Annotated in this window: 54 protein-coding genes and 1 riboswitch (2 of these 55 running past the window's edge); of the genes, 27 read left to right on the top strand and 27 right to left on the bottom strand. The window is 69.4% G+C overall.

Translation table 11 applies throughout. The features are described 5' to 3' along the window. On the bottom strand, window positions 1–637 hold the 5' portion of the coding sequence (locus BM199_RS16730; RefSeq protein WP_091674151.1) for a PIG-L family deacetylase. It extends 164 nt beyond the left edge of the window; only the first 637 of its 801 coding nucleotides appear in the window; the start codon lies at window positions 635–637; its stop codon lies off the left edge, out of view. Window positions 638–956: 319 nt separating this feature from the next. Between BM199_RS16730 and BM199_RS16725 the strand changes: the two genes are divergently transcribed. From BM199_RS16725 to BM199_RS35095, 7 genes are all read left to right on the top strand, one after another. Continuing rightward, window positions 957–2,048 carry a polyprenyl synthetase family protein gene (locus BM199_RS16725; protein WP_091674150.1) on the top strand — a complete coding sequence of 364 codons (1,092 nt, stop codon included), beginning with the start codon at window positions 957–959 and terminating at the stop codon, window positions 2,046–2,048. Between the two features lie 5 nt (window positions 2,049–2,053). Next, complete coding sequence (gene crtI, locus BM199_RS16720) at window positions 2,054–3,526, top strand: phytoene desaturase family protein (RefSeq protein ID WP_091674273.1); 1,473 nt, start codon at window positions 2,054–2,056, stop codon at window positions 3,524–3,526. A 55-nt stretch (window positions 3,527–3,581) separates the two neighbouring features. Beyond that, on the top strand, window positions 3,582–4,370 hold the full coding sequence (locus tag BM199_RS16715) for an LLM class F420-dependent oxidoreductase (protein WP_091674272.1): 789 nt from the start codon (window positions 3,582–3,584) through the stop codon (window positions 4,368–4,370). Between the two features lie 83 nt (window positions 4,371–4,453). Further along, on the top strand, window positions 4,454–7,249 hold the full coding sequence (locus BM199_RS16710) for a helix-turn-helix transcriptional regulator (RefSeq protein ID WP_091674149.1): 2,796 nt from the start codon (window positions 4,454–4,456) through the stop codon (window positions 7,247–7,249). 151 nt (window positions 7,250–7,400) lie between these two features. Further along, on the top strand, window positions 7,401–8,237 hold the full coding sequence (locus BM199_RS16705) for an alpha/beta hydrolase family protein (RefSeq protein ID WP_091674271.1): 837 nt from the start codon (window positions 7,401–7,403) through the stop codon (window positions 8,235–8,237). A 156-nt stretch (window positions 8,238–8,393) separates the two neighbouring features. Beyond that, on the top strand, window positions 8,394–9,314 hold the full coding sequence (gene bdeA / locus BM199_RS16700; RefSeq protein WP_483860447.1) for an alpha/beta hydrolase: 921 nt from the start codon (window positions 8,394–8,396) through the stop codon (window positions 9,312–9,314). Between the two features lie 43 nt (window positions 9,315–9,357). After that, complete coding sequence (locus BM199_RS35095; RefSeq protein ID WP_218160351.1) at window positions 9,358–9,705, top strand: hypothetical protein; 348 nt, start codon at window positions 9,358–9,360, stop codon at window positions 9,703–9,705. On the opposite strand, the gene BM199_RS16690 is transcribed toward BM199_RS35095, so the two are convergent. Beyond that, complete coding sequence (locus BM199_RS16690; RefSeq protein ID WP_091674147.1) at window positions 9,674–10,057, bottom strand: Rv2175c family DNA-binding protein; 384 nt, start codon at window positions 10,055–10,057, stop codon at window positions 9,674–9,676. The genes BM199_RS35095 and BM199_RS16690 overlap by 32 nt on opposite strands. Before the next feature lie 131 nt (window positions 10,058–10,188). On the opposite strand from BM199_RS16690, the gene BM199_RS16685 reads away from it, so the two are divergent. The 4 genes from BM199_RS16685 (at window position 10,189) to BM199_RS16670 (ending at window position 15,572) form a co-directional block, all read left to right on the top strand. Then, window positions 10,189–12,303 carry a Stk1 family PASTA domain-containing Ser/Thr kinase gene (locus tag BM199_RS16685; protein WP_091674146.1) on the top strand — a complete coding sequence of 705 codons (2,115 nt, stop codon included), beginning with the start codon at window positions 10,189–10,191 and terminating at the stop codon, window positions 12,301–12,303. A gap of 42 nt (window positions 12,304–12,345) precedes the next feature. Next, entirely contained in the window at window positions 12,346–12,963 is a 618-nt protein-coding gene (locus tag BM199_RS16680; RefSeq protein ID WP_091674145.1) for a helix-turn-helix transcriptional regulator, read from the top strand. Next, on the top strand, window positions 12,960–14,090 hold the full coding sequence (locus tag BM199_RS16675; protein WP_091674144.1) for an aminotransferase class I/II-fold pyridoxal phosphate-dependent enzyme: 1,131 nt from the start codon (window positions 12,960–12,962) through the stop codon (window positions 14,088–14,090). Before BM199_RS16680 ends, BM199_RS16675 begins: the two co-directional genes overlap by 4 nt. 147 nt (window positions 14,091–14,237) lie before the next feature. Further along, window positions 14,238–15,572 carry a wax ester/triacylglycerol synthase family O-acyltransferase gene (locus tag BM199_RS16670; protein ID WP_091674143.1) on the top strand — a complete coding sequence of 445 codons (1,335 nt, stop codon included), beginning with the start codon at window positions 14,238–14,240 and terminating at the stop codon, window positions 15,570–15,572. Window positions 15,573–15,615: 43 nt separating this feature from the next. Here BM199_RS16670 and BM199_RS16665 read toward each other — a convergent pair whose 3' ends face one another. The 4 genes from BM199_RS16665 to gltB form a co-directional block, all read right to left on the bottom strand. Continuing rightward, window positions 15,616–17,007 carry a class II 3-deoxy-7-phosphoheptulonate synthase gene (locus BM199_RS16665; protein WP_091674142.1) on the bottom strand — a complete coding sequence of 464 codons (1,392 nt, stop codon included), beginning with the start codon at window positions 17,005–17,007 and terminating at the stop codon, window positions 15,616–15,618. An 86-nt stretch (window positions 17,008–17,093) separates the two neighbouring features. Beyond that, window positions 17,094–18,068 carry a trypsin-like serine peptidase gene (locus BM199_RS16660; protein ID WP_177242646.1) on the bottom strand — a complete coding sequence of 325 codons (975 nt, stop codon included), beginning with the start codon at window positions 18,066–18,068 and terminating at the stop codon, window positions 17,094–17,096. A 203-nt stretch (window positions 18,069–18,271) separates the two neighbouring features. Continuing rightward, window positions 18,272–19,780 (bottom strand): glutamate synthase subunit beta, encoded by a 1,509-nt coding sequence (locus BM199_RS16655; protein WP_091674141.1) that lies wholly within the window; start codon window positions 19,778–19,780, stop codon window positions 18,272–18,274. Then, entirely contained in the window at window positions 19,773–24,365 is a 4,593-nt protein-coding gene (gltB, locus tag BM199_RS16650; protein WP_091674140.1) for a glutamate synthase large subunit, read from the bottom strand. Before gltB ends, BM199_RS16655 begins: the two co-directional genes overlap by 8 nt. A 258-nt stretch (window positions 24,366–24,623) precedes the next feature. Further along, window positions 24,624–24,751, top strand: a riboswitch (cobalamin riboswitch). Between the two features lie 82 nt (window positions 24,752–24,833). Between gltB and BM199_RS16645 the strand changes: the two genes are divergently transcribed. From BM199_RS16645 to BM199_RS16625, 5 genes are read left to right on the top strand one after another with little or no spacing between them, the layout of a single operon-like run. Next, a complete protein-coding gene (locus BM199_RS16645) occupies window positions 24,834–25,811 on the top strand; it encodes an ABC transporter substrate-binding protein (RefSeq protein WP_091674139.1) in 978 nt (325 codons plus the stop codon). Between the two features lies 1 nt (window position 25,812). Continuing rightward, a complete protein-coding gene (locus tag BM199_RS16640) occupies window positions 25,813–26,856 on the top strand; it encodes a FecCD family ABC transporter permease (RefSeq protein ID WP_245788404.1) in 1,044 nt (347 codons plus the stop codon). After that, complete coding sequence (locus BM199_RS16635; protein ID WP_091674138.1) at window positions 26,853–27,638, top strand: ABC transporter ATP-binding protein; 786 nt, start codon at window positions 26,853–26,855, stop codon at window positions 27,636–27,638. Before BM199_RS16640 ends, BM199_RS16635 begins: the two co-directional genes overlap by 4 nt. 20 nt (window positions 27,639–27,658) lie before the next feature. Beyond that, window positions 27,659–28,453 (top strand): SDR family oxidoreductase, encoded by a 795-nt coding sequence (locus BM199_RS16630; RefSeq protein WP_091674137.1) that lies wholly within the window; start codon window positions 27,659–27,661, stop codon window positions 28,451–28,453. Window positions 28,454–28,465: 12 nt separating this feature from the next. Beyond that, entirely contained in the window at window positions 28,466–29,542 is a 1,077-nt protein-coding gene (locus tag BM199_RS16625) for an NAD(P)H-dependent amine dehydrogenase family protein (RefSeq protein WP_091674268.1), read from the top strand. On the opposite strand, the gene lgt is transcribed toward BM199_RS16625, so the two are convergent. From lgt to BM199_RS16595, 6 genes are all read right to left on the bottom strand, one after another. Continuing rightward, window positions 29,486–30,520, bottom strand: coding sequence for a prolipoprotein diacylglyceryl transferase (gene lgt, locus BM199_RS16620; RefSeq protein WP_091674136.1), 1,035 nt, complete (start codon window positions 30,518–30,520; stop codon window positions 29,486–29,488). The two genes, BM199_RS16625 and lgt, sit on opposite strands and share 57 nt — an antisense overlap. 37 nt (window positions 30,521–30,557) lie before the next feature. After that, window positions 30,558–31,340: a tryptophan synthase subunit alpha gene (trpA, locus tag BM199_RS16615; protein WP_245788403.1), complete on the bottom strand. Its 783-nt coding sequence runs from the start codon at window positions 31,338–31,340 to the stop codon at window positions 30,558–30,560. Beyond that, a complete protein-coding gene (gene trpB / locus BM199_RS16610; RefSeq protein WP_091674135.1) occupies window positions 31,337–32,620 on the bottom strand; it encodes a tryptophan synthase subunit beta in 1,284 nt (427 codons plus the stop codon). The genes trpA and trpB overlap by 4 nt, the downstream gene beginning before the upstream one ends. Then, complete coding sequence (gene trpC / locus BM199_RS16605) at window positions 32,599–33,408, bottom strand: indole-3-glycerol phosphate synthase TrpC (RefSeq protein WP_091674134.1); 810 nt, start codon at window positions 33,406–33,408, stop codon at window positions 32,599–32,601. Before trpC ends, trpB begins: the two co-directional genes overlap by 22 nt. 156 nt (window positions 33,409–33,564) lie before the next feature. Beyond that, window positions 33,565–34,116: a Trp biosynthesis-associated membrane protein gene (locus BM199_RS16600; RefSeq protein ID WP_245788402.1), complete on the bottom strand. Its 552-nt coding sequence runs from the start codon at window positions 34,114–34,116 to the stop codon at window positions 33,565–33,567. Continuing rightward, window positions 34,109–35,692, bottom strand: coding sequence for an anthranilate synthase component I (locus BM199_RS16595; RefSeq protein WP_091674133.1), 1,584 nt, complete (start codon window positions 35,690–35,692; stop codon window positions 34,109–34,111). The genes BM199_RS16600 and BM199_RS16595 overlap by 8 nt, the downstream gene beginning before the upstream one ends. Window positions 35,693–35,785: 93 nt before the next feature. On the opposite strand from BM199_RS16595, the gene BM199_RS16590 reads away from it, so the two are divergent. Beyond that, a complete protein-coding gene (locus BM199_RS16590; protein ID WP_091674132.1) occupies window positions 35,786–36,400 on the top strand; it encodes a TetR/AcrR family transcriptional regulator in 615 nt (204 codons plus the stop codon). 177 nt (window positions 36,401–36,577) lie between these two features. Here BM199_RS16590 and hisI read toward each other — a convergent pair whose 3' ends face one another. The 6 genes from hisI to BM199_RS16560 all read right to left on the bottom strand — a co-directional run bounded on the left by hisI (window position 36,578) and on the right by BM199_RS16560 (window position 40,536). Then, window positions 36,578–36,934 carry a phosphoribosyl-AMP cyclohydrolase gene (gene hisI / locus BM199_RS16585; RefSeq protein WP_091674131.1) on the bottom strand — a complete coding sequence of 119 codons (357 nt, stop codon included), beginning with the start codon at window positions 36,932–36,934 and terminating at the stop codon, window positions 36,578–36,580. Then, a complete protein-coding gene (locus tag BM199_RS16580; protein WP_091674130.1) occupies window positions 36,931–37,320 on the bottom strand; it encodes a hypothetical protein in 390 nt (129 codons plus the stop codon). The genes hisI and BM199_RS16580 overlap by 4 nt, the downstream gene beginning before the upstream one ends. Further along, window positions 37,317–38,090: an imidazole glycerol phosphate synthase subunit HisF gene (hisF, locus tag BM199_RS16575; protein ID WP_091674129.1), complete on the bottom strand. Its 774-nt coding sequence runs from the start codon at window positions 38,088–38,090 to the stop codon at window positions 37,317–37,319. The genes BM199_RS16580 and hisF overlap by 4 nt, the downstream gene beginning before the upstream one ends. 17 nt (window positions 38,091–38,107) lie before the next feature. Beyond that, complete coding sequence (locus BM199_RS16570) at window positions 38,108–38,320, bottom strand: DUF397 domain-containing protein (RefSeq protein WP_091674128.1); 213 nt, start codon at window positions 38,318–38,320, stop codon at window positions 38,108–38,110. Further along, window positions 38,301–39,185: a helix-turn-helix domain-containing protein gene (locus BM199_RS16565; protein ID WP_091674265.1), complete on the bottom strand. Its 885-nt coding sequence runs from the start codon at window positions 39,183–39,185 to the stop codon at window positions 38,301–38,303. Before BM199_RS16565 ends, BM199_RS16570 begins: the two co-directional genes overlap by 20 nt. A gap of 100 nt (window positions 39,186–39,285) precedes the next feature. Beyond that, window positions 39,286–40,536: an HNH endonuclease signature motif containing protein gene (locus tag BM199_RS16560; RefSeq protein WP_245788401.1), complete on the bottom strand. Its 1,251-nt coding sequence runs from the start codon at window positions 40,534–40,536 to the stop codon at window positions 39,286–39,288. Window positions 40,537–40,720: 184 nt separating this feature from the next. On the opposite strand from BM199_RS16560, the gene BM199_RS16555 reads away from it, so the two are divergent. Together BM199_RS16555 and BM199_RS16550 are read left to right on the top strand one after the other, a co-directional pair. Then, window positions 40,721–41,104, top strand: a complete 384-nt coding sequence (locus tag BM199_RS16555) for a PPOX class F420-dependent oxidoreductase (protein WP_091674127.1) — start codon at window positions 40,721–40,723, stop codon at window positions 41,102–41,104. Window positions 41,105–41,186: 82 nt separating this feature from the next. Then, window positions 41,187–41,825: a class I SAM-dependent DNA methyltransferase gene (locus tag BM199_RS16550; protein WP_091674263.1), complete on the top strand. Its 639-nt coding sequence runs from the start codon at window positions 41,187–41,189 to the stop codon at window positions 41,823–41,825. 6 nt (window positions 41,826–41,831) lie between these two features. Here BM199_RS16550 and BM199_RS16545 read toward each other — a convergent pair whose 3' ends face one another. Both BM199_RS16545 and priA read right to left on the bottom strand, forming a co-directional pair. Further along, on the bottom strand, window positions 41,832–42,266 hold the full coding sequence (locus BM199_RS16545) for a VOC family protein (protein WP_091674126.1): 435 nt from the start codon (window positions 42,264–42,266) through the stop codon (window positions 41,832–41,834). Between the two features lie 12 nt (window positions 42,267–42,278). Beyond that, a complete protein-coding gene (gene priA, locus BM199_RS16540) occupies window positions 42,279–43,010 on the bottom strand; it encodes a bifunctional 1-(5-phosphoribosyl)-5-((5-phosphoribosylamino)methylideneamino)imidazole-4-carboxamide isomerase/phosphoribosylanthranilate isomerase PriA (RefSeq protein WP_091674125.1) in 732 nt (243 codons plus the stop codon). Window positions 43,011–43,158: 148 nt separating this feature from the next. Here priA and BM199_RS16535 point away from each other — a divergent pair, with 148 nt between their 5' ends. Then, entirely contained in the window at window positions 43,159–43,947 is a 789-nt protein-coding gene (locus tag BM199_RS16535; RefSeq protein ID WP_091674124.1) for a hypothetical protein, read from the top strand. On the opposite strand, the gene BM199_RS16530 is transcribed toward BM199_RS16535, so the two are convergent. From BM199_RS16530 to BM199_RS16520, 3 genes are read right to left on the bottom strand one after another with little or no spacing between them, the layout of a single operon-like run. Next, window positions 43,935–44,414 (bottom strand): hypothetical protein, encoded by a 480-nt coding sequence (locus BM199_RS16530; RefSeq protein ID WP_143101842.1) that lies wholly within the window; start codon window positions 44,412–44,414, stop codon window positions 43,935–43,937. The genes BM199_RS16535 and BM199_RS16530 overlap by 13 nt on opposite strands. Before the next feature lie 5 nt (window positions 44,415–44,419). Beyond that, window positions 44,420–45,049 (bottom strand): imidazole glycerol phosphate synthase subunit HisH, encoded by a 630-nt coding sequence (gene hisH, locus BM199_RS16525; RefSeq protein WP_091674122.1) that lies wholly within the window; start codon window positions 45,047–45,049, stop codon window positions 44,420–44,422. Window positions 45,050–45,058: 9 nt separating this feature from the next. Then, window positions 45,059–46,171, bottom strand: a complete 1,113-nt coding sequence (locus BM199_RS16520) for an MFS transporter (RefSeq protein ID WP_281245707.1) — start codon at window positions 46,169–46,171, stop codon at window positions 45,059–45,061. 88 nt (window positions 46,172–46,259) lie between these two features. Between BM199_RS16520 and BM199_RS16515 the strand changes: the two genes are divergently transcribed. Then, window positions 46,260–47,156, top strand: a complete 897-nt coding sequence (locus tag BM199_RS16515; RefSeq protein ID WP_177242644.1) for a LysR family transcriptional regulator — start codon at window positions 46,260–46,262, stop codon at window positions 47,154–47,156. 67 nt (window positions 47,157–47,223) lie between these two features. Beyond that, a complete protein-coding gene (locus BM199_RS16510; RefSeq protein ID WP_091674120.1) occupies window positions 47,224–47,403 on the top strand; it encodes a hypothetical protein in 180 nt (59 codons plus the stop codon). A gap of 109 nt (window positions 47,404–47,512) precedes the next feature. Here BM199_RS16510 and BM199_RS16505 read toward each other — a convergent pair whose 3' ends face one another. The 3 genes from BM199_RS16505 to BM199_RS16495 all read right to left on the bottom strand — a co-directional run bounded on the left by BM199_RS16505 (window position 47,513) and on the right by BM199_RS16495 (window position 50,638). Beyond that, a complete protein-coding gene (locus BM199_RS16505; RefSeq protein WP_091674119.1) occupies window positions 47,513–48,760 on the bottom strand; it encodes a lipase family protein in 1,248 nt (415 codons plus the stop codon). Window positions 48,761–49,027: 267 nt separating this feature from the next. After that, on the bottom strand, window positions 49,028–49,936 hold the full coding sequence (locus BM199_RS16500; protein ID WP_091674118.1) for a transketolase family protein: 909 nt from the start codon (window positions 49,934–49,936) through the stop codon (window positions 49,028–49,030). A 3-nt stretch (window positions 49,937–49,939) separates the two neighbouring features. Continuing rightward, window positions 49,940–50,638: a thiamine pyrophosphate-dependent enzyme gene (locus BM199_RS16495; protein ID WP_091674117.1), complete on the bottom strand. Its 699-nt coding sequence runs from the start codon at window positions 50,636–50,638 to the stop codon at window positions 49,940–49,942. A 52-nt stretch (window positions 50,639–50,690) separates the two neighbouring features. Here BM199_RS16495 and soxR point away from each other — a divergent pair, with 52 nt between their 5' ends. The 4 genes from soxR to BM199_RS16475 all read left to right on the top strand — a co-directional run bounded on the left by soxR (window position 50,691) and on the right by BM199_RS16475 (window position 55,822). Further along, on the top strand, window positions 50,691–51,152 hold the full coding sequence (gene soxR, locus BM199_RS16490; RefSeq protein ID WP_091674116.1) for a redox-sensitive transcriptional activator SoxR: 462 nt from the start codon (window positions 50,691–50,693) through the stop codon (window positions 51,150–51,152). Between the two features lie 369 nt (window positions 51,153–51,521). Next, a complete protein-coding gene (locus tag BM199_RS16485) occupies window positions 51,522–52,955 on the top strand; it encodes a condensation domain-containing protein (RefSeq protein ID WP_091674115.1) in 1,434 nt (477 codons plus the stop codon). 39 nt (window positions 52,956–52,994) lie between these two features. After that, on the top strand, window positions 52,995–54,434 hold the full coding sequence (locus BM199_RS16480; protein WP_091674114.1) for a condensation domain-containing protein: 1,440 nt from the start codon (window positions 52,995–52,997) through the stop codon (window positions 54,432–54,434). 2 nt (window positions 54,435–54,436) lie between these two features. Further along, a complete protein-coding gene (locus BM199_RS16475; protein WP_091674113.1) occupies window positions 54,437–55,822 on the top strand; it encodes a condensation domain-containing protein in 1,386 nt (461 codons plus the stop codon). 170 nt (window positions 55,823–55,992) lie between these two features. Here BM199_RS16475 and BM199_RS16470 read toward each other — a convergent pair whose 3' ends face one another. Next, window positions 55,993–56,610 (bottom strand): TetR/AcrR family transcriptional regulator, encoded by a 618-nt coding sequence (locus BM199_RS16470; RefSeq protein ID WP_091674112.1) that lies wholly within the window; start codon window positions 56,608–56,610, stop codon window positions 55,993–55,995. Between the two features lie 205 nt (window positions 56,611–56,815). On the opposite strand from BM199_RS16470, the gene BM199_RS16465 reads away from it, so the two are divergent. Beyond that, window positions 56,816–57,671, top strand: partial view of an MMPL family transporter gene (locus tag BM199_RS16465; RefSeq protein ID WP_091674111.1) — the 5' end (the start) only. 1,331 nt of this gene lie beyond the right edge of the window; only the first 856 of its 2,187 coding nucleotides appear in the window; it begins with the start codon at window positions 56,816–56,818; its stop codon lies beyond the right edge, outside the window.

Below are 57,671 nucleotides of genomic sequence, written 5' to 3'. Positions count from 1 at the left end.
GCTCGATGAACTCCCGGACGTCCACCGCCGCCGTGAGTTCGGCCTCGGGCTTGCCGAACTCCTGTTGCTCGGCCTCGTCCATGTCGGGCAGTTCGATACCGGCAGCCGCCGCCGACTTCGCGAATTCGGCCATCCCGGCCAGCATCTTGTCGCGGTTCATCGTGCCCTGGTACACCCGCGGGGTTCCGGCGATCTCGGCGGCGCGCATGCCCACGCGATGGACCTGGATGTGGTCGGGATGCCCGTAACCGCCGTTGTCGTCGTAGCAGGTCAACACGTCCGCCTGCTCCTCGCGCAGGATCGCGGCCAGCTGCTGTGCCGCCTCCTCCACGGAAGCTGTCCAGAACGAGCCCGGCGCATCGTTGGTGGGCTCGCCCATCATCCCGGAGTCCACGTATCCCAGGAACTCCACCCGCTTGGCGCCCAGGATCTCCGCTGCCGCATGGGTTTCCGCGACCCGGCGCTGCCACAGCTCCTCGCCCTCGCCGAGAAACCCTTCGTCCACCTCTCCCTTCTCACCACGGGTCGCGACGACGAGCACCACCCGGTGACCGTCTTCGAACGCCTTGCGCATGACACCGCCGCAGCCGATGCACTCGTCGTCGGGATGGGCGTGGAACGTGACCAGGGTTGCCATGCCATCGAACTTACGCGAACTCACCGACAGAATCCGGCGCCCGGCACTTTCCCGCAAAAGTGCGCAGCGGTACGCGGCCCGACCTGGGAACGCCTCGCACTTTCCCGGGAAAGTGCGAGGCCGGCAACTCCCGGCCCCAGGTCACGGGCTTGCCCTGTCGCACTTTCCCGGGAAAGTGCGATGTGTGCGTGCGCAACTACCGCACTTTCCCGGGAAAGTGCGGTAGTTCCGGTGACGTTTCCACGGTTCCGGTGACGTTTCCGCCACACCTTGCCACCCCGAGATCGCATCCCGGCAGCGCAACCGTGACGATAGGGACATGACTGTGCCGGACTACGACGCCGATCTGCCCGTTCACGTCGAGCGGGTCCTCGCCGACTTCGTGCGCGAGGCCGGTGCGGCGATCCGGGACACCGAACCGGCTTTCGAACCCGGTCTCGACGCCCTGTCGGCCTTCGTCCTCGGCGGCGGGAAGCGCCTGCGCCCGACGTTCGCGTGGTGGGCGTGGCGCGGCGCAGGCGGCGATCCGGCCGGGCCGCATGCCGAGGGGGTGCTGCAGGCCGTCGCCAGCCTGGAGCTGATCCAGGCGTGCGCGCTGATCCACGACGACGTGATGGACTCGTCGGACTCCCGCCGTGGTTCCCCGACCGTCCACATGGCCTTCGCCAAACGGCATGCCGATGCGGGACTGCTCGGCTCGGCGGCCACTTTCGGGCTGTCCGCCGCGATCCTGATCGGTGACCTCGCGCTGGCCTGGGCCGAGGACATGTTCGCCGGTGCGGCGCTGCCCGCCGAGACACTCGCCGCCGCCCGCCCCGCGTGGCGGGCGATGCGCACCGAGGTAATGGCCGGGCAGTATCTCGACGTGCACACCCAGGCCGTCGGTGACACCTCCATCGAGGCGGCGCTGCGCATCGACAAGCTCAAAACCGCCGCCTACACCGTGCAGCGACCGCTGCATCTGGGTGCGGCACTCGCCGGGGCCGACGACCGCACGATCCGCACACTGCTGGACCTCGGCGGGGACCTCGGTATCGCCTTCCAGCTGCGCGACGACCTGCTCGGTGTGTTCGGCGACCCCTCGGTCACCGGCAAACCAGCCGGCGACGACCTCCGTGAGGGCAAACGCACCCTGTTGCTCGCGCTCGCGTTGCGCGGCGCACGCGAACAGAACCGCGACGCCGAGGGCAGGCTCATCGCAGCGGCCATCGGCAACGCCGCGCTGACCGAGTCCGACGTGGACGATGTCCGGCAGGCACTCGTCGACGTCGGCGCCGTCGACGCGGTCGAACGCCGGATCACCGAGCTCACCGCGACGGCACTGGCCACCCTGGACCGCGCCGCACTCGCCGAACCCGCCGCGGCCCGGCTCGGCGAACTCGCCGCGAGAGCCACCCAGAGGAACTACTGATCATGGTGCGGACCGTCACGGGACGAACCGACCACGTCGTGGTGATCGGGGCGGGCCTCGCGGGGCTGTCGGCCACCCTGCACCTGCTCGGGGCGGGCAGGCAGGTGACGCTGCTGGAACGAGACCCGCACCCCGGCGGCCGGGTCGCGCAGCGCGACGGCACCGGATACTCGGTGGACACCGGCGCCAGCGTCCTGACCATGCCCGAACTGCTCGACGAGGCTTTCGCGGCGGTCGGTGAGAAAACCCCGGACCGGCTCCGGCTGACCCGGCTCGACCCGGCATACCGGGCCCACTTCGCCGACGGCAGCACCATTCGCCTGCATACGGGTGCGGACGAGATGGAGGCCGAGATCCGGACGGTCGCCGGTGCGCGGGAAGCCGAGGGCTACCGGGAGTTGCGGCGCTGGCTGACCGCGCTCTACACCGCTCAGCGGGACCACTTCATCGGCGCCAACTTCGACTCACCGCTCGACCTCGCGCGGCCCGAACTGGCGAAACTGGCGGCGCTGGGCGGGTTCGGCAGACTCGGGCCGCGCATCGGCCGCTTCCTGCGGGACGACCGGCTGCGCAGGCTGTTCTCCTTCCAGTCCCTGTATGCCGGACTCGATCCGATGCGGGCGATCGGCGCGTACGGGGTGATCTCCTACATGGACACCGTCGGGGGTGTCTACTACCCGATGGGCGGTATGGGCGCGATCGCGCGGGCGATGGTGGCCGCGGCGGAGGCGGCAGGGGCACAGGTTCGCCTCGGCACGCAGGCCGCGTGGCTGGAGCGCGTCTCGTCCCGCGTGCGGGCCGTGCGCACGGCGGCGGGGGAACGCATCGAGTGCGACGCCGTGGTCCTGGCCACCGAACTCGCCACCGCGCGGCACCTGCTCGGCATCTCCGCCCGCAGGGCGCTCCCGCTGCGGTACTCCCCCTCCGCCGTCGTGCTGCACGGGAGCGCGGCGCACACGTGGCCGGAGCTGGACCACCACACGATCTTCTTCGGCGGGGCCTGGCGCAGGACCTTCGCCGAGATCATCCGGAACGGCACCCTGATGAGCGATCCGTCGTTGCTGGTCACCAGGCCCACCGCCACCGACCCCGGTCGCGGCGGGAACGGCCGCCAGTCCATCTCCGTGCTGGCCCCCGCGCCGAACCTTCAGGTGGGCCGGATCGACTGGCCAAGGGTGGGCCCCCGCTACCGGGACGAACTGCTCGGCACCCTCACCGCACGCGGGCTGACCGGTTTCGACTCGGACCTAGACGTGGACGAGGTCGTCACCCCCACTGACTGGGCCGAACGCGGCCTCAGCGCCGGAACCCCGTTCTCGCTGGCGCACACGTTCGCCCAGACCGGCCCGTTCCGGCCACGCAACCTGGTGCGCGGTGTCGAGAACGCGGTACTCGCCGGATGCGGCACCACCCCAGGGGTCGGCATCCCGCCGGTGCTCATCTCCGGCAGGCTCGCGGCGGCTCGCGTCACCGGTTGAACAGCGCACCGGATATGCCGAGCCGAAACACCGGACTCTCGATACCCTGGTGATCATGACCTCAGCAGCCACCAGGCCGGTCCGGATCGGACTGCAGCTCCAGCCCCAGCACGCCGACTACGCCACCATCCGGCGCGCCGCTGCGCAAGCCGAAGAACTCGGCGTCGACATCCTCTTCAACTGGGACCACTTCTACCCGCTCAGCGGCGAGCCAGAGGGCAAGCACTTCGAGTGCTGGACCATGCTCGGCGCGTGGGCGGAGGCCACCAGCCGGGTCGAGATCGGCGCGCTGGTCACCTGCAACAGCTACCGCAATCCCGAACTGCTCGCCGACATGGCCCGCACGGTCGACCACATCAGCGACGGCAGGCTCATTCTCGGCATCGGCGCGGGCTGGTTCGAGAAGGACTACGAGGAGTACGGCTACGAGTTCGGCACGGCAGGCGGCAGGATCGACGACCTCGCCCAGGCGCTCCCGAGGATCGAGAACCGGCTCGCCAAGCTCAACCCGGCGCCCACCCGCAAGATTCCGGTGCTGATCGGCGGCGGCGGGGAGAAGAAGACCCTCAAACTGGTCGCCAGGCACGCCGACATCTGGCACGGCTTCGGTGAGGTGGAGACCGCCACACGCAAGGTGCGGATCCTCGACGAGCACTGCGCGGACGTCGGGCGCGACCCGGCCGAGATCGAGCGTTCCGTGGGAGTGGAGGAGTCCCCCGAGAAGTCCGCGGCGCAACTGCACGACCTCGGGATCACGATGTTCACCGTGGCCACGGGCGGTCCGGACTACGACTTCGGCCTGCTTCGTGAGTGGCTCGCCTGGCGGGACGAGCAGAACGGCTGACAGAGCGGCTGAGGACCGCGCCGGGGCGAACTCCCGACGGACAGCGGATGACACCGGGTGGGCGGGCAGTCACACTGTCGCCCATGGTGGCCACCGGGATGGACACGCGGGCAGATCCACTTCCTGCCGTGTTCGGCCGCGCCAGGGAGCTCGCCCGGCTGACCGGCCTGGTCGACCGCGCCCGTGAAGGGCACGGCAGCGCCGTCGTGCTCCTCGGCGAAGCGGGATCCGGCCGCACGGCACTGCTGGACGCACTCCACCCTGCCGCGCCGGCGACGCGGGTACTGGACACGTGCGGGGTCGGATCCGAGTCCGCACTGCCGTTCGCCGGGCTGCACCGGTTGCTCCTGTCGATGCCCACGGACGTGTCGCGGCTGCCCCCGCCCCTTCGGCGCTCCCTCGCCCCCGCGCTCGGCCCCACCGGACCCACGGGCCCTGCTTCGGGTATCGACGACTTCGGCCTGCACGCCGCCTTCCACCACCTGCTCACCGAATCGGCGGAACCGAACAGCGTGACCGTCTGCCGGGTCGACGACGCACACCTGCTCGACCACGCCTCGCTGTCCGCGCTGGCGTTCACCGCACGCAGGCTCGCCGGCACCCGCACCGTGCTGGTCTTCACCGCGGAGCAGGGTCCAGAGTGGACCGGCGCCGACCTGCTGGACCGGATTCCCCGGCTGCGTCTGCGGGCACTGGACGACGACGCGGCCGAGGCGATTCTGCGCGACCGCCTCCCCTACGACCTCGGCTCCGAGCGCAGTGGACAGTTGCTCGATCTGTGCTGCGGCAACCCACTGGCGCTGACCGAGGTCGCCGAGGCGCTGGACATCGAGGGAGCGGGAGCGCTCACGGCGCTGCCCCGGTCCCTGCCCGCGAACAGCAGGTTGCGGCGCTCGGTCCGGCGCAGGCTGCTCCGGCTCTCCTCCGACGCCCGCAGGGTCGTGGCGATGGTGGCCGCCGACGGCGCGCTCGACCTCGACGTCCTGCTGTCCGCGTCGGCCAAGGCGGGAATCGCACCCGACGGCCTCGACGAGGGACGCCAGGCCGGACTGCTGGTGGTGACCGACGGCGTCGTGCGGGTACGGGGACGCCTGCTGGACGGGGTGCTGCGTGCCGAACTCGACCTCGGCGAGGCACAGGAGGCACACCGGCTGCTCACCGACGTCGCCAACCCCGAGACGGACAGGTACCGCTGGACCTGGCACAGGGCCGCGCTGGCGAGCACGGACGCCGCTGGAATCGCCACGGAACTCGATCATGCCGCGGCGCTGGCACGGGAGTCCCACGACTATCTCGCCTCCTCCAGGGCGAGCGAGCGCGCGGCCGTACTCGGCGCTCCCGGCGAGGAGCGGGCGCGGCGGCTGATCTCGGCATCGGCCGACTACTGGGCCGCGGGACGCCCGCGCCGCTGCAGAGCCCTGCTCAGGGAGGCCGAACCGCTGGCCAGATCGGCCGGACTGCGCGGAGCCGCCGCCCTGCTCAACGGGGAGATCGAACTGCGCAGTGGTTCCCCGGCCGCCGCCGCCAGCGATCTGCTCGTCACGGCCCGGCAGTTCGCGGGCACGCACCGCTCGCTGGCGGTCGAGACCCTCGTGCTCGCGGGTGAGGCGAACTGCGTGGCCGGGGACAACGCGGGGTACTGCGCCACGGCCGAGGACGCGGCGCGGTTGCGCACCAGTGACGAAGCACCTGCGACGGGGCTGGTGCTCGACCACTTCGCGGGGATGGCCGCGACCTTCCGCGGCGAGCACGGCAAGGCCGAGGGAGCGCTGCGCCGGGTGGTGGCGTTCGCCGACGCCACCGACCATCCCGTGGCCAAGATCCTCGCCAGCCAGGCCGCCTACACCCTCGGTGAGTCCTCGACAGCACACGAACTGGCCCTGCGCGCGGTGACCCATGCCCGTGCCACCGGAGACCAGACCCAGGTCCCGTGGGCGATGGTCTACGCCTCGCTGGCCGCGCTGCTCTCCGACCGGTACTCCGCGGCGGCCAGCAGTTCACTGGAGGGTCTGCGTACGGCTCAGGCGCTCGGCCAGCGCAACTGCGCGATCGACCACCTCTGCATCCTCGCGCTGCTGTCGGCGTTGCAGGGTGATCACGAGACCGCGGCGGTCCGGCTGGACGCGGCCGCCCACGGTGTCGCCGAGCGGGGGCTCGGCAGGCCGAGCGCGTTCGGTTCGTGGGCGGCGGCCTGCGCCGACCTCGCGGTGGGCCGCCCCGCCGACGCGCTGGACCGGCTGCGACTGCTGTCCTCCGGCGAGAACCACCGGTATTCCTCGATCCGGGCAATGGCGATACCGCACTTCGTCGAGGCGGCGGTCCGCTGCGGCGAGCGGCGCAGGGCCGAGCGGGCACTCGGCTCGTTCGACAGTTGGGCAGGCAGCACGGGAGGACCAGCGCGGCGCGCCCTCGCGCACCGTTGTCACGCCCTGCTCGCGGACTCCGCCACGGCCGCGGCGGAGCACTACCTCGAGGCGATCCGGCTGCATCGCAACAGCAACACGAGCTTCGAACTGGCCAGAACCGAGCTGTTCTACGCGCACCAGTTGCGCCGCGACCGGAAACCGGGTCAGGCGAGGGAGTACCTGCGGGAGTCGCTGAAGATCTTCCAGGGCGCCGGCGCGCGGTACTGGGTTCACCGCACCCAGGCCGAACTGCGGGCGTGCGGTGATCCGGTGCGTGGCGAAAGTTCCCCTGCCACAACGGATCTGACTCCCCAACAGTCGGAGATCTCCCGGCTTGTCGCCGAGGGCGCGACCAACAGGGAGATCGCGACGCAGCTGTTCATCAGTCACCGGACCGTCGACTATCACCTGCGCAACATCTTCGCCAAGCTCGGCGTCCGCTCTCGTGTGGAACTTGCCAAATTGTTCCGCTGAGGGATATTCGAACCGTTCTCCGGGCCAACGGACGACTTTCACGTGCCGATAATTCCGTGCTGCCATCACCGCCATCGGCACCGGAAACGGAGACAACGACGTGACTCCCGCCCACACCTCCCGCACCAGGCGGCTGCTGTGCACAGCGGCCATGACCCTTTCCCTCACCGCGGCCGGTCTCACCACCGCACCCGCACTGCAGGCACAGGACAATCCGTACGAGCGAGGCCCGAACCCGACCGTGGCGAGCATCGAAGCGGCCACCGGCCCGTTCGCGGTCGAACGGACGACCGTTCCGGCCTCGGTGAGCGGGTTCGGCGGCGGGACCATCTACTATCCGACGAGCACCAGCGAGGGCACCTTCGGCGCGGTCGCCATAGCGCCGGGCTTCACCGAGAGCCAGTCGGCCACCAGCTGGTACGGGCCGCGGCTCGCGTCCCAGGGCTTCGTCGTGTTCACCATCGACACCAACGGCATCTTCGACTTCCCCGACGACCGGGGCAGGCAGCTTCTCGCCGCACTCAACCATCTGGTGCGGTCCAGCCCGGTGCGGGATCGGGTCGACCCGGACCGGCTCGGGGTCATGGGGCACTCGATGGGCGGCGGCGGCGCGCTGTCGGCGGCGAACAGCACGCCCGCACTCCAGGCGGCCATCCCGCTGACCGGCTGGCACACCACGACGAACTGGGCAGGACTCCAGGTTCCGACCCTCGTCATCGGCGCCGAGAACGACTTCATCGCGTCTGTCAGCGGGCACTCGGAGCCCTTCTACGAGAGCATGCCGCCCACGCTGGACAAGGGCTACCTGGAGCTGGCCGGTGCCAGCCACTTCGCGCCGAACTCGTCCAACACCACGATCGCGAAGTACAGCATCTCCTGGCTCAAGCGGTTCATCGACAACGACACCCGCTACGAGCAGTTCCTCTGCCCCGCCCCCGATGACCGCACCATCTCCGAGTACCGCGACACCTGCCCCCACTCCGGCTGACCGTCACCCGCTCGGCTACCGGGCAGTAAGGACTGGTGGTTTCACCGATACGCGACGCGGGTCCGCCACGCAGAATCGAACTACTCCGGTACCGGTTCCCCTTCCCATCCCGCCGGTCCGGGTCGTGATGTCCCCTGCGAACAGGAGTACAAAGTCGTGTCTCCACGGACCACTTTCGCGGACCGAGTCCGCTCGTCCCGCCCCTCACGCGGCACCAGAATCATGACCGCCATGACCATGGCGGTCGCCGTGGCAGGCGGCAGCCTGGCAGGCGCCTCGACGGCTCAGGGCGCCGAGAACCCGTACGAACGTGGCCCTGCCCCCACCGAGTCCAGCATCGAGGCCTCTCGCGGCTCCTTCGCCACCTCGCAGACCAGCGTCTCGTCGTTCTCCGTCCGCGGCTTCGGCGGCGGCACGATCTACTACCCGACCAGCACCAGCCAGGGCACCTTCGGCGCCGTGGCGATCGCCCCCGGATTCACCGCGAGCCAGTCCAGCATGAGCTGGTACGGCCCACGTCTCGCGTCCCAGGGCTTCGTCATCTCCACCATCGACACCAACAGCCGCTACGACCAGCCCGCGAGCCGGGGTGACCAGTTGCTGGCCGCGCTGGACTATCTGGTGGAGGACAGTTCGGTCCGTAGCCGGATCGATTCGAGCAGGCTCGGGGTCATGGGGCACTCGATGGGCGGCGGCGGCTCGCTGGAGGCCGCCTCCGATCGGCCCAACCTGCAGGCCGCGATCCCGCTCACGGCGTGGAACACCGACAAGACGTGGAGCGAGGTCCGGGTGCCGACCATGATCATCGGTGCCGAGAACGACTCCGTGGCCTCGGTGAACTCACACTCGATCCCGTTCTACAACAGCCTTTCCGCCAGTCTGGACAAGGCCTATCTGGAACTGGACAACGCCAGCCACTTCGCGCCGAACTCGTCCAACACCACGATCGCGAAGTACAGCATCTCCTGGCTCAAGCGGTTCATCGACAACGACACCCGCTACGAGCAGTTCCTCTGCCCCGCCCCCGATGACCGCACCATCTCCGAGTACCGCGACACCTGCCCCCACTCCGGCTGAGTCAGAACGCGGCAGCTCACCGCGGCCCACCGCCTCCCCGGCGGTGGGCCGCCACGCGGAGGCGCACGGCCCGCCGGGCACCTGCTGCCGCTCCGCCAGCGGCACCGCGAGCGCCAGACCACAGCTCACCGCCCTGTTCGCGATCCGCCACCGCGAGGCACCAGACGGGCTCAGGTCGCAGATCTTCACCACGGGCGCCAGCGTGAAGATCAACGGGTTCGCGGCGGGCTCCGCGCTTGCCGGACCACTGGCCGCCCACTCGCTCGGCACCGGCCTGCTAGCTGCCGCGTTCGTCGAGTGCTTTGCGGTGCTGGTCTTTCTCGCCTGCGGAATCGACGGCTGTGACGTCCAGACGCCTTTTAGAACGCCATCGCCTGCGCGCGCCGCTTGACCTCGGTGCCGTGGTTGGTGCGCAGGGCGTTGATCGGCGTGGTGCCGGGCAGCGTCTCGTCGGCCTCGAAGAGCCAGCGCAGCATCTCGGTCCGGCCGTACCCGGCGTCGGACAGCACGGTGACGGTGCCGGCCAGGCCCTTCACCAGCCCGTCCTTGCCGAGGTTGCCCTCCATGAAGAAGTCCGCGGGCACGTACAGCTCGCCGTCACGACGGATCGCGATCAACTGGCCTTCACGCAGCAACTGCCGCACCTTGTTCATCGAGAGACCGAGGGTCGTGCCCACCTCGGTCAGCGAAAGGACGGCTACGTCGGCGCCAAGCACATCATCAGCGACAGGGATCGCACTCACACCTCCTACCTTGCCATATCCGCCCGCGTACGACCCAGTCGCGCTCTGCGCGGCACGGCGGGGCGGCCGGGCACCGCTTGCCGCGCGAGGTCGGGTCCACAGAGCGCTTCCTCTTCCGTAGGATTCGCCCTGTGACACGCACGGACACGAGCCTCATCGGGGCGCTGCTGGACCGGCGCTACCGGGTCGACAGCCTGCTGGCCCGGGGTGGCATGTCGGCCGTGTACCGCGGCGTGGACACACGGCTCGACCGGCCGGTGGCGATCAAGGTCATGGATCGTCAGTTCGCCGACGACCGCTCCTTCGTCGAGCGCTTCGAACGAGAAGCCCGCTCGGCCGCACGGCTGCATCACCCACATGTGGTCGCCGTGCACGACCAGGGAGTGGACAGTCCGGGCGGGTCGGAACCCGCCCCGGACGGCGAGGGATCGAGCCGCGCGTTCCTGATCATGGAACTTGTCGACGGCGGCACCTTGCGCGACCTGATGGACGATCAGGGCCCGCTGGACCTGCACCTGGCGCTGAGTGTCATCGAGCCCGTGCTGGCCGCACTGTCCGCCGCGCACGCGGCCGGGCTCGTACACCGGGACGTGAAACCGGAGAACGTGCTGATCGGGCGGTCCGGCGGTACCGGGTCCGGCGTGGTCAAGGTGGGCGACTTCGGCCTGGTCCGCGCGATGGCCAGCGCCGGGACCACCAGCTCCAGCGTCATTCTCGGCACCGTCGCCTACCTTTCCCCCGAGCAGGTCACCACCGGTTCCACGGGCGCACGCGGTGACGTGTACTCCGCGGGAATCCTGCTCTACGAGATGCTGACCGGGCAGGCTCCCTACACCGGCGACACCGCCATCTCCGTGGCCTACCGCCACGTGAACGACGACGTTCCCGCGCCGAGCACGGTGCGCCCCGGTATCCCACCCGCGGTGGACAGCCTGGTGCTGCGCGCGACCCGCAGGGATCCGCAGTCCCGGCCCGCCGACGCGGCCGCCTTCCTGGCCGAGGTGAACCGGATACGCACCGAACTCGGCATCGAGCCCGTACCGGTCCCGGTACCCGCCGCCGCCGAAGCGCAGACAGTGACCGCGGTCCCGGCGATGCCCGCCGATCCCGAGGCCACAACCGTCACCCCCGCGGTCGCGCCGGTCGCCATTCCGGACGCTGAACGGACGGTTCCCGCGTTCGCACCCGTGGCCCGCAGGCCAGAGCAGCCAGGTCCGCGCGGCACCATGGCGCTGAGCAGGGCTGAAGCGGGCCTTCCCCCGGCCGAGCCGACCGCACCGGCCCAGCGAGCCCAGCAGGGCGGCGCACCCCCACAGCCACCGACGAAGAACACCCGCTCCGCGGACCAGCCGCGCCGGAGCAACCGCTGGATCGCCCTGTGGGTCGTCGTCGGCCTTCTGCTGGTCGGCGGGATCGGTACCGGCATCTGGTGGTTCAACGGCGGCCGCTGGGTCACCGTGCCCGACGTCGCGGGCCTGCAGGAGTCGGCGGCCGAGACCGCCATCCGCGAAGCCCAGCTCGTCCCCACCATCAGCAGGGAGCGGCACAACTCCGCGCCCATCGGCACGGTCATTCGCAGCGACCCGGGCACCGGCGCCGAAGTCCTGATCGACGAAGCGGTCACCCTTGTCGTCTCCGCCGGACGACCCACCGTGCCTGCCGTGGAACCCGGAACGCCTCCCGAACAGGCCGAGCAAGCCATCCGGGAAGCGCAGCTGGAACCTCGCAGGGACCCGAACGCCGACGCCTTCAGCGCCGACGTACCCGAGGGCACCGTACTCAGTCTTTCGCCGAACCCGGGCACTCCCGCCAATATCGGCGACTCCGTCACCATCGGCCTTTCCAAGGGACCACCTCCGACACCGGTTCCGGACGTCACGGGACAGAGCAAGGACGACGCGTTCAAGGCCCTCACCGACGCCGGGTTCGAGCCCTTCGAGGCAGGCGCGGAATTCTCCGAGGACGTGCCCGCGGGCAGCGTCATCCGGACGGACCCCGGCGCGGGCACCACGGGCGAGCAGCGGGTCGGGGTGTACCTGTCCAACGCGGTCGAGGTACCGATGGTGCTGGGGCGATCGCTCGAGGACGCGGTGAAGATACTCGGCGAGGCCGGCCTCGAGCCCGACGTCAAGGGCGGCGGAGAAGGCCGGGGCAACCGGAGGTTCAGTTTCGTGGTCGACCAGGACCCCTCCCCCGGCACCAAGGTCAAGCAGGGCAGCAAGGTCAAGATACGCACCATCCCGTAACGGGCTGGACAACAAGTCCAGACTGGACATACTGTCCATGCCGTGGATGCGCGTGTCCGGCGATGGGGACCTGTCGCCGAAGCGGTGAGCAGGCTGCTGGCCCCGCACGCCGAGGTCGTGCTGCACGACGCCGGGACCGACAGGGTGCTCCGGATCTGGCACCCGCTCACACCGCGGGCGCCGGGCGAGGCGTCGCTACTCGGCGATCTCGACGGGCACGACGACGGCGATGTGCACGGCCCGTACGAGAAGCTGCTGGCCGACGGACGGCGCCTGTCGAGTGTGAGTGCCGTGCTGCGCGACGACACGGGCGCGCCCGAGGTCGTGCTGTGCGTCAACCTGGACCGGACTCCGCTGGAACAGGCTGCGGCCGTGCTGTCCGGCTTCGGCGCACCGGTGACCGAACGTCCCGGCGCGCTCTTCGAGCAGGACTGGGCCGACCGGATCGAGCGCATGGTCGGGGCCTTCGTGCGCGAACGCGGACGGCCTGTCGGGAAGTTGAGCCGAGACGAACGCCGGGAACTGCTGACCGACCTGGACGAGGCCGGGTTGCTCGCCGTGCGCAGGTCCGCCCCTGTCGTGGCCCGCGCGCTCGGTGTTTCCCGTTCGACGTTGTACTCACTGCTGGCCGACCTGCCCTCACGGAGGAGCTCCGCATGACGACGCTGCCCGAATTCCGGCTCGAAACGCACTTCTCCCGCTGGGAGTTCACGGCCGAACACCACCTCACCGCGTCCGACGCGGAAACGGTCAGCATGCGCGACCTGCTCGCGCTCGCCGACGACGGTGACCGGCAGGCGTGGGAGGAACTGCGGCTCGGCTACACCGAGACGTTCGGTGATCCCGACCTGCGCGCGGCCATCGCGGCCACCTACGAAAAGATCGAACCAGACGAGGTGATCTGCTTCGCGGGTGCGGAAGAGGGCCTGTACCTGGCCATGCACGCACTGCTCGGCTCCGGGGACCACGCCGTGGTGCTCACACCGAACTACCAGGCGGCCGAGACCGTCCCGCTCTCCCTGTGCGAGGTCACCGGCGTCGCACTGGACCCCGACCGGGACTGGGCGCTCGACCTCGACGCGGTGCGGGCGGCACTGCGGCCGAACACCAGGGTCGTTTCGGTGAACTTCCCACACAACCCGACCGGTGCGGTCCCCACCCGCGAGGTGTTCACCGAACTCGCCGCGCTGTGTGACGAGCGGGGCATCCACCTGTTCAGCGACGAGGTCTACCGCGGGCTCGAGACGGACCCGGACCGGACGCTACCGCAGGCCGCGGACTTCTCGCCGAAGGCGCTCTCGCTCAACGTCGTGTCCAAATCGCTCGGTCTGCCGGGGCTGCGGATCGGCTGGATCGCCTGCGGGGACCGAAAACTGCGCGCCAGGCTGGAGCGGGCCAAGCACTACACCTCGATCTGCAACGCCGCCCCGAGCGAGGTGCTGGCCCGGATCGCGATCAAGTCCAGGGAGACCCTTCTGTCGCGCAACCGCGACATCATCACCGCGAATCTGCCGTTGTTCCAGGAGTTCTTCACCGAGTTCGCCGAGTTGTTCGACTTCCGGCCACCGCAGGGCGGTTGCGTCTGCTTCCCCCGCTATCTCGGTGCGGACGGCGTCGAATCGTTCTGCCGCGACCTGGTGACCGAGGCCGGGGTACTGCTCCTGCCCGCGAGCCTCTACGTCTCGGAACTCACCGCGACACCGACCGACCGGTTCCGGATCGGCCTCGGCAGACTCGGCCCGGAACCAGGGCTGCGGGCGTTCGCCGACTGGCTGCGGAAGCGATGACACAGCGGCGGCCCGTTCGAGTGAACCGGGCCGCCGTTATCTGGGAGGTAACACCGCGACCACGCTACGGTCATCTGGTTCTGTTGCAGTGAAAGGGATTCCTGGCGCAGCGGCCGGACACCTCAGACACCCCTCCCGGAGGCCGAGATGCACGGTGCCCAACTGAGCCCACTGGACGTCGCGTTCCTGTGCCTGGAAAGCAGGACGACGCCGATGCACATGGGGGCGGTCGCGGTGTTCGGGGCGCACGGGCAGGTCGATCCGGAACGGCTGCTGGCGTTACTGACCGCACGAGCGGTGCGGATTCCGCGGCTAAGGGTGCGAGTCCGGCACAGCCGCTCGCCGCTGGGTGGGGCCAACTGGGAGGACGATCCCGGGTTCGACCCGGCACGGCACATGGAAACGCACCGGCTGTCCACCCTCTACGAGGAGGACCCGCTGGCCGCGCACGCCGCACGCTGGCTCGCGCCGCCGTTGGATCTGCACCGGCCGCTGTGGCGGCTGCAGGTGGTCACCGGACTGCCCGACGGCTCGTTCGCCCTGTTGCTCAAACTGCACCACGCGCTCACCGACGGCACCGGCGCGGTGACCGTCGCACTCGGCCTGCTCGACGAGGTGCCTGCCCTGGGCCGTACGCCGGCGCAGACCCCCGGACCGGTCAAGCGGAAGTCCTTTGTGGATAGCCTACTGGAGAATCCGTTGTCCCACGCGTCGGCGACGGTGGGCAAGGCGGCCGAGTCGGCGGGGATCGCGGGATCGGTGCTGCTCGCCGCGCGGCCGTACCCGGTGTCGCCGATCGCCACCGCGAACTCGACCAGTCGCGAACTCGGGTTCGCCACCCTCGACACGGCTGATGTCCGGCGAGTTCGCGCCGCACATGGCGGGACCACCAACGACGTCGTGCTGGCAGTGCTGGCCGGCGCGCTGCGCACGTGGCTGCGCAACCGGGGCAGGCGTCCCGAGAACGGGCCGTTGCGTGCGCTCGTGCCGGTCAGCGTCCGGGCGCGGGAGGCCGAGGGGAAGGGCGGCAACCTGCTCTCCGGATACCTTTCCGACCTGCCGGTGGAGCTCGACGATCCGGTCGAGCGGCTGCGCGCGGTCCGGCGTTCGATGGATCGCAACAAGGCCGCGGGCCCGGTTCGGGGAGCGGGTGCGCTGCCGGTGCTCGCGGGCCGTGTCCCCGCCGGGATGCACAAGCTGGCGGCACGGTTCGCCGGACAGGCGGCACCCCTGCTGTTCGACACGGTGGTGACAAACGTGCCGCTTCCGGGTATCCCGCTCACCCTCGACGGCGCGAAGCTGCGGCGGGTGTACCCGTTCGTGCCACTCGCGCCACACCATTCGGTCGGTGTGGCGGTCTCCAGCTACCGCAAGTCGATCCACATCGGACTACAGGCGAACGGCGACGCCGTCGCCGACCTCGGCTCGCTCACCGACGCCATCGGCAAGTCCCTCGCCGAACTCCTCAACACCTGCCCGTGACCGCACTTTCCCGGGAAAGTGCGGTCTCGCTTGGGCACGCGAGTCAGGCGCGCAGCATCTCCGCGACGAGGAACGCCAGTTCCAGGGACTGCTGGGTGTTCAGCCGGGGGTCGCAGGCGGTCTCGTAGCGGCCGGACAGGTCCAGGTCGGAGATGTCCTGCGCGCCGCCGAGGCACTCGGTGACGTCCTCGCCGGTGAGTTCGACGTGGATACCACCGGGATACGTCCCGAGCTTGCGGTGCACCTCGAAGAAGCCCTGCACCTCGTCCACGATCCGGTCGAAGTGCCGCGTCTTGTATCCGGTGGAGGCCTCGTGCGTGTTGCCGTGCATCGGGTCGCACTGCCAGATGACCTTGTGCCCGGAACTCTCCACCTTCTCCACAATGGCGGGCAGCACCTCCCGCACCTTGCCGTTGCCCATGCGGGAGATCAGGGTCAGCCTGCCCGGCTCGTTGCGCGGGTCGAGCCGCTGCACGTACTCCACGGCCTGCTCCGGCGTGGTCGTCGGGCCGATCTTCAGCCCGATCGGGTTGGACAGCAGCTCGGCGAACGCGATGTGCGCACCGTCGAGCTGACGGGTGCGCTCACCGATCCAGAGGAAGTGGGAGGAGAGGTTGTACAGCTTCGGATTGGCGGCATCCGCGTTGTCCAGCCGCAGCATGGCGCGCTCGTAGTCGAGCAGCAGCGCCTCATGGCTGGAGAAGATCTCGGTGGAGTGCAGCGACGTGTCGGTGACCCCGCACGCGGACATGAACCGCAGACCCCTGTCGATCTCGGCGGCCAGTGCCTCGTAGCGCTCGCCCGCCGACGACGTGGCCACGAAGTCCTTGTTCCAGTCGTGTACCTGGGCCAGGTCGGCCATCCCGGCGCCGGTCAGCGCCCGCACGAGGTTCATCGCCGCCCCCGCGTTGGCGTAGGCGCGGATCATCCTGCCCGGGTCGGGCACCCGCAGCGCGGGCTCCGCCGCCAGCGAGTTCACGATGTCGCCGCGGTACACCGGCAGGCCGAGCGCGTCGGTGGCGTTCGACCGCGGCTTGGCGTACTGACCCGCGATCCGGCCGACCTTCACCACGGGCAGGCTCGCACCGTAGGTGAGCACGACGGCCATCTGCAGCAGCGTCCGCAGGTTCGCCCTGATGTGCGGCTCGGTGTTGGACTCGAACGTCTCCGCGCAGTCCCCACCCTGCAGCAGGAACGCCTCGCCACGGGCGACCATCGCCAGCCGGTCGCTCAGCCGGTCGATCTCCGGGGGGACGGTGATCGGCGGCACGCTCTCCAGGACGGTGCGTACGCGCGACGTGGCGTCGGCGTCCGGCCAGTCCGGCTGCTGGGCGGCAGGCCGGGACAGGGCATCGTCCAGTCGCGTGCGCAGCTCGGGCGGAAGCGGCGGTAGCTCGGGAAGGGCATCGATGGGGACGTCCACAGTCCAGTTCACAGCACCCAGGATAGGGTGCGATCCCCGTTGCCGGTCAGTGGGACGTACTTCTCACTTGCTGGAAGTCCGGGCTGTGGCGGGCCACCCTATGCCGCCTGCGCCTCCTCGTAGAGATTCTGTGCGTCGGCGCCGAAGTAGGGACCGAACATCACTCCTGGCAGGAAGGTGTAGCCGAAGCTGTTCACCGAGTTCTGCAACCCGGTGCCGGTCGTCTCGTCGAAGCCGAGGAACCACGGCCCGCCGCTGGAGCCGCCGGTCATATCGCAGTCCATTCCGTGATCCCTGGTGAGCAGGAAGTCGGTGAATGTGCTGCCACTGCAGTAGATCAGCAGAGATCCGTCGTAGGGATCGGCCGCGGGATAACCGAAGGTGTACATGTTCTGGTTGCGCTGCTGATTGAAGGCGATGCCCTGCGCTCCCACCACATCGGTCAGGTACGCCCCGTCGAGCTGGTTCAGCACCGCGGCCCCGACGTCGTAGTTCATGTCCTCACTCGCCTCCCACTGGGGTGTGGTGAGGGTCTGGGCCGCCGCCCACTCGCCGAACGGGGCCGCGCCGTTGTCATATCCCGGTACGAAGATCCAGTTCGTGTGCCAGCTGCCCTGGTACTTCACGCAGTGCCCGGCCGTCATCACGACGCTGCGGTTCGCGCTGGTCACGGCATTGCCGCTGCACGAGGCCCGTTGCCCGTCGAAGCTGAAGAACACCCGGCCCGCCGTCGACGTCACGGCTCCGCCACCGGTCCACTGGTCTCCGGTGCTCGGCATCGCCGCGGCGCCCGCGATCGCGGGCGCGGTCGTCGGCTCGACCACCGTGGCGGGACCCCGCGCGACCTCGCGCAGCGTTCCCGCGGCCGAGGACAGCAATTGCCGCATCGGTATCGCCGATCGCATGTCCTCCGCGGTCCAGAAGTCGGTCACCGCCTGTGCCGCGGCGGCATCCGCGGCCGCGCTGTGCACGGCGACGTCCGCGGTTTCCGCGGTGGCGCTCGGAATGAGAACCGTGCTCGAAAGGGTGGCGGCAGCCAGTGCGGCCAGTGACACCCGGAACGAACGCTTCATGACGCCTCACCTCTGACCGGCGCCGCCATCACCGCCGGCCGATTGCAGGGACAGTGAATTGTCGGAATTAGAGGTTCTACTGAACGTAATTAACCGACTACTGTCGATCAATCGGCCATTTGGCAGCTGATTCGCCCTTGAGCTGTGCCAGATGGAGCAATCCGGGCCCTGGAACTGCCAACTCGGGCGCCGGAAGTGCGAAGTCAGATGACGGCTAGGGGGAGGGATGTCGGGTGGACCGGGGACGGGAGGTCTGACGCGCCGGTCAGGTGGCGGTCTACGGCCGCGGCCGCCGAGCGGCCTTCGGCTATCGCCCAGACGACCAGTGAGGCGCCGCGGTGGGCGTCGCCGCAGACGAAGACATCCGGTGCGCTCGTCTGCCAGTCGGTTCCGCAGGACAGGGTGCCGCGGGTGGTCAGCGTCAGGTCGAGGTCGTCGAGCAGGCGCATCCGCTCGACGCCCTCGAAACCGATCGCGAACAGCACCAGATCGGCGGGCAGCACCTCGACCTCGGCATTGACCGCCACGACCTCGCGCAGTCCCGTCGCCGGATCCTTTCGCACCCGCACGTGCTGCAGCTCGATCGCGCGCACCCGGCCGTCGGCATCGCCGACGAACCGCTTCACCGCGACCCCGAAGACGCGTTCCCCCGTCTCCTCATGCACCGGATAGGTGCGCAGGACGTACGGCCACGTGGGCCACGGCGACCGCTCATCGTCGCGTGTGGACGGTGGCAGCGGGTACTGGTCGAGCTGGGTCACCGACAGCGCACCCTGCCGGATCGCCGTGCCGTAACAGTCCGCTCCGGTGTCCCCACCGCCGATGATGACCACATGCTTTCCCTCGGCACTGATCGACGGCGGTCCGTCACCCTCGCATGTCTTGTTCGCCGGGACCAGATGTTCCATCGCCAGGTGGATTCCCGACAGTTCGCGTCCCTGCGTCGTGGTGTCGTCCCGCCCGCGCAGTGCGCCGACAGCGAGCACCACCGCGTCGTACTGCGCACGCAGGTCCTCGACGGTGAGATCGACGCCGACCTCGCAACCGGTGACGAACTGGGTGCCCTCCTCACGCAGCTGCGCCAGCCTGCGGTCGAGCACCTTCTTCTCCATCTTGAACTCGGGGATGCCGTAGCGCAGCAACCCGCCGAGCCGGTCGTCCCGCTCGAACACCGTCACGTCATGACCCGCGCGGGTCAGCTGCTGCGCGGCGGCGAGCCCCGCCGGTCCCGAGCCGACCACCGCGACGTGCTGTCCCGTGGACAACGAGGGCAACTCGGCCCGGACGTCACCGGACTCCCAAACCTGGTCCGCGATCGTCGCCTCGACCCGCTTGATGGCCACCGGGCCGCCGGACTCCGGCGAGATGGACAGCACACACGCGGCCTCGCACGGGGCCGGGCAGAGCTTTCCGGTGAACTCGGGGAAGTTGTTGGTGGCGTGCAACCGCTCCCCCGCCGCCGCCCAGTCGCCACGACGCACCAGGTCGTTCCACTCCGGAATCAGGTTGCCGAGCGGGCAGCCCGCGGTTCCCGAGTGACAGAACGGGATACCGCAGTCCATACACCGCGTGGCCTGTACCCGTACGGCCTCGTTGCGCCGCTGCGGATCGGTGTCGGCGTAGACCTCGTGCCAGTCGTGGACCCGCTCGTCCTTCGGCCGCTTGGGCGGTTCCTGCCTGTCGTGCTTGAGAAAGCCGGTCGGATCAGCCACGAGCCGCCTCCATCATCGCCTCGTCGACGTCGCGGCCGGCCGCCCTCGCTGCGGTCGCGGCGGCCAGCACCCGCTGGTAGTCGCGGGGCATGACCTTGGTGAACGCCGCACCACGCCGGGTCCAGTCCCCCAGCAGGGAAGCGGCGACGGCGGAGCCGGTCTCCTCCCGGTGCCGTTCGACGATCTCCTTGAGCCAGGCCAGATCCTGGGCCTCGGGGGTAAGCAGTTCGACCATCTCTCCGTTCACCTGACCCGGGTCGAGATCGAGTACGTAAGCCACCCCGCCGGACATCCCGGCGGCGAGGTTGCGGCCGGTCGGGCCGAGCACGACCGCCCGGCCACCGGTCATGTACTCGAATGCGTGGTCGCCGACGCCTTCGGCGACCACGATCGCGCCGGAGTTGCGGACGCAGAACCGCTCGCCGACCTGACCGCGCAGGAACAACTCGCCGCCGGTCGCACCATAGGCGATCGTGTTGCCCGCGATGACCTGCTGCTCGGCCGCGAACGGCGCCTCCGGGTCGGGCCGGACGATGACGCGTCCGCCGGACAGTCCCTTGCCCACGTAGTCGTTGGCGTCACCGATCAGGTCCAGCGTCACCCCGGACGGCAGGAAAGCGCCGAGGGACTGACCCGCCGAGCCGGTCAGCGTGACCCGGATGGTGTCGGCGGGCAGCCCGGCACTGCCGAACCGCCGGGTGATCTCCGAACCCAGCAAGGTGCCGACGGTCCGGTTCACGTTGCGCACGGGCAGCTCGATGGTCACCGGGTGGGCGTCCTCCAGCGCGGCCTCGGCCAGCTGGATGAGCGTGCGGTCCAGCGCGTGGTCCAGGCCGTGGTCCTGCTCGCGAACCTTGCGCCGGGAACCGCCGTACGGACTGGCCGTCGGCAGGTCGAAGATCGGCGCGAGGTCGAGACCGTCCGCCTTCCAGTGCTCGACGGCCTCGTCGGTGTCGAGCACGTCCGCCCGCCCGATGGCCTCGTCGAGGCTGTGGAAGCCCAGTGCGGCCAGGGTTTCGCGTACCTCCTGCGCGACGAACCGGAAGAAGTTCACGACGTGCTCCGCCTGCCCGGTGTAGCGCTTGCGCAGTTCCGGGCTCTGCGTGGCCACCCCGACGGGGCAGGTGTCGAGGTGACACACCCGCATCATGATGCAGCCGACCACGATCAGCGGGGCGGTGGCGAAGCCGTACTCCTCCGCACCGAGCAGTGCCGCGACCACCACGTCCCGCCCGGTCTTCATTCCGCCGTCGACCTGGACCGTGATGCGGTCCCGCAGCCCGTTGAGCAGCAGGGTCTGCTGCGTCTCGGCGAGGCCGATCTCCCACGGCGTACCGGCGTGCTTCAGCGAGTTCATCGGTGACGCCCCGGTGCCGCCGTCGTGGCCGGAGATGAGGACGACGTCGGCATGTGCCTTCGACACCCCCGCGGCCACTGTGCCGACACCGAGCGAGCTGACCAGCTTGACGTGGATCCTGGCCCGCTCGTTGGCGTTCTTCAGGTCGTGGATCAGCTGGGCGAGGTCCTCGATGGAGTAGATGTCGTGGTGCGGTGGCGGGGAGATCAGGCCGACGCCCGGCGTGGAGTGCCGGGTACGGGCGATCCAGGGGTACACCTTGTTCGGCGGGAGCTGCCCGCCCTCGCCCGGCTTGGCTCCCTGCGCCATCTTGATCTGGATGTCGTCGGCGTTCACCAGGTACTCACTGGTGACCCCGAACCGTCCGCTCGCGACTTGCTTGATCGCGCTACGACGCTGCGGATCGTAGAGGCGCTCAGCGTCCTCTCCGCCCTCACCGGTGTTGGAGCGGCCGCCGATCTGGTTCATGGCGATGGCCAGAGTCTGGTGCGCCTCCATCGAGATGGAGCCGTAGGACATGGCACCGGTGTTGAACCGGCGGCAGATGGACTCCACCGACTCGACCTCGTCCACCGGGATGGGCGGGCGCTGGCCGGTGCGGAAGGAGAACAGTCCGCGCAGGGCCCCGCCCTCGCGGTTCAGCCGGTGCACCTCGTCCACATAGGCCCGGTAGGCCTCGTCCCGCCTGGTCTTGCTGGCGTGCTGCAACAGGAACACGGTCTCCGGGGTGAACAGGTGCAGTTCGCCCTCCCGCCGGTAGGCGTACTCGCCGCCGGTCTCCAGTCCGCGGTGCACCCGCGCGCTGGGGTTGTCCGCGTAGGCCTTCCGGTGCCGCAGTGCGACCTCCTCGGCCAGCACCTCGAGGCCGACTCCGCCGAGCTTCGAGGTCGTGCCGGTGAAGTACTCGTCGAGCACGTCCTGGGAGAGCCCGAAGGACTCGAAGGCCTGCGCGGCGGTGTAGGCGCCGACGGTCGAGATCCCCATCTTGGACATGATCTTCAGGACACCCTTGGCGAGTGCCGCGACGTAGTTGCGGATCGCCTTCCCCGCCTCGATGCCGGTGATGGCGTCCTGGCCGATCATGTCCTCGATGGACTCGAATGCGAGATACGGGTTGACCGCCGCGGCACCGTAACCGAGGAGCAGGGCGATGTGGTGCACCTCGCGGGCGTCGCCGGTCTCCACCACCAACGCGACCCGCAGCCGCTCCTTGGTCCGCACCAGGTGGTGGTGCACGGCGGAGACGAGCAGCAGCGACGGGATCGGTGCGAGCCGGTGATCGGAGTCCCGGTCGGACAGGACCAGCGTGCGCGCCCCCGCGGCGATGGCCTCGGAAGCCTCCCGCCGAATCCGCTCGACGGCCGCGGCGAGGGCGTCCCCACCACCGTCCACTTCGAACAGCCCGGACAGGACGGCGCAGGAGAATCCGGGGAGGTCGCCGTCGTCGTTGACGTGGATGAGTTTCGCGAGTTCGTCGTTGTCGATCACTGGACAGGACAACTGGATGTGCCTGCAGGAGGCGGGGCCGGGTTCGAGGAGGTTCTGTTCCGGGCCCATGATCCGGCTCATCGACGTGACCAGCTCCTCGCGAATCGCGTCCAGCGGCGGATTGGTCACCTGCGCGAAGTTCTGCTTGAAGTAGTCGTAGAGCAGCCGGGATCGCTTGGACAGCACGGCGGGCGGGGTGTCGGTGCCCATCGAGCCGATGGGTTCGGCACCGCGCTCGGCCATCGGTCCGAGCAGGATCTTCAACTCCTCCTCGGTGTACCCGAACGACAGCTGGCGGCGCAGCACCGAGGCATGCGTCTGCACGATGTGGTCCCGCTCGGGCAGCTCGGACAGCGAGAGGAGCCCGGCGTGCACCCACTCGTCGTAGGAGCGCTCCGCGGCGAGACCCGCCTTCACCTCGTCGTCGTCGACGATCCGGCCCGCCTCGGTGTCCACGAGGAACATCCGGCCAGGACGCAACCGCCCCTTGGCGACCACGTCCCGCGGTTCGATGTCGAGCACCCCGGCCTCGCTGGCCAGCACCACCCTGTCATTCGCGGTCTGCCACCAGCGGGCAGGCCGGAGACCGTTGCGGTCGAGCACGGCCCCCACCAGGGTCCCGTCGGTGAAGGTGACACAGGCAGGGCCGTCCCACGGTTCCATCAGGCTCGCGTGGAACTGGTAGAAGGCCCGGCGCGCCGGGTCCATCGTGGCGTGGTTCTCCCACGCCTCGGGGATCATCATCAGCACGGCGTGCGGCAGTGACCGGCCACCGAGATGGAGCAGTTCGAGCACCTCGTCGAACGACGCGGAGTCGGACGCCTCCGGTGAGCAGATGGGGAACAGCCTCGTCAGATCGCCGCGAAGCACCCCGGACTCGAGCAAGGCCTCCCTGGCCCGCATCCGGTTGCGGTTGCCCCGAATCGTGTTGATCTCGCCGTTGTGCGCGACGAACCGGAACGGGTGCGCGAGCGGCCACGAGGGGAACGTGTTGGTGGAGAACCGGCTGTGCACCAGGGCGATGGCACTGGTCAGCCGCTCGTCGGTGAGGTCGGGGAAGAACCGCGCGAGCTGTACCGGGGTGAGCATGCCTTTGTAGACCAGGGTTCTGGCCGACAGCGAGGGAAAGTAGACGCCCTCCGCGTGCCCGCCCGCTCTCGGCGTTCCCGGCAGCTCGGCGTGCTCGACCCGCTTGCGCAGGCAGAACGCCAGCCGGTCCAGTTCGAGGCCGGCCGGTCGCGACCCGTCGGTGCCCGGCGCGCCCGCGACGAACAACATCGCGAAATGCGGCATCACCGACCTCGCTGTGGGGCCGATGTCGGCGCCCTCGGTGTCGGTCGGGACGTCGCGCCAGCCGAGGACGTCGAGGCCCTCCTCCCTGGCGATGCGTTCCACCAGGTCGATGGCCTCGGCGCGGAGCCGCTCCTCGGCGGGCAGGAACGCGATCCCGGCGGCGTAGGAGTGCGCACCGGACTCGTCCGGTGCGGGCAGATCGAACGGCACCTCGCTGCGCAGCAGGGCGTCGGGCAGCTGGAGCAGGATGCCGGCACCGTCGCCGCTGGTCGGCTCTGCCCCGGAAGCGCCGCGGTGGTCCAGGTTGATCAGCGCCGAAATACCGTCGATCACGATTCCGTGTGACCGCCGGCCGCGGACGTCGGCCACCATCGCGACACCGCAGGAGTCCTGCTCAGTGCCGGGATCGTAAAGGCCGCGCCTGCCTGGATTGGCGGAGAAGATCATGGGGGACCTCCTGCGTCGTCTTCGTGCTCGTTCCACTGTGCACGGGACGACGATGGCCCGCTCGTGAGCGCGACCTTAACACCCCGGAAACACAGCGGCACCCACTCAGAATAAGGATTCAGTCCGGTGGACTGTAACGATCTGGATGCTGTGAACGTCAGCGTTCAGCTGCCACTGGAGCACGTTCGGTCCGCTGCCCACTGCGCATACCCGATCGGGTGGACCTGTCCAGCATAGCCGGACGTCCGCGCTGGTAACGTCCACCTGGCGCGAAACGGCAGCGAAGTCCGGTGCGATTCCGGCGCTGTCCCGCAACTGTGATGGCCCGGCCACTCCTCGTGAGTTCCGGGCCGAGCCAGGTCGCCTGCCGCTCGCCGACGCCACCCGCCTCCGGCGCAGGGGTGCGGCGTCCAGGACCGTCTCCGGCGGTCGGGCGCGGCCTCGCGCCACCGATCAGTCGAGGTCACCATGTCTGTTTCCGCCCTGCGACGGTACGCGCCGCGGCGACGCCCCCGCACCACCGCCGTCCTCACCGCACTCCTGCTCGGCGTGTCCACCCTCGCCGGCTGCGCGGACCGGGAGGACAGCGCCCCACAGGAGGCGGACGACGCCGGTAGCTTCCCGGTCACGGTGCAGGCCGACGGCGCGCCCTCGGTGACGATCGAGCAGCGGCCCGGCCGGATCGTCTCGCTCTCGCCGTCCGCGACGGAGACCCTGTACGCGGTCGGCGCGGGTGAGCAGGTTGTCGCGGTGGACGATCAGTCCACGTACCCGGAGCAGGCGCCACGCACGGACCTCTCCGGGCTGAACGTGGACCCCGAGGCGATCCTCTCGCACAACCCGGATCTGGTCGTGGTCTACGCCGACGCGGACAACAAGCTCGCCGAGACGCTGGGCAAGGCCGGCGCCCAGACGCTGGTGCTGCCCGACGCCACGAGCCTGGACGCCGCCTACGCGCAGTTCGAACTGGTCGGCAAGGCCACGGGCCACGCGGACGAAGGCGCCGATCTGGCCAGGCGGACCAGGGAGGAACTGGACAAGATCGTCGCCGACACCCCGAAACCCGAGCAGCCGCTGAGCTACTTCCACGAGCTGGACCCGACCTACTACACCGTCACCTCGGCCACCTTCATCGGCAGCGTCTACGACAGGTTCGGCCTGGTCAACATCGCCGACGGCGATGACCCGACGGCCTCGGGCGGCTATCCGCAGCTGTCGGCGGAGACCATCGTCGAGGCCGACCCGGACTTCGTCTTCCTCGCCGATGCCCAGTGCTGCGACCAGAGCCCCGAGACGGTCGCCAAGCGGCCCGGCTGGGACACGCTGAGCGCGGTCAGGGAGAACCGGGTGATCGTGCTCGACGAGGACGTCGCCTCGCGCTGGAGCCCCAGGGTCGTCGACTTCGCCCGCGCGGTGTCCGCCGCGGTCACCCCGGCGAGCAGCTGATTTGACCTCCGCCCGCACCCGAACCACCACCCGCCTGCGGCCCCGGACCCTGCTGATCGGCCTGCTGGTCCTGGTCACGGTCATGCTGCTGGCCCTGCTGATCGGCGCGGGCGATCTCGGCTGGCGCAGGGTGCTGGCGGAGATCGTCGCCCAGCTCAGCGGTGGCACGTCCCCGCTGAGTGCGCGGGAAGCCGCGATCGTCTGGGAGATCCGGCTGCCGCGAGTCGTGCTGGCCGGACTGGTCGGGGCGGCACTGGCGAGTTCCGGGGCGGCCTTCCAGGGCGTCTTCCGCAACCCGCTCGCCGATCCGTACCTGCTCGGCGCCGCCGCTGGAGCCGGAATGGCGGCGACCATGGTCGTGGTGCTCGCCCCAGCGGTGAGCGGCTGGGTGGTGGGACCGCTCCAGTTGGCCGCGTTCGCGGGCGCCCTCGGCGGGGTGGGCCTGAGCTGGGTGCTCGGCCGGTCCTCGGGTGGGACGGGCACGGCGACACTGCTGCTCGCCGGGGTGGCCGTCGCCTCGTTCCTCACCGCCGTGCAGACCTTCGTGCAGCAGCTCAACACCGAGACGATTCGGCAGGTGTACACCTGGACGCTCGGCGGCCTGAACATCAGCAGCTGGCACGAGGTGTGGCTCGCCCTGCCCTACATCGCCGCGTCCGCCGTGGTGCTCTGCCTCTGCGCGCGACTGCTCGACGTGCTGACCCTCGGCGACGCCGAGGCGTCCTCGCTCGGCGTGCGGCCGGGCCGCGTGCGGTTGCTGCTCCTCGTCGCGGCATCACTGGCGACGGCGGCAGCGGTGTCGGTGAGCGGGCTGATCGGTTTCGTCGGGATCGTGGTGCCCCACCTCGTGCGCATGCTGGCCGGCGCCTCCTACCGCGTCATCATCCCGATGTCGCTGATCGGCGGCGCCGCCTTCCTCGTGGTGGCCGACCACGTCGCGCGGACGATCATGCCCGGCGAACTCCCGCTGGGTGTGGTGACCGCGTTCGCCGGTGCGCCGTTCTTCGTACTGGTCCTGCGGACAGCGCAGGTGAGATCGCTGTGACCGCGCTGCGGCTGCGCGAGGTTCAGGCAGGCTACGCCGGAAAACCGGTGGTGCGCGGGGTTTCCCTCGACGTTCCGGTGGGTGGCTGGCTCGCGATCATCGGCCCGAACGGTGCGGGAAAGTCCACTTTGCTCAAAGCGATCGCGGGCATCGCGGACTTCGACGGCGACATCGTTTTGCACGACAAACCGGCGGCGGAGCTGTCGCACCGGGACCGGGCTCGCGAGGTCGGGTATTCGCCGCAGAACCCCGCGATGCCCGACGGCCTGACCGTCACCGACTACGTTCTGCTCGGCCGCACCCCGCATCTCGGCAGACTCGCAAGGGAATCCTCCCGCGATTTGTCCATTGTGGATGAGGTGTTGCATCGGCTCGATCTCGGCGACCTCGCGGGACGCCCGCTGCGCACGCTGTCGGGCGGGGAACGACAACGGGCCGTGCTGGCCCGGGTGCTCACCCAGCAGACCAGGCTGCTGCTGCTCGACGAGCCGACCACCGGACTGGATATCGGGCACGCGCAGGCACTGCTGGAGCGCCTCGACCGCCTGCGCCGCGAGGACGGGAGCACCGTCGTCACCACCCTGCACGACCTCACGTTCGCCGCGCAGTACGCCGACCAGCTGTTGTTGCTGGACGGCGGTGAGGTGGTCGCGGCGGGCACTCCCGCCGAGGTGCTCACCGCCGAGCGGCTCGCCCGGCATTACGACGCCACGGCGGAGGTGCTGTCGTCGGGGCAGGGTCATCCGGTGATCACCCCCGTTCGCCCCTTCCATAAAAAGTAGAACCTGTTACATTTCCAGGCATGATCCTGGACCGTTTCCGGCTCCCCGGCTCCGTGGCCGTCGTCACCGGTGCCGGGCGCGGCATCGGTGCGGCCACGGCACTCGCACTGGCCGAGGCAGGTGCCGACGTCGTGCTCTCCGCCCGCACCGAGGACCAGCTCGGCGAGGTGGCCGAACGCATCAGCGCAACCGGCCGCAGGGCTCACGTCGTGGCCGCCGACCTCACCGACACCGATGCCGCCGCCGGGCTCGCCGACGCCGCGATGAGCGCGTTCGGCAGGCTCGACGTGGTGGTGAACAACGTCGGCGGCAGCATCCCCCGCCCGCTGACGGATACGTCGGTGGAGTACCTGGAGGAGGCGTTCCACTTCAACGTCTCCACCGCGCACGCCCTGACCAAGACGGCCGTGCCACTGATGCTCGACGGCGAACGGCCCGGTGGTGCGATCGTCAACATCTCCTCGGTGATGGGACGGGTCGCCGGGCGCGGCTTTCTCGCCTACGGCACCGCGAAAGCCGCGCTCGCCCACTACACCCGGCTGGCCGCGGCGGATCTCGCACCCCGGATCCGGGTGAACGCCATCGCCGTCGGCTCGGTGGCGACCTCGGCCCTCGACTTGGTGCTGAACAACGACGAGGTGCGCACCACGATGGAGTCCTCGACCCCGCTGCGCGCCATCGGCGAACCGGAGGACATCGCGGCGACCGCCGTGTTCCTCGCCTCCCGCGCGGGCGGCTACCTCACCGGCAAGGTGCTGGAGGTCGACGGCGGTCTGCAGGCCCCCAACCTCGAACTGGGCCTGCCCGACCTGTAGGAGATGGTGACCATGACCAAGCCGTACCGCGTGGTGCAGTGGAGCACCGGCAACGTCGGGCGCAATGCCATCGCCGGTATCGCCGCCCGGCCCGATCTGGAACTGGTCGGCCTCTGGGTGTCGGACCCGGCGAAGGTGGGCAGGGACGCGGGAGAGCTCGCCGGGCTCGGCCGCGAACTCGGGGTCGCCGCCAGCGGCGACGCCGACGAACTGCTGGCGCTGCGGCCGGACTGTGTTGTCTACACCGCCATGGCCGACGACCGGATCCCCGAGGCGATCGAGGACCTGCGACGCATCCTGCGCGCGGGCGTCAACGTCGTGTCCAGCAGCCCGGTGTTCCTGCAGTTCCCGGACGGTGTCGTACCGGACGAGGTGAGCGGGCCGGTCCGGGACGCGGCGGCCGAGGGCGGCGCGTCGCTGTGGGTGAACGGGGTGGACCCCGGATTCGCCAACGACTGGCTGCCGCTGGTCCTCACCGGGGTGTGTGAGCGCATCGACGAGGTGCGCTGCCTGGAGATTTTGGACTACAGCACCTACGACAACGCGAAGGTGCTCTTCGACATCATGGGCTTCGGCAAGCCCGTCACCGAGACACCCATGCTGCTGCAGCCCGGCGTGCTCACCCTCGCCTGGGGCAGCGTGGTCCGCCAGCTCGCGGCCGGACTCGACGTGGAACTGGACGCGGTGGAGGAGAGCTACGAGCGGCTGCCCGCTCCGGAGACCTTCGACGTCTCGTCCGGGACGATCGACGAGGGCGCGGCGGCAGCGCTGCGGTTCGAGGTGCGCGGCATGCGCGGCGGCAGGCCGGTCTGCGTGCTGGAACACGTCACCCGCCTGCGCCCCGATCTCGGCCCGGACTGGCCGCAGCCCGCGGGCCAGGGGTGTTATCGCGTGCAGGTCTCCGGGGAACCGAACTACACCCTCGACCTGCGCCTGCTCGGCGAGGACGGCGACCACAACACGGCCGGGCTCAAGGCCACGGCGATGCGGCTGGTCAACGCGGTCCCCGCGGTGGTCGAGGCACCTGCCGGGCTACTGACCGGGCTCGACCTTCCGCTGATCACCGGCCGGGGTCTCGTCCGTCCCTGACGATTCGCCGTCGCCCGGTTCCGACTCGTCCTTGGCGGCCTCGTCGCCGGAGTCGGTGTCCTGGTCCGCCCCGGCTTCCTCGTCGTCCACCGGATCGTCGTTGCTGCGCAACGTGGCCGGGTCCTCGCGGGGACCGCGCCGGGCGGCGACGATCAGGTAGATCACCGCGCCGACGAACAGCAGCGCCGAGGTCCAGACGTTGACGCGCAGGCCCAGGATCTCGTTGGCGGTGTCGGTCCGCATCAGCTCGATCCAGAACCGGCCCGCGGTGTACCCGGCGACGTAGAGCGCGAACACGCGGCCGTGGCCGAGCCGGAACCTGCGGTCGGCCCAGACGATCAGCAGTGCGACGCCGAGGCTCCAGAGCAGCTCGTACAGGAACGTCGGGTGCACGACCTCGATCGGCACGTCGCTGATCGCGACCCCGCCGAGCGGGTCGGCGAGCCCGGTCTCCGGGTCGACGCGCCGGTAGATCTCCAGTCCCCACGGCAGGTCGGTGGGCGCGCCGTAGAGTTCCTGGTTGAAGTAGTTGCCGAGCCTGCCGACCGCCTGTGCGACGACGATGCCCGGTGCGACCGCGTCCGCGACCGCGGGCAGCGGGATGCCCTTGCGCCTGCAGGCGATCCACGCGCCGACCCCGCCGAGGGCGATCGCGCCCCAGATGCCGAGCCCGCCGTCCCAGATCTTCAGCGCGTCGACCGGGTTCCTGCCCTCGCCGAAGTAGAGCTGGTTGTCGGTGATGACGTGGTAGAGCCTGCCGCCGATCAGGCCGAACGGGACCGCGTAGACCGCGATGTCGACGATCGTGCCCTTGCTGCCGCCGCGTTCCATCCAGCGGCGTTCACCCCACCAGATCGCGATGACGATGCCCGCGATGATGCACAGCGCGTACGCGCGCAGCGGGACCGGCCCGATCTCCCAGACACCACGGTCCGGGCTGGGAATGTTCGCGAGGAAAACGGCCGCGGCTGTGTTCACGGGGTCACCGTAGCGCGCCCCGCCTAGATGCCCACTTTCAGCCCTTGCGGACGCCCTCGGCGAGTTCCGCGGTCAGGGTCCGCAGCGCGTCCGCGCCTTCCGTTGCCTTGGTGACCAGTGCCGATCCGACGATGACGCCGTCGGCGAAGCCCGCGACCTCGGCCGCCTGCTCCCCGGAGCGGACTCCGAGGCCGACACCGACCGGAAGATCGGTGTGCGCCCTGGTGCGTCGAACCAGCTCGGCCGCACCGGCGCCCACGGACTCCCGCGCGCCGGTCACGCCCATGACGGCGGTGGCGTACACGAATCCCGTGCCCGCCTTCACCGTCAGGTCGATCCGCTCCTCCGAGGACGAGGGCGAGACCAGGAAGATCCGGTCCAGCCCGTGCGCCTCGGACGCGGTCAGCCAGTCCTGCGCGAAGTCCGGCGTGAGATCCGGGGTGATCATCCCGAGTCCGCCCGCCGCCGCGAGGTCCCTGGCGAACGCGTGCACCCCGTAGCGGTGCACGGGGTTCCAGTACGTCATCACGACGGCACGGCCACCCCGTGCCGAGATCGACTCGACGACCTCGAACAGGTGCTTGAGCCGGAAACCGGAGCGCAACGCGGCGTCGGCCGCCGCCTGGATCGTCGGCCCGTCCATCACTGGATCGGAGTACGGGACGCCGACCTCGACCAGGTCCGCTCCCCCGTCGATGGTCGCGGCGAGCAGGTCCTTCGACCCCTCGACCGTGGGATACCCGGCGGGCAGGTAGCCGATCAGCGCCGCCCGCTGCTCCGCCCTGGTCCGCTCGAACAGGCGGTCCAGCTCGCTCGTCACGACAGCTTCTCCTCGTCCACCAGGTCGAAGTACCGGGCCGCCGTGTCCACGTCCTTGTCGCCGCGACCGGACAGGTTGACCAGAATGTGCGCGCCCTCGCCGAGCTCCTTGCCGAGCTCCAGAGCCCCGGCGAGCGCGTGCGCCGATTCGATGGCCGGGATGATGCCCTCGGTCTGCGACAGGAGCTTGAACGCCTCCATCGCTTCCGCGTCGGTCACCGCGCGGTACTCGGCGCGGCCGCTGTCCTTGAGCCAGGAGTGCTCGGGACCGACACCCGGGTAGTCCAGACCCGCCGAGATCGAGTACGCCTCGATCGTCTGCCCGTCCTCGTCCTGCAACAGGTAGGACATGGCGCCGTGCAGCGTGCCGGGCGTGCCCTGAGTGAGGGTCGCACCGTGCTCACCAGAGTCCAGCCCCTTGCCGCCGGGTTCGAGGCCGACCAGCCGGACGTCCGCGTCGTCGATGAAGCCGTGGAAGATGCCGATCGCGTTCGACCCGCCGCCGACACAGGCGGCCACCGCGTCGGGCAGCCGTCCGGTCAGGTCGAGGATCTGCCTGCGGGCCTCCTCGCCGATCACCTTGTGGAAGTTGCGCACCATCACCGGGAACGGGTGCGCGCCCGCCGCGGTGCCGAGCAGGTAGTGGGTGGTGTCCACATTGGTCACCCAGTCCCGCAGCGCCTCGTTGATGGCGTCCTTGAGCGTGCGCGAGCCCGTGGTCACCGGGATCACCTCGGCGCCGAGCAGACGCATGCGCGCGACGTTCAGCGCCTGGCGTTCGGTGTCCACCTCGCCCATGTAGACGACGCAGTCCAGGTCGAGCAGGGCACAGGCGGTCGCCGTCGCGACGCCGTGCTGGCCCGCGCCGGTCTCGGCGATGACCCGCTTCTTGCCCATCCGCTTGGTGAGCAGCGCTTGGCCGAGCACGTTGTTGATCTTGTGCGAGCCGGTGTGGTTGAGGTCCTCGCGCTTGAGGAAGATCCGGGCGCCGCCCGCGTGCTCGGCGAACCGGGGAGCCTCGGTGAGCAGCGACGGCCTGCCGGCGTAGTCGGCGAGCAAACGCGCGAACTCACCGGTGAACTCCGGGTCGACGCGCGCCTTGTCGTACTCGGCCGACAACTCGTCCAGTGCGCCGATCAGCGCCTCTGGCATGAACCGGCCGCCGTACGGGCCGAAGTGCCCGCGCGCGTCCGGATCGTGTTTGTCGGGGTCGGCGTTGGTGTCGACTTCAGGAGGCGGTGCGGCTTTCGAGGGCTCGCTCATCGACTCGGCCTCGGGCAGGCCGGGTGCGAACCGGCGGTGACGAGCTTGACCAGCGCGCCCTTCGGGTCCTCCGACGCGACCAGACCTTCGCCCACGAGCACGGCGTCCGCACCGTGTCCCGCGTAGGCCATCAGGTCACCGGGGCCACGAACGCCGGACTCGGCGATCTTGATGACCTCCATCGGCAGGCCGGGTGCGAGCCTGCTGAAGACGTCCCGGTCGACCTCCAGCGTGTGCAGGTTGCGGGCGTTGATGCCGATCACGCTCGCACCGACCTCCAGCGCACGGTCGGCCTCCTCGGCGTTGTGCACCTCGACCAGCGCGGTCATGCCGAGCGACTCGACCCGGTCCAGCAGCGCGGCGAGCGCGTTCTGCTCCAGGGCGGCGACGATCAGCAGCACCATGTCCGCTCCGTGCAGGCGCGCCTCGTGCACCTGGTACGGGCTGACGATGAAGTCCTTGCGCAGCAGGGGAACGTCGACCGCCGCGCGCACCGCGTCGAGGTCTGCCAGGGAGCCGCCGAAGCGCCGCTGCTCGGTGAGGACGCTGATCACCTTCGCGCCGGCTTCCTCGTAGTCCTTCGCGAGGGCCGCGGGGTCGGTGATCTGCGCCAGGTCGCCCTTCGACGGGCTGCGTCGCTTCACCTCGGCGATGACACCGATCGCGGGATCGTGCAGCGCTGCCATGACGTCACGCGGCGGTGCCACCTCCGCAGCACGGCGCTTGAGCTCGTCGAACGGAAGTTCGGCCTCCCGCTCGGTGAGATCGGCCCGTACACCGGCGACGATGTCCTCGAGAACGCTCACCGGTGAGCCTCGCAGGCCGTCGCGTTCACTGATTCACTCGCAAGGTCGCTCACAAAAACCTTCCCCTTCCCGCCGAAATGATGCTAACCCGAACAGTGAGTCCGACCAGTTCCGGGTCGCGGAAGGCCTTGTTCACCAGGATTCCTTCACCTTTCGTCACCGACCACTCGTCGGGTCCTCGCCGTCGGAAAGTGCTTGCCAGAGCTCGGTGTCGGGGTCGCGCGCCACCGGTTCCCGCTGTGGCGCGGAGTATCGGGCACCCAGCCTGGGCATCCGCGCGGCCTTGCGTACCCCCAGCAACCCGCCGAGGACCACGAGAATTCCGCCTGCCGCCGCGAGTCCGCGCCCGGCGAGAATCTCGCCGACGGGTGCACCGTCCGGGTAACCACTCGTGCGCAGACCGTCAACGGCGAGCCAGCAGGCGGCGACACCGGCTAGGCCGAGCAGGACACCGAGAACCCGGCGTGGCCAGCCGCCCGTCGCGACCATGCCGGCCACACCGGCGACGGCGAGTACCGCGATCGGGACGAGCGCACCCGCCCGCTGGGCACCTGTCGCCGTGTCCAGCACGATGCCGCGCACGCCGCCGTCGCGCTCCTCGGCGAACCAGATCAGCCGCGACGAACCCCACAGCGCGGCGGCACCGAGCAGCAGCGCGGCCACCACAATCCACAGTGGACGCTTGTCGGGCTGGACGGGATCAGACACGTGCGGCGTCCTCGTCGGGATCGAGCGACGTCACGGGTTTCATCGTGTTCGCCGCCGCCACGGCGGACAGCACCGTGCGGGCCTTGTTGAGCGCCTCGGTGTCCTCGTAGGCCGCCTCGGAGTCGGCTACCACGCCGCCGCCTGCCTGCACGTAGGCGATGCCGTCGCGCATCAGCGCCGTGCGGATGGCGATCGCGGTGTCGGCGTCCCCCGCGAAGTCGAGGTACCCGACGACGCCGCCGTAGAGACCGCGCCTGGTGGGCTCCAGCTCCTCGATCAGCTGCATCGCGCGCACCTTGGGCGCCCCGGAGAGCGTGCCAGCGGGGAAGCACGCCACGACGGCGTCGAAGGCGGTCTTGCCCTCGGCCAGCTCCCCGGTGACGGTCGAGACGATGTGCATGACGTGGCTGTAGCGCTCGATGTGGAAGAAGTCCACGACGTGCACCGACCCCGGCTCGCAGACCTTGCCGAGATCGTTGCGGCCGAGATCGACCAGCATCAGGTGCTCGGCCCGCTCCTTGTCGTCGGCGAGCAGCCCCTTCGCCAGCTGGGCGTCCTCCTCCGGATCCGCCCCCCGCCAGCGAGTTCCGGCGATCGGGTGGGTGGTGGCCCGCCCGTCGCGCACGGTCACCAGCGACTCCGGACTCGACCCGACGATGTCGAAGCCCTCCAGCCGCAGGAGGTACATGTACGGACTCGGGTTGGAGTTGCGCAGGATCCGGTAGACGTCGAGCGCATCGGCGTCGGTGTCCATCTCGAAGCGTTGCGAGGGCACGATCTGGAACGCTTCGCCCGCGTGGATCGCCTCCACCGCCTTGTGCACCGCCGCGTGGAAGTCCTCCTCGCTGCGCCGCCGGGTGAACTCCGGTTTGGGCCGGTCGAACACCGCGTTGGTGGCCGGGGCCGACGCGCCGAGCTGGGTGGTCATCTGGTCCAGGCGGCGCACGGCGTCGTCGTAGGCGGCGTCCACGCGCTCCGGGGAGTTGTCCCAGTTGACGGCGTTGGCGATGAGCGTGACGGTGCCCTCGTGGTGGTCGAATGCCGCCAGGTCGGTGGCCAGCAGCATCGTCAGCTCGGGGATGTCGATGTCCTTCTCGGCCAGCTCCGGCAGCGTCTCCAGCCACCGCACGGCGTCGTAGCCGATGTAGCCGACCATCCCACCGGTCAGCGGGGGCATGCCGGGCAGTGGCTCGGTGTGCAGCAGCTCGATCGTCTCGCGCAGCACCGACAGCGGGTCACCCGTGGTCGGCAGGCCGGCGATCGGCGTGCCGGTCCAGACGGCCTGGCCGTCGCGCACCGTCAGCGCCGCCGGGCTCCGAACTCCCACGAAGGACCAGCGCGACCAGGACTGCCCGTTCTCGGCCGACTCCAGCAGGAAGGTGCCGGGCCGGTCCCCCGCGAGCTTGCGGTAGAGCGAGACGGGCGTGTCGGCGTCGGCGAGCAGGCGGCGGACCACCGGGATCACGCGGCGGCCCTCGGCGAGGGTGCGGAACTCGCCCCTGTCTGGAGTCACCGCGCCGAGGCCGGTGGGACGGGGGGTCACGGCTTGCACGTTCGCGGACGGGGAGTCGACCATGGGGTTATTGTGCCGTTACGGGTCGGCGGCCCCGCACCCGGCGCAAATTCAGCATTTGTTGAATTTTGTTCGGGTTCGCGCCATGATGGAGGTATGCCTCCCGCCGACCAGTCTGCCCCCGCCAAACGCCGCGGCCGCCGCCCCGCAGGCCAGGACACCCGAACGGCGCTGCTCGAGGCGGCCAGATCGGTGTTCGCCGAGTCGGGCTACGAGGGCGCGACCGTCCGGGTGATCGCGACCAGGGCCGGGGTGGACGCGGCGATGGTGAACCACTGGTTCGGCGGCAAGGACGGACTGTTCGCGCAGGCGGTGCTGCAGGTGCCGTTCGACCCGAAGGACATCGTCGCCGCCCTGCTGGACGGGGACGTGGACGACCTCGGCGAGCGCATCGTGCGCACCTTCCTGACGAACTGGGACGGCGCGGGCAGAGACGTCTTCGTCGCGGTGGTCCGCAGCGTCGCCGGGCACGAGGAGGCCATGAAGCTGTTGAAGGACGTCCTGGTCAGGCACATCTTCTCCGGTCTCACCAGCGCGGTCAGCGCGAACGATCCCAAGTTCCGGGCCTCGTTGTGCGCGACGCAGGTGGTCGGCATGGGCATGGTGCGCTACCTGATCAAACTGGAGCCGTTCGCCTCGGCGGACATCGACACCATCACCGCCGCCGTCGCCCCCACTCTCCAGCGCTACCTCACCGGCGACATCAGCTGACCCCGCCCGTCTCACCCCAACGTCGCACTTTCCCGGGAAAGTGCGAGGGGGCAAGCCCGTGACCAGGGACGGGAGTTTCCAACGTCGCACTTTCCCGGGAAAGTGCGGTAGTTGCGCGCGCGGGGCATCGCACTTTCCCGGGAAAGTGCGAGCTTGGGGAGCCGGGTGGCTACCCGGTCAGGGGGTGTCGTCGGCGAGGAGGACGCGGTCGTCGGTGTCGAAGCAGGTGTGCGTGCCGGTGTGGCAGGCGGGGCCGGTCTGGTCGACGCGCACCAGCAGCGTGTCGGCATCGCAGTCCACCCGGACCTCGCGGACGTGCTGGGTGTGCCCGGAGGTCTCCCCCTTCATCCACAGCCTCCCTCGACTGCGGGAGAAGTAGGTCGCCTTGCGCGTGGTCAGCGTCCGTTCCAGCGCCTCGTCGTCCATCCAGGCGACCATCAGCACGTCGGACGTGCTGTGCTCGATCACCACCGCGCACACGAGTCCGTCCGGGGTGCGCTTGAGCCGCTCGGCGATCGCGGGGTCGAGGCTCATGCGGCGTTCCCCAGCACGAACCGGCGCACGGGCCCCGAGCTGAGCAGCACCCCGGCGTAGATGTAACCGGCGGCGGCGACCAGCGAGAACAGCTTGATCCAGAGCAGTTCGGCGCCCATCAGGAGAAACGCGTGCAGGATGCCGAAGATCACCACGACGGCGTACGCTGCGACCCTGGCGAACGCCATCCGCAGCGCGATCCCCGCCGCCACGAGCAGGCCGAACAGCAGTGTCGTCCCGGGCACCAGGAAGACGCGAGTGCCGGCTCCGGGCGAGGTCAGCAGCACCACCGCGAGCAGCAGGTAGACCAGCGGGATGCCGACGAGCAGCCCGCAGGTGACCTTGACCTCCAACGGCGCCTGCCAGCTACGGATACCTGTCTTCATCGGACCTCGATCCCTTCGGCGCGCAGCGCCTGCTTCACGGCGCCGATGCTCAGCTGGCCGAAGTGGAACACGCTCGCCGCGAGCACGGCGTCGGCCCCGGCGTGCACGGCAGGGGCGAAGTGCTCGATGGCACCGGCGCCGCCACTGGCGATCACCGGCACCCGCACGACCTTGCGCACCATGCTGATCAGCTCCAGGTCGAATCCGGCCTTGGTGCCGTCGGCGTCCATGGAGTTCAGCAGGATCTCCCCCGCGCCCAGTTCGGCACCGCGTGCGGCCCACTCCACGGCGTCGATGCCGGTGCCCTTCCGGCCGCCGTGCGTGGTGACCTCGAATCCGGACTCCGTCGGCTCACCGCCCTCCGGCACGCGGCGCGCGTCCACCGACAGCACGATGCACTGCGCGCCGAAGCGCTCGGACGCCTCGCGCAGCATCTCCGGCCGGGCGATGGCGGCGGTGTTGATGCTCACCTTGTCCGCACCCGCGCGCAGCAGCCGGTTGATGTCGTCGTTCGTGCGGACCCCGCCGCCGACGGTCAGCGGGATGAAGACCTGCTCGGCCGTGCGGCGCACCACGTCGAAGGTGGTCTCGCGGTTGCCCGAGGACGCCGTGACGTCGAGGAAGCACAGCTCGTCGGCGCCTTCCGCGTCGTACGCGCGCGCCAGCTCCACCGGGTCACCCGCGTCCCGCAGGTCGGCGAAGTTGACACCCTTCACCACCCGCCCCGCGTCGACATCAAGACAGGGGATCACCCTCACCGCAACGGACATACGGCACAGGGTACGGGTCAGCGCAGGTCAGCCAGGAAGGCCCGCCACTGTCCGTGGTCGAAGGTCAGGGTGCCGGAGGCCGGGTCCTTCGAGTCCCGGACCAGCGCGTCGGGTACGTCCCAGCCGACCTCGACACAGCCGTTGTTGGTGGCGCTGTAACTGCTCTTACGCCACGCGACCTCGACGCAGTCCCCGTTGTTGGTGCTGTAGCTACTCGTGCGCCACTCCATCGTGTTCCTCCGGCTGCGGGTAGAGCGTGATTGCCAGCCCGGCAATCAACTCCCGCGATTGTCCCTCATCCGGTGCAATCTCCGCGAGCTTCCTGAGCACGAGCCGGTGCGCGGAGATCTCCTCCGGAGCCTCCAGGAACAGGGTCGCGGTCTCGCTGTCCAGGTAGACCACCGGGCGGAACTCGGGGAACTCCATCAGCATGAACGCCCCCGCGATCCCGGCGTGCACTCCCGCCGCCACGGGCACGACCCGCAGGGAGATGTTCTCCCGGACCGAGAGCCGCAACAGATGGTGCAACTGCCCGGACATCACCTCGCTGTTCCCCGCGGGGAGGCGCAACGCGAACTCGTGCACGAAGAACGCGAACTGCTTGCCTCGCGACGGGGCGAGGACCCGCTGCCGATCGAGTCGCGCCCGCACTCGCCCGTCGATTTCCTCCGGCGGCAGGGTGCCGGTGCCCGAGAGCAGGGCGCGGGCGTACTCGGGGGTCTGCAACAGTCCCGGCACGACCATCGGCTGGAACTCACCCATGCGGACGGCCTTGTCCTCGTGGTCGATGAGCGTGCGCAACTGCTGCGGCAGCCGGGAGCCGTGCCGCTGCAGCCAGCCGGGTTTGCCGACCTCGTGGCAGAGTCCGAGCAGCCGTTTCCGTTCGGCGCCGGTGACCCCGCACACCGCGAGGAAGGCGGAGATCTCCACCTCGTCGTCCCCGCCCCGCTTGCCGCTCAGCACCCGCGACACCCGGCTCTGCGACCAGCCGAGCGCCCGCGCGGCGTCCTGACCGGTCATCTGGGCGTGTTCCATGGCGCGGCGCAGTCCCTCGCCCAGTTCCCGGCTGCGCACCGTGGTGTCTCGATCCCTCATGGCTCGAACGTAGAGCGGCAGTGGTCGGGTGATGGCCAGGAACACTCCAGGTTCACCAGCACGCGTAAGGCGTGTCCCCGTGGCAATCGCAGGCGTCCACTCATGGAACGGGTTCCCGTTGGCGTGGAATCCGGGATGACCGCTGAACGGGTAGGTGGTGTGCGGTGTTGCGGAGTGGCTGTTGCTCCGGATCCAGCCATTCCGGGGGGATGAATTCGGGGGTGCCGTGGCGGATGCGGACGGACCAGCCAGTGTGGTGGAGTTCGCGGTGATGGCGAGCGCAGACGAGGATCATGTTGTCCAGATCGGACAGTCCATTGTTGATCCACGAGATCACATGATGAACTTGGCACCACTTCGGGCCGCGTGTGCAGCCGGGCCGGGTGCAGCCCCGATCGCGGATGGCGAGGGCGCGTCTCTGGGCGGGGGTGGCGAGTCGCTGGGCGCGGCCGAGGTCGAGGACTTCGCCCTGGGTGCCGAGCACGGCGGGCAGGACTTTGGCTTCGCAGCACCAGCGGCGGAGTTGGCTGATGCTGGTGTAGCCGGACGCGTTGATCATCGCGGTCTCGGCGCGTTGCTCCAGTTCGGCCAGGGACACCGTCACGGTGACGACGGCGCGCTCGCCGCCGGTGATGGGTAGGTCGTCGGCCCGGGCGGTGCGGTCGATGATCTCCGCCAGTGCGTCGCCCTGCCGCTGCGCGTGAGTGCGCCGATCCGGGACGCCGTCCGTATCAGCAGGGTCGGGTTTGGCCAGCGGGTGCATGACGCCTTCGAGTTCGGCGGCGGTTTCGGGGTCCAACTCGCCGGTGAACACATACTGTCCGTCGCGGCGGTAGCGGCCATGGAACTCCCGATACGGCCCCGCAGGCCGCTCCCGATCCTTCGGCGGCGCACCCTCGATGTCCCAGTGCCCCAGGATCCGCTGTCCGACCTTGGCGACCTGAGTGGCATCGGCCTGCCGACCCAACTCCACCAGCGTGTCTTCGGTCGCGCGCCGCTCGACCCCCGGCAGGGCATCCGGGGCCTGGGCGAAGACCTTCTGAATCTGCTGGACCTGCTCCAACCCAATGTCCCCCGCCCGCACAGCTTCCTGCGCGAGCGGCATCGGTGTCATCGCCTGCGCGACACGGGCTTTGGCTTCCTTACGGGTCAGGTGCAGCGCCATCATCAACAACGACACCGTGCCCGCATACCCCTGCGCCATGGCCGCACCGCGCTTCTCGGTCTCCGCGACCAGTTCCAGGATGCGCCCGTAGTGTCGCCGTAAGGCCTTTTCGGACTCGAGCAGCCCACCGAGCAGCTCCCCTTCGGAGAGCTGCCACGCGGGAATCACCTGCTCATCAACGTCCACGCCCCCGACGCTACTCGAACACCAGTTCTACCGACAGCAGATGTCGACAAACGGTCACTTCGAGTCGACAAGTGGCACTGAAGTCCACAGTGGACCACACTTGGTAGTAGTTGGCGGCAGGAATGATCTTGCTTGGGGGTACTTGCAGACGCACCATCCCCACTCCCGGCGTTACTGTGGGCGGATGAGCACTGAACTGGACCGCCTGGCCCGCGAGAAGTACCTCGTCCTGACCACGTTTCGCAAGAACGGCGATCCGGTGCCGACGCCGGTCTGGGCCGCCCGCAAGGGCGACGAACTCCTCGTGTGGACCGAGCGGGAATCCGGCAAGGTCAAGCGCATTCGCCGCGACGACAAGGTGGAACTGACCGCCTGCGACGTGCGGGGTAAGAAGACCCACGGCGCGACCGTCACCGGCCATGCCCGGGTGCTCGACGACGAGTCCGAGCAGGTCCGCCGCGCCATCGCGGAGAAGTACGGCATGATCGGCCGCGTCACGATGTTCTTCAGCAAGCTGCGCGGCGGCAAGGAGCGCACCGTCGGCGTCGCGATCAAGCTCGCAGCCTGAGTATGGACGACGAAAGACGCGTGCGGCTCGTCCTGTCAGCAGGCGTGCTGCTCGTGGTGGGCGCCGGTCTAGGGTGAGCTTCGTGCGCGAATCCTCCCATCTCCGGGCGACAGCGGAGGCATACGACGCCGTCGCCGTTCCCTACGCCGATCTTCCCCGCGACGACCTCGAGCGGTTTCCGCTGGACCGTGCGGTACTCGCCGCGTTCGCCGAGGCCGTGCGGGCCTGCGACGGCGGGCCCGTGGCGGAACTCGGCTGCGGCCCCGGCCCCGTGACGGCGCACCTGCGGGATCTGGGACTGGACGTCTTCGGCGTCGACCTGTCACCGGCGATGATCGATCTCGCCCGCGACGCACACCCCGACCTGCGCTTCGAGGTCGGTTCGATGGACGCGCTGGACCTGGCCGACGGGCAGCTGCGCGGCATCGTGTCCTGGTACTCGGTCATTCATGCCCCGCCGCAGGACATTCCGGCGTACTTTGCCGAGTTCCGCCGAGTTCTGGCCGAGGGCGGCCACCTCCTGCTCGCCTTCTTCGAATCCGAGGGCGAACCCCTGACGACGTTCGACCACGCGGTGACGACGGCATACCGGTGGCCGATCGACGATCTTGCCGGGCTGGCGCGCGAGGCCGGGTTCGCCGAGGTAGGCCGGATGCTCCGTGAACCCTGCGAGGGTGAACGACGGCAGCGCCGGGGTCACCTGCTGATGCGCAAGGTCTGATCCAGCTCAGTCGAGACAGAACTCGTTGCCCTCGATGTCCTGCATCACCAGGCACGACTCTTCGTAGCCGTCGGCGCGCAGTAGTCGCACGCGTACCGCGCCGAGGGCTTCCAGTCGTGCGCACTCGGCCTCGAGTGCCGCGAGCCGTTCTTCACCCACGAGACCGGTGCCGACCCGCACGTCGAGATGCACCCGGTTCTTGACGACCTTGCCCTCGGGAACGCGCTGGAAGAACAGGCGTGGGCCCACACCTGCAGGATCAGCGCAGACGAACCCCGCACCCTGCCGCTCTGGCGGCAGCGAGCGATCGAAATCGTCCCAAGTGGCGAACCCCTCCGGTGGCGGCGGTACGACATACCCCAGCACTTCGCACCAAAAACGGGCGAGGCGCTCAGGTTCGGCGCAGTCGAAGGTGACTTGGACTTGCTTGACCGATGTCACGGGAGGCGCACCCTAGCGAACGGCCGCGAGTGCCTCGGGCAGGGTGAACGCGCCGGCGTAGAGCGCCTTGCCCACGATGGCGCCCTCTACGCCGTCTCGGGACAGCCCGGCCAATGCCCGCAGATCGTCCACACTGGACACTCCGCCGGAGGCGATGACCGCGGCATCGGTGCGGGCGGTGACCTCGCGCAGCAGTTCGAGGTTCGGCCCCTGCAGCGTGCCGTCCTTGCTGACGTCGGTCACGACGTAGCGCTGCGCGCCGTCGCGGTCGAGCCGGTCGAGAACCTCCCAGAAGTCCCCGCCGTCCTTCGTCCACCCACGTGCCGCGAGCCGGTGTCCGGCCTCGGTGATCCGCACGTCCATGCCGATCGCGACCCGGTCACCGTGCTCGGCGACCACCTTCGCGGTCCACTCCGGGTCCTCCAGCGCGGCCGTGCCGAGGTTGACCCTGCGGCAGCCGGTGGCCAGCGCCGCCTCCAGGGAGGCGTCGTCCCGGATGCCGCCGGACAACTCCACCTGGACGTCCAGCTTGCCGACGACCTCGGCCAGCAGCTCCCGGTTGGAACCCTTGCCGAACGCGGCGTCGAGATCAACCAGATGGATCCACTCCGCCCCGTCTCGCTGCCAGGACAGCGCCGCGTCCAGCGGGCTGCCGTAATGGCTCTCGGTACCGGCCTCACCCTGCACCAGGCGTACGGCCTGGCCATCGGCCACGTCAACGGCGGGAAGGAGCGTGAAAGTCACCCGGCAACTATATGAGCTGGTAGTCCGACCGGCGCAACGGGTGCGGCCGGAGGTGTGAAGTTCGAGCTGATTCACCCGTAACGGCCAACCAGGGCAAGCAGGAGAGGCAGACTCGTATGGTCTTCGCCACATGCCTGGAGGTCGCTCCGTGGACCCACTGTCTGGCTCGGCCTCGGGCGACAATCTGGCAGGGCGCCTTTCGCTCTACGTCGTGATGCAACTGGCGAGCGTCCTGCTGCCCGGCGCGGTAGTGCTCATGGAAGGCGTTGTCCTGCTGACCGGGCTGATCCGGGTCCACGACCACGCCATCAGCTCGCTGTTCGAGATGCTGGCGCGAGTCGGCGGCATCGGTGGCTTTGTCGTCGTGATCGTGGCGGTCGCCGGCTCCTACGTCATCGGGTATCTCTGCCGGTCGGCGGCGTTCGCGATCTTCGGCCTGGTCGAGCGCAGGACGCGGCCCCTGGAGTCCCGGGATGCGCAGTTGCGCCTGTTGATCGGTGACGATCACTTCGCTGAGCTCGTCCGCATTCATCCGGTGCTGGGCTCCAGGGCGCCCGAAGTGGCCAAAGCCCGCCTCGGTGCGGGCGGCGGCCATCGCGACGGAGCCATGCACGACACACAGACCTACTGCAAGCTCTGGCTGCGCAGGCAGGCGCCCGAACTGGCCATCGACTCGATCGAGGCCGAGATCAACATTCTGCTCGCCACCGTCTTCCCGGTCCTGCTGCTCGCGGTCGACGCCGTGGCACTCGGCGGAACCCCATTACCGCTGCGGATTCTCGCGCTGCCTCTCGGACTGCTGGTCTGCGCCGCGGTGGTGCGCGCGGTCCTGCGGCTGCGGGACGCCGAGCGGTGGGAGGCGGTGCGCAACCTCGCCTTCGACTTCCTGATGCACCGCGCCGCCCTGTGTTTCCAGCAACCGGATCAGCCGCGGTAGTGGACGAGGTCCGGCAGGATCGCCGCATCCGCCGGACCGTGGAGCCGGTGGATCAGCAGGTCCACCGGCAGCCCGCTGCGGTGGGCGGCGACCGCGCGATGGTTGCCGTCCAGCAGGATCCGCACCCCGGATTCCGTTTCGTACACCGGAAGTTCCAGAGTGGCGGGCGCACCTGCCCGGACGAACTCGTTCTCGAACTCCCGCACGACCAGGTTCCGTTCTGCGGTGAGGAGCGCCGGGGCCCCGGCCTCCCGCACGCGCAATGGCCGTGCTGACGGATCGTTCACCCCGGCCCGGCCACCGTGCGGACCGAGGTACCACACGGTGTGGAACTCCCCTAGTTCCGTCCTGAGCCGACAGTTCCGGGTCGACACATGGCATCCCGACCTGGCTGCCGCATCCCAGTTCAACTCGGTCCGGATGAACCGGCCGAACATCTCCCTGAAGGCCGGCAACGTCGGGGACACGTAGTTCAGAGTGTGCCGAGCCAGTTCCGCAGCAGGTGGGCGCCCGCGTCACCGGACTTCTCCGGGTGGAACTGGGTGGCCCACAGTGGACCGTTCTCCACCGCTGCGACGAAGTCCTCACCGTGGTGCGCCCAGGTCACCTTCGGCTGCTGGCCGGGCAGTCCGGACTCCAGTTCCCAGCGCCGGGCCGCGAACGAGTGCACGAAGTAGAAACGGGTGTCGGCGGGCAACCCGGCGAACAGCAGGGAGTCCTCCGGCGCGCGCACGGTGTTCCAGCCCATGTGCGGCAGCACGTCCGCCTGCAGCCCCTCCACGGTGCCGGGCCACTCGGCGGCCCCCTCGGCCTCGACGCCGTGCTCCACGCCCCGCTCGAAGAGGATCTGCATCCCGACGCAGATGCCGAGAACGGGACGGCCACCCGCGAGACGGGTGCCGATGATCTTCTCGCCACCGACCGAACGCAGGCCCTCCATGCACGCGGAGAAGGCGCCCACACCGGGCACCAGCAGGCCGTCGGCCGCCAGCGCCGCATGGGGATCAGCGGTGACCTCGACCTCGGCGCCGGCGCGCTGCACGGCACGCTCGGCGGAGCGGAGGTTGCCGGAACCGTAGTCCAGGATCACGACGCGAGGCATGTACCCAGGTTAACCGCGCCGACCGGGACGTAGTGCGACGGGCATCAGCAGCAGCGCGGCCACCGCGAGCAGGCCGAACGCCAGCGGGTAACTCGTTCCGACCACGAGTGCGCCGACGGCGACCGCACCAAGCCCCTGCCCCGCGTCGAAGGCCACGTTCCAGACGACGCTCGCGGGCCCCGCGGCCGCCCGATCGAACATCACCACCAGTGCGTCGTTCTGGACGACGCCGAAGCCGATACCGAACAGGGCGACCGCGAGGATCGCCACGAAGGGAGTCGCTGTCGTGAGCGCGAAGGCGAGCAGGCCGAGGCCGATGGCGGCGAGCGCGAGCGGCAACATCCGCCCCGCCGCGCCGAGCCGGTCCCCGACCAGCCCTGCGGCCCAGCGCGCGGTCAGCGCCGTGCCCGCGACCACCAGCAGCGCGGCCGCGCCGGAGCCGCCGAGCACGATCGGCAGGAAGGTGGCCAGCGCTCCGTAGCCGGTGGATCCGGCGAGCATCACCAGCCAGGGCCGCCAGGTCGCCTCGAGCACCGACCGCCACCGGGTGTCCGTCTGGTCGTCGGGGAAGACGGCTGGCAGCAGCAGCACCATCGCGATGCCCATCGTCGGCAGGGCCCCGGCCAGCACGAACACCGGCAGGAATCCCCACTCCACGGCGATCCAGGTGCCCGCGGGCAGCCCGGCCAGCTGCGGCAGCCCGGCGGCGAGGCCGTAGAGGCCGGACCCGCGAGCCAGCGCCGTCCGCGGCAGCAGCTCGGCGATGAGGGCACTGCCGCAGACGGTGACCAGGCCGAAGCCGAGGCCGCGGACCAGCGAGATCGCCAGGATCGACGGCGCGGACGTCGCGCTGATCAGCAGGAACGTCGGTGGACCGAGGAGCAACGCGCCCACCAGCAGCGCGGGCCGGTACCCGCGCTTGCGGACGAAGGCCGGCACGCCGAACTGCGCGAGGACCGTGGCCGCCATGAACACCCCGGTCGAGGCTCCGGCCGCGAACTCTCCCGCGTTCTGCTTGATCACCCACATGGGCACGACGGGCAGCAGCAGGGAGTAGCCGCAGAACACCATCGCCGTCGCGAACAGGGTCAGCCGGAAGTCACGGTTACGCAGTGGAGACACGTCCCCTTTCTAGACGTCGACGCACTATCGTGTCCAACGAACAAAAACGATGGAACCAATCGACAAATTCGATGGGAGCGGACGGCCGATGGATTCGCGGCAGCTTCGGACCTTCCTCGAGATCGCCCGGCTCGGGAGCTTCACCAAGGCCGCCACCCGGCTCGGCTACGCCCAGTCGACCGTGACGGCGCAAGTCAAGGCACTCGAAGCGGAGTTCGGCACCCGGCTGCTCGATCGGGGGACGCGCGGGATCGGCCTGACCGCGGCGGGCAGCGCACTGATCCGGCACGCCGAGGACATCCTGCGCAGGACCGAGGACGCCAGAGCCCACGTCCGCTCCCTCGGCGAGGACACCGCGGGCGGCATCCTGCGCGTCGGCGCACCGGAAACGTTGTGTGCGTACCGCCTGCCCACGGTGCTGCAGGCGATCGCCACGCGTCATCCTGGCGTACGGGTTTCCTTCCGCCCCGGATCGAAGGCCGATCTGCTCGACGACCTCGCCTCCGGGGCGCTGGACGCGGCTTTCCTGCTCGAGCCACGGCTGTATCCGGGACCGATACTGGTCGAGGCGCTGGTGCACGAACCGCTCACCGTGATCGCGGCGCCGGGACACCCGCTGGTCAACAGATCCGAGATCCACGGGGAGGACCTGGACGCCGAAACGGTGCTGCTGTTGGATACCGGTTGCGCGCAGCGCATGGTGTTCGAACGTCATCTCGCGGATCTCGGTGCCCGCTACCGATCGTCGATGGAGTTCACCAGCGTGGAGGCCGTGAAGCGCTGTGTCGGCGCGGGACTGGGCATCGCCGCAGTTCCCGCCGTCGCCGTGCACGACGAGCTGCGGCGCGGGGACCTGGTCGCCCTGCCGTGGCCCGCACACGACTTCGGCCTGTTCAGTCAGATCGCCCGCCACCGCGACCGGTCCCCCACGCCGGCCCTCGCCGCGCTGACGGAGACGGCAAAAGAGCTCTGGACCAGCAGTTGAGGACAATTCGGGCGTTTGGCCATCACTGGATCGGGGTAGTAACCCGGAACTGACCTCGGGAGTACCCATGACCAGCGCGGACAGACTCGACCAGTTGCTCGAGATGTGGCGGCGTGATATCGACAGCGTGCCGTTCCCGGAGATCGGCCTCACCGACATCCCACTGCAGCGCGACAAGGACGTCAGTCGCTCGTATGCGAGCAACCGCGGGAAGACAGCGGAGCGGGACGCCAGGACCACCCGGTAAGCGGGCTGGAAGTGCATTTCCGGCCCGCTGGCCGAATGTGCGGGTTCCTTCCCGACACGCAAGAGCATCGGGAAGGAACCCGCACGTCATCGCGGTCCGCGGGTGGTGATCAGAACTGTCCGCAGTTGCCGTCGCCGGCCTGGTCGTTGAAAGCGCGCTTGAGCCAGGCGGTCGCGTCACTGGGTGCCGTCAGCATGCCCAGAGCGTGGGAGAAGAACGGAACGACGGACGTCAGTTCCTGCCACTGGACGTTGGCGCCCTTGCCGCACCAGTCCTTGGCCATCCGCTTACCCACCGCGGCAGGGATGACGTCGTCCACAGGACTGTGCTGCACCATGACCGGCATACTGGGCTTGAGGTTGCCGATCTTGTTCTCCGCGACGATCGCGTCGAACGGCGGCTGGGACAGGAACGACGCTACCGGCTGCCCGCTCTCGGTCCACGACCTCGACTGCTGGAACGGGAACCTCAAGATCGCGTCCAGCGTGCAGGTCTGGCGCGCCTCCAAGAACAGTTCCGCGCCGGTCTCGTTGGCCAGGTCCATCATGTTGGCCTCCGGGTAGGCCGCGTTGATGCCAATCAGCGCGTAACCCAGGAACGCGACGTACATTCCGCCGTCCAGGGAACTGGCCAGCACCGATTTGTCGGCGGGCGGTGCGCCGGAATAGACCCCCTTGACGTCCAGCTCAGGTGCGTAGGTGGAGGCCAGCTCGGCCGCCGACGCGGCGGCACTGCCGCCCTCGGAGTAGCCGGCGATGCCCACCGGGCCGTTGCTGGGCAGGCCAGTGTCGGGTAGCCGCTGCGCCGCGCGGATCACGTCGAGCACCGTGTGTGCCTCGGACAACCGGTTCACGTACGGGTGCTCGCCACTGCCCTCGACCCACGGTCCGATGTAGTCGGTCTGCGCGACGGCGAACCCGGCGCCCAGCAACGTATCGATAAAGCTCCCCTGGAAGCCGGACACCAGGTCACCCGCGCCTTCGCCGGCGAGGGTCTTCGAAGGGGCGCACTCCGGGCCCATGCCGAAGGTGAATGGCGCATAGGCCACGATCGGCCGTTCGCCGGGGCCGTCCCACGGGTTGTTCGGCACCAGGACCGTGCCGCTGACGGCGACCTGCTTGTTCTTGTTGTCCCGGGACAGGTACTGGATCTGGGTCGCTTCCGCGCCGTTGTAGTTCGAGGCCACGGATTTGATCACGTCGCCGTTGTCACCCGCGAGCGACGAAGGTGCGGTGTAGACCGAGACGGTGTCCGCGCTGGCGGTTGAGAGGCTTACCGCTTGAATCGCCACCGGACTGGCCGCGATCAGCATCGCGGAGAAAGTGGCGGTCAGGCCACGACGAAGAGAAATGGACATACGGCACTCCACACTGAGTCGGAACATGAGGTCGACTGATCAGGTGTCTGACTGCGGTGGCCAGTCGCAGCGCGCATCGGGATCGTGTCCCGCACCATGTCACCGATAGAATCCGACCGGTCGCCAACCGTCAATGGATAGCGGTCGACCAGTCTCCGACTTGTCAGCGGGTGACGACCGGCCGGCTGTCGAACTGTCAAGCGAGTGACGACCGGCCGGTCGCCAAGAGGTCCCAGCAGTGAATCGCTGCCTCGGTCCGAACTGGTACTAGCGCAGGAACCCGGCCACGGAGCCGGCAATGGTCGCCTCGTCCAGACCGTGTGCCCTGTCGTGATCTGCCATCGACCCGTAGACCCTGACCTCCGCGTCGCGGCGCACGCCGAGCGACCGCACGCGATGCGGCACAGCCTCCAGCGCCTCGGCCACCAGGTGCGCGGAGGTGCCGACAAGGTACGGCTCCACCAGCACCACGTCCGCCACACCTGCCGCGTCCACCGCCGCCCGCAGGCCGTGCGCGTCGAAGGGGCGCACGGTCGCGGCGTACAGCACGGTGACGTCCAGCCCCGCGGTCGCGACCAGGGTCCGGTCCAGCATCGGCCCGACGGCGAGCACCACCCCGCGGTAGCCCTCGCGCACCCGGCGGACCCCGGTACCCGGCATGGGCTCGGCGTTGCTTGCTTCGGAAAGGCGCAGGTAGACGGGGTCGGAGCCGGGTAGCGAGCCGAGCAGGAGTTCGCTTGCCTCGGCCGGATGGCCTGGCACGTGGACCGTCCACCCCGGCAGGGTGTCGAGCAGGGCGACGTCGCCGGGTGACTGATGTGTGCGTCCGGCCGTGGGCATGTCGTAAGAGGCGCCTGCCGACATCAGCACCGCACCGGCTCCCTGGTGGCCGAGATCCAGCTTCACCTGTTCGAAAGGTCGCTCCACGAGGAACGACGCGAACGTGTGCGCGACCGGCCGCATGCCGGCCAGCGCCAATCCCCCGGCCACGCTGACCAGCAGTTGCTCACGGATGCCGAGGTTGATCACCCGGTCCGGATGCCGAGCCGCCGCGGCGCGCAGCCGGTCGGCGGAGATGTCGGCCAGCACGACGGCGAGCCTCGGGTCGGTGTCGAGTGCCTCGTCGAGGGTGGCCAGCGCGGTCTCGCGCATGGATGCGGTGATGGTGGCGGTCATGAGTCACTCCCTCGGCTCGACCCGCGCGACGACCACCAGCGGGCGCCCGGGGTGCGGTTCGGTGAACGCGGTGTACAGCGCCTCGTGGTCGCGGCCGTCGACGGTCCGGCCCGCCCAGCCCTCGACCTCGAATCGGGCGGCGATGCCGCCGGGCCAGCCGTGGCTGGCGGAAGCGTTGTCGATCACCACGGTGGTCAGCTGCCCCAGCCCGCTCCGGCCGGCGAAAGCGATCGCCTCGTGGTTGGAGCCCTCGTCCAGTTCGGCATCGCCGACCAGTACCACGACCTTCGGCCCGGTTCGCCGCCGCGCGCGCAGGCCCAGCGCGGTGCCCACCGCGAGCGGCAAGCCGTGACCGAGTGAACCGCTGGAGATCTCCGCACCCGGCACGAGCAGCCGGTCCGGATGCATTCCGAGTCGGGATCGCGCGTCTGCCCAGCCCTCCAGTTCGTCGGGACGGAGAAATCCCTTGGCCGCGAGCACCGCGTAGAACGCCATCGGGCCATGGCCCTTGGACAGCAGGAACCGGTCCCGGTCCGGGTCCTCCCGCGCCGCCGCGGACACGCGCAGCACCCTGTCGTAGAGCACCCAGAGCACGTCCAGCGTGGACTCCGCCGCACCTGAATGCTTCTCGTCCCCGGTCAACCGGGCCATCAATGCGGGCAGATCGGTGAAACCGGGCTGCCGGATCGCGGTCTCAGTCATGCCAATCACGGTGCAACCTCGACCTAAGTTGAAGTCAAGGTAGAGTGGGAGAGTGACCAAGCTTGCCGACCATCTCAGTATCGGACAGGTCTCCGAGCGCAGCGGAGTACCCCACACCGCGCTGCGCTTCTACGAGGACCGTGGCCTGATCTCCTCGGAGCGATCCGCGGGCAACCAGCGCCGCTACCACCGATCGGTCCTGCGCCGGATCGCGTTCATCCGCGCCGCACAGCGCGTCGGCCTGACCCTCGAACAGATCAACGACGCACTGGCCACCCTGCCGAAGGACCACGCGCCGACGAAGGCCGACTGGGCCCGGCTGTCCCGGGGCTGGCAGGACGAACTGGATGCACGCATCGACGCCCTGCACCGGTTGCGCGACCGACTCACCGGGTGCGTCGGCTGCGGCTGCCTCTCGTTGCGCACGTGTTCCCTGCAGAACGGCGACGACCAACTGGCTCGATTCGGCCCTGGAGCCGGACGGCTGAAGCCCGCGGTCGAGGGTGGAATCTGAAACGACTACGCAGGTCGTTCACATTCACCTTTGCGGCGAAACCCCTACTTTCGTCTGGTGCCTCGGTTCACATAGTGGACCCGTTGCTTTTTCTCGCGCGCCCTGAATAGTCTGCGGATGCGCAGCGAGAACTCCGCCACCATGGTCAACGCGGATCCGGTTTCTCCTGGCACAGAACGACAAAATGCAACACCTGGCGCCGCAAGTAATCCGTAAATAAATACGGCTGATCCTGCCTTCAACACTGCCCGGACGGCGTCGTCCGGGGTCCGTTAACGGCGCCATCGCGCTTTATTCTGCTCTATTCCTAACAGCGGGTGGACGTACGGTTTCCATTCTGCGGCACCCGTCCGAACGAGGACACGAACCATGAGATTCACCAAGCTGTCCGACCACGAGGTGCGGCCGGGAATGCTCGTCGAGTGGCATCCGCTTCCGCTCGGCGGCTGGACACCGGATCCACGGCCCGCCTCCTACGTGCAGGACGCCCACGTCCGGGACGCGCTGACCCGGCGAGCGACCGGGCGCAACTCCCCAACATGGCTGGCCACCGCGTTCGAACTGCCGGGCGACCTCGATACCGCCGCACTGCACCGGGCGCTGCTGGCCTGGATCGACCGGCACGAAACGCTGCGAAGCGTCCTGACCTGCCCATCCGCACCGGACGAGGCCGCACCGCTGCGGCGACTGACACTGTCTTCGGGCGGTGTCGACCTGCGCCGGAAGGACCAGGGGCGGTTCGACGGTGCGCACGCGATCAACTCACACGTCGAAGCGCTGTTCGATCGGACCGCCGACCCGCTGCACTGGCCGCCGTACGCGTTCGCCACCGTGGCCCGCGGCGGCAGCACGACCATCTACCTCGGCCTTGACCACTCCAATGTGGATGGATATTCGATACTGCTGATCGCCCAGGAAATCCGTGCCCTCTACGCTGCCGAGCTGTCCGGAGAGCAGGCCGAACTGGCCGCGACGGGCAGTTACCTGGAGTTCGGCGCCGCGGAACGGGATAACGCCCTGCGGGTGCGCGCGGACCATGATGTGGTTGCCCGGTGGCGGACCTTCATCGGGGCGAACGGTGGGCGACTACCCGGGTTCCCACTCGAGGTGGGCGCGAGTTCCGGGCGACCGGCACCCCAGCATGGGAGCTGCACCTGGCTACTCGACGCGGACAAGGCCGAGTCCTTCTCCATCGCGTGCCGGACGGCGGGCGGCGGCTTCCAGGCAGGAATTCTCGCCTGCCTCGGTATCGCCGCTCACGAGGTGAGCGCGCGGCGGGCATTTCACGCACTGGTTCCCTTCCATACCCGGCAGGAAGCACAGTGGACAACCTCCTTGGGCTGGTACGTCGGCATCGCGCCGGTGGAGTTCGCCGTCGCCGGTACGCCGGACTTCGCCGGAGTGGCGAAGGCGGCGGGCGCCGCGGCGCGCGAGGCCCGACCGCTGGCCCTGCTGCCCTTCGCCCGGGTCTGCGAACTGCTGGGCACCGCCCCGGAGCCGAGGTTTGTGGTGTCCTACATGGACATGCGCCGCACTCCGGGAGCCGGCCAATGGCGAGCGTGGAACGCCTGCGCCTTCCATAGCAGAGCGGTCGCGGGCGACGAGGTCTACCTGTGGATCCACCGCAACCACGAGGGTGTCTATCTCACCTGCCGTCATCCGGGCACCGAGGCCGGAACGCGCAATGCCACCCGCTACATCGGGCACCTTCGCAGGGTCGTTGACGAGGTCGCCACGCACGGCGGGTACGCGGTGGCGGGTCTGCCCCCGATCCCCGCGGTGGATATGGCGACCACCTGGTGAACTCCGTGCCCTATTCACTGTCCGGAAAGGAACTCCGTCATGCTGATGACACCGATTCTGGGATATGAACCCCAGCCGGGCGAACTCGTCGAGTGGCTCCCGACGGCCGAGACGGCCGAAGCCGCCACGGCGGCGCCCCCACACCCCGCGCCACCGTCGTTCGTGCAGGAGCGTCACATCACTCGCTCACTTGCCAACGAGAAGTCCGGGAAAGTGCAGTCTCCATGGCTGGCCACGGTTTTCGACCTTCCCGGGCAGCTGGACACCGAGGCGATGGGCGCGGCACTGCAGAAGTGGATCCGCAGGCACCAAACGCTGCTCACGTGGTTCACCCCCGCGAAGGACGGGAGCCTGCGGCGGCACGCGATCGAGCCCCGGTCCTTCTCGTTGCGGACCTCCGCTACTGGCGGGATCGAGGATCCCGTCAAGCTGCGTGAACACCTGCACGAACGCTTCGACCTGGGCACCAGCCCGCTGCGCTGGCCCTCGTTCACGGCGGGCGCGATCGTCAGGAAGGAATCCTCCACGGTCTACTTCGCCGTCGATCACTCCCACTCCGACGGTTACTCCATCATCCTGGTCTTCGCCGAACTGCGAGCGCTCTACCAGGCCGAACTCGACGGCTCGACGGCAGAGCTGCCGGAGGCAGGTAGCTATGTCGACTACTGCGCACTGGAGCGTGCCCGTGCCGAGGAGGTGACGGCCGATTCCCCCGCCGTGCAGCAGTGGCTGGAGTTCTGGCTGGCCGGCGGCGGCACCCCGCCCCGGTTCCCGCTCGACCTCGGCGTCTCACCGGATGGCACCTACCCGGCGGTGCCGGTGGAGATCGACCTGTTCGACGCCGAAGAGGCCGACTCGTTCGCGGTGGCCTGCAAGCGCCACGGCGCGGGGTTCTCCGCAGGACTGCTGGCCGCGCTCGGCATCGCGAACCACGAACTCGCCCGCCAGGACGGCTACCGGGGTCTGACGGTCGTGCACACCCGCGACGAACCGCGCTGGGCCGCGACGCAGGGCTGGTTCATCAACCTCGTTCCCGTGCAGTTCACGGTGGCAGGCGCGAAGGACCTCGGCGCGATCCTCGGCGGCGCACAGGCGGCGTTCGAGCGGGCAAGAAGCCTGGCCGGGGTTTCGATCCACCGGGTGACCGAGGTGGTGACCGAGGGACTGAACCTGCGCACCGATGCCAGGGTGGTGCTGCCCATGGTGTCCTACATAGACACCAGAAAAGTACCTGGCTCCCAGGACTGGGAGGCGGCGGACTGCCGGGTGCTCGGCGGGCCCGGCGACAGCCACGACGTGCCTATCTGGGTCAACCGGTTGTGGCAGCGTACCTACCTGAAGGCCAGCCATCCGGACACGCCACAGGCTAGGGCCAACGTTCCTCGCTACCTGGATCGGGTGCGGCAGATCCTGCGGACCGTGGCCGAGACCGGTGACTACCCCGTCGGTCAGGAACTATCCGCCGGAACCGGGAGCTAGCGATGCAGGTCACCACGATCGAGCATTACGTGCCCGAACCCGGAACCTTGCTGGAATGGCGACCCGCTCCGTCCACAAGGGATGCGGTGGCCGCTGCCCCTGCGGTCGATGTGCCACCGTCGTTCAACCAGTGGTTCCATTTGCAGACGGCGGCGCGAGCGGCGGACGGCCGATGCGCGCCAGGGGTCTGGCTGGCGCTCGCGTTCGACCTGCCGGGCAGACTCGACCCGGTCGCACTGGACGCGACGTTCGCATACTGGATCCGGCGGCACGAGACATTGCGCAGCGGATTCCGTGGTACGCGGGAGGATCCGGAGCGGTTCGTCGTGCCGAAGGCGGAGGTCGCGCTGATTCCCGGCGACGTGCACCACTTCACCTCCGCGCCCGGGCTGCGCGCACACCTGCGGTCGCGGTTGGACGAGGTGTGTGATCCGTTGTCCTGGCCAGGTTTTGTGCTCGCGGCCATCGTGCGTTCCACGGGCTTCACCGTGTTCTGCGGGTTCGATCACCGCAATGTCGACGGGTACTCACTGGCGATCGCGGTGCACGAACTGGCCACGATCTATCTGGCCCTGAGCGCCGGCGAACCGCTGGAGCTGCCCGCCGCGGGCAGCTTCATCGAGTACTGCGCACTCGAGAACGCCCGGCAGCCGCCCGGCCCCGACGATCCGGCGATGATCCGCTGGGGCCGGTTCCTCGACGCCTGCGGCGGCACCACTCCGGCGTTCCCGCTGCAACTCGGCGTCCGCCCGGGATTTCCGCGCCCGCAGACGACCAGCTGCCGGCGCCTGCTCGACCGGTCCGCCGTGGCGGGCTTCGAAGCGCTGTGCCGCAAGCTCGGCGGCAGTGTGTTCACCGGTGTCCTCGCGGCGGCGGCGCTGGCGTTGCGGCGCAGGGGCGCGGGAGGCGACATCCGGCTGGTGACTCCGATGCACACGCGGACCGACCCGCGATGGGCGCACACGATCGGCTGGCTCACCACCGTCGCGCCACTGACCCTCTGCGCACGCGAGGACCGGTTCGCGATGGCGCTGCGGTCTGCCGTCGCCGAGTTCCGGGCGGCGCGGGAGGCCGGCGCCGACCGGATGCCCGTTGTTCTGCCCGCGCTCGGTGACCGATTCCGGCGCACCCGCGACGACGTGTTCATGGTGTCCTACACCGACTACCGCGGGCTGCGCGGATCCGAGCAGCACGCGCCGCGCAGGGCGCAACACATCAGCAACGTCACGGTGGCCGACGATGCGCAGTTCTGGGTGTCCCGCACACACGAGGGCCTGTTCCTGCGCGCCCGCTACCCCGACACCCCCGAGGCGCACCAGAACGTCGCCGCGTTCATCGAATCCTTCACCGCGATCATCTCCCAGGCGCACCTCACCCCCGCCCACTAGGTACGTCTGCAAGTACCACCAAGCAAGATCAACATCACCCTTTTCCGCCACCAAGCGCACCCTCTCCCCGGCGCGTGACGGCAGGGAGTTGGTAGCGGTTGACGACGTAGATGATCTTGCTTGGTAGTACTTGCAGGCGTTCCAAGGCCAACTGCGGGAGGTGGGGGGCGTTAGGGGCGGGGGTGGCGGCGTGGGCGGCCGAGCAGGCGGCGGGCGGTGTCCAGCAGGTGGCGGCGCAGGGTTTCGTCGTCGACATCGGCCAGGTCGGGGTCGCCGCCCGCCAGCGCGATTCCGGCCAGCGTCACCCGCGCGGTGACCTCGGCCGCGAGATCCGGCTCCGGACCGACGAGCACCGTCATCAGCTTCGACTTGAAGGTCTGCGAACCGTGCAGGGTCTTCTCCAGCGCCCGCGCCACACCCGGATCACTGCTGAACAGCGCCACGAGCACGCGGTTGCGCACCACGACGTCGACGAAACCGTCGAGCAGGTGGTCGATCTGGGCACCTCGCCTGCGGTGGGTGGCGGCCTCGTCCACGATCGCGTCCAGCTCGCGGATCGCGGGTTCGGCCACCGCCTCGGTGATCTCGGCCTTCGCCTTGAAGTGGTAGTAGACGGCCGCCTTCGTGACGCCGAGTGCGTCCGCGATCATCTGCAGGGACGTCCCCTCGACCCCGTGCTCGGAGAACAACCTCAGCGCGGTGCCCAGCAGCCGCGCCCTGGTGTCCTCGGGCGCCTGGGCAGCCGACGACCCTTCGATCGCGTCGGTCCCGGCGGTTCCGGCAGTCATGAGCCCTCACTTTCCTCTGCGAGCACGCCGACAGTACGCCTCGGCGGGAGAGTGAGACAAGTCGTAGGGCTAGCCGATCGACAAGTAGACCACTAGCCGTGCGACTAGTCACACACTTGCCGATCGGCTTGGCGTCTTCCTTGCCGACCGGCTAGCTTGGAGTTCACCCGAATGTGTGCCAAGTACAAGAACTGGAGCCCATGCCGTGGCCACCTTTCTCTATCGCGTCGGCCGGTTCGCCTTCCGGCGCCGGGTCCTCGTCCTGAGTGTCTGGGCAGCCGTCCTGGTCGCGTTCGGTGCGGGTGCCCTCACCCTGTCCGGCCAGATGACGAACTCGGTCTCGATTCCCGGCACCGAGTCCCAGCAGGCCATCGACCACCTCAAGGAGCGGTTCCCGCAGGCGGCGGCCGGAGGTACCGCTCGGGTGGCGATCGCGGCACCCGAGGGCGAGTCGCTGACCGACCCGGTCAACAAGGCCGCGGTGGACCAGGTGGTCGAGCAGCTCAGGACCGCTCCCGAGGTGGTGAATGTCGCCGACCCCTTCCAAACCGGATCCGTCTCGCCCGACGGGCACGTCGCACTAGCCCAGGTCAGCTATCAGAAGATGGGCTTCGAGCTGACCGAGGCCGACCGCGAGGCGCTCCTGGACGCGGCCGACCCCGGCAGGGACGCGGGACTGCAGGTCGAGTTCGGCGGCGACGCGATGCAGAGCGTTCCGGGAACCGAGCCCACGGAGATCATCGGCGTGCTGGTCGCCGCGCTGGTCCTCGCGATCACCTTCGGCTCGATCGTCGCGGCCGGGCTGCCGTTGCTCACCGCGCTGGTCGGCGTCGGTATCGGCATGGCGGGAATCCTGATCACTTCCGGCTTCCTCGACCTCAACGCCAACACCCCGGTGCTCGCGCTGATGATCGGCCTCGCGGTCGGCATCGACTACGCCCTCTTCATCGTCTCCCGATATCGGCACGAACTCTCCATCGGCCGGTCCCCCGAGGGCGCTGCGGCACGCGCGGTGGGCACAGCCGGTTCAGCGGTGGTCTTCGCCGGACTGACGGTCATCA

The sequence above is a fragment of the Amycolatopsis marina genome (assembly GCF_900111885.1).
GTDB classification, from domain to species: Bacteria; Actinomycetota; Actinomycetes; order Mycobacteriales; family Pseudonocardiaceae; genus Amycolatopsis; species Amycolatopsis marina.
This window is presented reverse-complemented; position numbering and strand designations above follow the sequence as displayed.

Coding starts and splice junctions, on each gene's coding strand:
- BM199_RS16470 (WP_091674112.1), bottom strand. CDS start 56,610: ATGACTGCCGGAACCGCCGGGACCGACGCGATCGAAGGGTCGTCGGCT.
- BM199_RS16625 (WP_091674268.1), top strand. CDS start 28,466: ATGACCAAGCCGTACCGCGTGGTGCAGTGGAGCACCGGCAACGTCGGG.
- BM199_RS16580 (WP_091674130.1), bottom strand. CDS start 37,320: ATGAAGACAGGTATCCGTAGCTGGCAGGCGCCGTTGGAGGTCAAGGTC.
- BM199_RS16565 (WP_091674265.1), bottom strand. CDS start 39,185: ATGAGGGATCGAGACACCACGGTGCGCAGCCGGGAACTGGGCGAGGGA.
- BM199_RS16725 (WP_091674150.1), top strand. CDS start 957: ATGACTGTGCCGGACTACGACGCCGATCTGCCCGTTCACGTCGAGCGG.
- BM199_RS16715 (WP_091674272.1), top strand. CDS start 3,582: ATGACCTCAGCAGCCACCAGGCCGGTCCGGATCGGACTGCAGCTCCAG.
- BM199_RS16570 (WP_091674128.1), bottom strand. CDS start 38,320: ATGGAGTGGCGCACGAGTAGCTACAGCACCAACAACGGGGACTGCGTC.
- BM199_RS16645 (WP_091674139.1), top strand. CDS start 24,834: ATGTCTGTTTCCGCCCTGCGACGGTACGCGCCGCGGCGACGCCCCCGC.
- hisI (WP_091674131.1), bottom strand. CDS start 36,934: ATGAGCCTCGACCCCGCGATCGCCGAGCGGCTCAAGCGCACCCCGGAC.
- BM199_RS16705 (WP_091674271.1), top strand. CDS start 7,401: ATGACCCTTTCCCTCACCGCGGCCGGTCTCACCACCGCACCCGCACTG.
- BM199_RS16595 (WP_091674133.1), bottom strand. CDS start 35,692: ATGGTCGACTCCCCGTCCGCGAACGTGCAAGCCGTGACCCCCCGTCCC.
- BM199_RS16555 (WP_091674127.1), top strand. CDS start 40,721: ATGAGCACTGAACTGGACCGCCTGGCCCGCGAGAAGTACCTCGTCCTG.
- BM199_RS16510 (WP_091674120.1), top strand. CDS start 47,224: ATGACCAGCGCGGACAGACTCGACCAGTTGCTCGAGATGTGGCGGCGT.
- BM199_RS16660 (WP_177242646.1), bottom strand. CDS start 18,068: ATGAAGCGTTCGTTCCGGGTGTCACTGGCCGCACTGGCTGCCGCCACC.
- BM199_RS16495 (WP_091674117.1), bottom strand. CDS start 50,638: ATGACTGAGACCGCGATCCGGCAGCCCGGTTTCACCGATCTGCCCGCA.
- BM199_RS16500 (WP_091674118.1), bottom strand. CDS start 49,936: ATGACCGCCACCATCACCGCATCCATGCGCGAGACCGCGCTGGCCACC.
- BM199_RS16480 (WP_091674114.1), top strand. CDS start 52,995: ATGCTGATGACACCGATTCTGGGATATGAACCCCAGCCGGGCGAACTC.
- hisH (WP_091674122.1), bottom strand. CDS start 45,049: ATGCCTCGCGTCGTGATCCTGGACTACGGTTCCGGCAACCTCCGCTCC.
- BM199_RS16590 (WP_091674132.1), top strand. CDS start 35,786: ATGCCTCCCGCCGACCAGTCTGCCCCCGCCAAACGCCGCGGCCGCCGC.
- BM199_RS16710 (WP_091674149.1), top strand. CDS start 4,454: ATGGTGGCCACCGGGATGGACACGCGGGCAGATCCACTTCCTGCCGTG.
- BM199_RS16475 (WP_091674113.1), top strand. CDS start 54,437: ATGCAGGTCACCACGATCGAGCATTACGTGCCCGAACCCGGAACCTTG.
- BM199_RS16515 (WP_177242644.1), top strand. CDS start 46,260: ATGGATTCGCGGCAGCTTCGGACCTTCCTCGAGATCGCCCGGCTCGGG.
- BM199_RS16505 (WP_091674119.1), bottom strand. CDS start 48,760: ATGTCCATTTCTCTTCGTCGTGGCCTGACCGCCACTTTCTCCGCGATG.
- hisF (WP_091674129.1), bottom strand. CDS start 38,090: ATGTCCGTTGCGGTGAGGGTGATCCCCTGTCTTGATGTCGACGCGGGG.
- BM199_RS16485 (WP_091674115.1), top strand. CDS start 51,522: ATGAGATTCACCAAGCTGTCCGACCACGAGGTGCGGCCGGGAATGCTC.
- BM199_RS16675 (WP_091674144.1), top strand. CDS start 12,960: ATGACGACGCTGCCCGAATTCCGGCTCGAAACGCACTTCTCCCGCTGG.
- BM199_RS16670 (WP_091674143.1), top strand. CDS start 14,238: ATGCACGGTGCCCAACTGAGCCCACTGGACGTCGCGTTCCTGTGCCTG.
- gltB (WP_091674140.1), bottom strand. CDS start 24,365: ATGATCTTCTCCGCCAATCCAGGCAGGCGCGGCCTTTACGATCCCGGC.
- BM199_RS16630 (WP_091674137.1), top strand. CDS start 27,659: ATGATCCTGGACCGTTTCCGGCTCCCCGGCTCCGTGGCCGTCGTCACC.